At 57.3% G+C, this 57,671-nt stretch carries 49 protein-coding genes and 1 pseudogene (2 of these 50 running past the window's edge); 31 read left to right on the top strand and 19 right to left on the bottom strand.

Annotated features, from left to right (window positions below):
- The 4 genes from AUC60_RS05595 to AUC60_RS05580 form a co-directional block, all read left to right on the top strand.
- Nucleotides 1–173 carry the 3' portion of a DUF1653 domain-containing protein gene (locus tag AUC60_RS05595; protein ID WP_087265102.1) on the top strand. It extends 64 nt beyond the left edge of the window, so the window shows 173 of its 237 coding nt (coding positions 65–237); the start codon falls outside the window, past its left edge; it ends in the stop codon at nt 171–173.
- 114 nt (nt 174–287) lie between these two features.
- Entirely contained in the window at nt 288–2,897 is a 2,610-nt protein-coding gene (gene topA, locus AUC60_RS05590; protein WP_087265101.1) for a type I DNA topoisomerase, read from the top strand.
- 265 nt (nt 2,898–3,162) lie between these two features.
- The gene (locus tag AUC60_RS05585) at nt 3,163–3,684 is read left to right on the top strand and encodes a DUF6586 family protein (RefSeq protein ID WP_087265100.1); all 522 of its coding nucleotides are present in this window, start codon (nt 3,163–3,165) and stop codon (nt 3,682–3,684) included.
- Between the two features lie 149 nt (nt 3,685–3,833).
- The gene (locus AUC60_RS05580; RefSeq protein WP_027900631.1) at nt 3,834–4,067 is read left to right on the top strand and encodes a hypothetical protein; all 234 of its coding nucleotides are present in this window, start codon (nt 3,834–3,836) and stop codon (nt 4,065–4,067) included.
- Nucleotides 4,068–4,075: 8 nt separating this feature from the next.
- On the opposite strand, the gene sulA is transcribed toward AUC60_RS05580, so the two are convergent.
- The gene (gene sulA, locus AUC60_RS05575; protein ID WP_087265099.1) at nt 4,076–4,546 is read right to left on the bottom strand and encodes an SOS-induced cell division inhibitor SulA; all 471 of its coding nucleotides are present in this window, start codon (nt 4,544–4,546) and stop codon (nt 4,076–4,078) included.
- 9 nt (nt 4,547–4,555) lie between these two features.
- Nucleotides 4,556–5,164, bottom strand: a complete 609-nt coding sequence (gene lexA, locus AUC60_RS05570) for a transcriptional repressor LexA (RefSeq protein ID WP_087265098.1) — start codon at nt 5,162–5,164, stop codon at nt 4,556–4,558.
- 247 nt (nt 5,165–5,411) lie between these two features.
- Between lexA and AUC60_RS05565 the strand changes: the two genes are divergently transcribed.
- The 3 genes from AUC60_RS05565 (at nt 5,412) to AUC60_RS05555 (ending at nt 7,963) form a co-directional block, all read left to right on the top strand.
- Nucleotides 5,412–6,128 (top strand): TetR/AcrR family transcriptional regulator, encoded by a 717-nt coding sequence (locus tag AUC60_RS05565; protein WP_087265097.1) that lies wholly within the window; start codon nt 5,412–5,414, stop codon nt 6,126–6,128.
- An 86-nt stretch (nt 6,129–6,214) separates the two neighbouring features.
- Nucleotides 6,215–7,213, top strand: coding sequence for a beta-N-acetylhexosaminidase (gene nagZ / locus AUC60_RS05560; RefSeq protein WP_193441845.1), 999 nt, complete (start codon nt 6,215–6,217; stop codon nt 7,211–7,213).
- Between the two features lie 9 nt (nt 7,214–7,222).
- Nucleotides 7,223–7,963: an S-methyl-5'-thioinosine phosphorylase gene (locus AUC60_RS05555; protein WP_087265095.1), complete on the top strand. Its 741-nt coding sequence runs from the start codon at nt 7,223–7,225 to the stop codon at nt 7,961–7,963.
- Nucleotides 7,964–8,171: 208 nt separating this feature from the next.
- Here AUC60_RS05555 and AUC60_RS05550 read toward each other — a convergent pair whose 3' ends face one another.
- From AUC60_RS05550 to mfd, 3 genes are all read right to left on the bottom strand, one after another.
- Nucleotides 8,172–10,913, bottom strand: coding sequence for a DEAD/DEAH box helicase (locus tag AUC60_RS05550; protein WP_087265094.1), 2,742 nt, complete (start codon nt 10,911–10,913; stop codon nt 8,172–8,174).
- Between the two features lie 71 nt (nt 10,914–10,984).
- Nucleotides 10,985–11,509 (bottom strand): CsiV family protein, encoded by a 525-nt coding sequence (locus AUC60_RS05545; RefSeq protein WP_087265093.1) that lies wholly within the window; start codon nt 11,507–11,509, stop codon nt 10,985–10,987.
- An 11-nt stretch (nt 11,510–11,520) separates the two neighbouring features.
- Nucleotides 11,521–14,973 (bottom strand): transcription-repair coupling factor, encoded by a 3,453-nt coding sequence (mfd, locus tag AUC60_RS05540; RefSeq protein WP_087265092.1) that lies wholly within the window; start codon nt 14,971–14,973, stop codon nt 11,521–11,523.
- A 216-nt stretch (nt 14,974–15,189) separates the two neighbouring features.
- On the opposite strand from mfd, the gene AUC60_RS05535 reads away from it, so the two are divergent.
- The gene (locus tag AUC60_RS05535) at nt 15,190–16,653 is read left to right on the top strand and encodes a glyceraldehyde-3-phosphate dehydrogenase (protein ID WP_087265091.1); all 1,464 of its coding nucleotides are present in this window, start codon (nt 15,190–15,192) and stop codon (nt 16,651–16,653) included.
- 212 nt (nt 16,654–16,865) lie between these two features.
- On the opposite strand, the gene tcuC is transcribed toward AUC60_RS05535, so the two are convergent.
- On the bottom strand, nt 16,866–18,158 hold the full coding sequence (tcuC, locus tag AUC60_RS05530) for an MFS transporter (protein ID WP_087265090.1): 1,293 nt from the start codon (nt 18,156–18,158) through the stop codon (nt 16,866–16,868).
- A gap of 546 nt (nt 18,159–18,704) precedes the next feature.
- Between tcuC and sthA the strand changes: the two genes are divergently transcribed.
- Nucleotides 18,705–20,099, top strand: coding sequence for a Si-specific NAD(P)(+) transhydrogenase (gene sthA, locus AUC60_RS05525; RefSeq protein ID WP_087265089.1), 1,395 nt, complete (start codon nt 18,705–18,707; stop codon nt 20,097–20,099).
- A 42-nt stretch (nt 20,100–20,141) separates the two neighbouring features.
- On the opposite strand, the gene AUC60_RS05520 is transcribed toward sthA, so the two are convergent.
- The gene (locus AUC60_RS05520) at nt 20,142–20,864 is read right to left on the bottom strand and encodes a glycerophosphodiester phosphodiesterase (RefSeq protein ID WP_087265088.1); all 723 of its coding nucleotides are present in this window, start codon (nt 20,862–20,864) and stop codon (nt 20,142–20,144) included.
- Nucleotides 20,865–21,032: 168 nt separating this feature from the next.
- Entirely contained in the window at nt 21,033–21,614 is a 582-nt protein-coding gene (locus tag AUC60_RS05515; protein ID WP_087265087.1) for a PilZ domain-containing protein, read from the bottom strand.
- Nucleotides 21,615–21,739: 125 nt separating this feature from the next.
- Here AUC60_RS05515 and AUC60_RS05510 point away from each other — a divergent pair, with 125 nt between their 5' ends.
- The 5 genes from AUC60_RS05510 to queF all read left to right on the top strand — a co-directional run bounded on the left by AUC60_RS05510 (nt 21,740) and on the right by queF (nt 26,511).
- Nucleotides 21,740–22,990, top strand: coding sequence for a lipoprotein-releasing ABC transporter permease subunit (locus tag AUC60_RS05510; RefSeq protein ID WP_087265086.1), 1,251 nt, complete (start codon nt 21,740–21,742; stop codon nt 22,988–22,990).
- Between the two features lie 7 nt (nt 22,991–22,997).
- Nucleotides 22,998–23,681 (top strand): lipoprotein-releasing ABC transporter ATP-binding protein LolD, encoded by a 684-nt coding sequence (gene lolD, locus AUC60_RS05505; protein ID WP_176469878.1) that lies wholly within the window; start codon nt 22,998–23,000, stop codon nt 23,679–23,681.
- 73 nt (nt 23,682–23,754) lie between these two features.
- Nucleotides 23,755–24,999, top strand: coding sequence for a lipoprotein-releasing ABC transporter permease subunit (locus AUC60_RS05500; protein ID WP_087265085.1), 1,245 nt, complete (start codon nt 23,755–23,757; stop codon nt 24,997–24,999).
- 94 nt (nt 25,000–25,093) lie between these two features.
- On the top strand, nt 25,094–25,606 hold the full coding sequence (gene copI, locus AUC60_RS05495) for a copper-resistant cuproprotein CopI (protein ID WP_087265084.1): 513 nt from the start codon (nt 25,094–25,096) through the stop codon (nt 25,604–25,606).
- A 74-nt stretch (nt 25,607–25,680) separates the two neighbouring features.
- Nucleotides 25,681–26,511: an NADPH-dependent 7-cyano-7-deazaguanine reductase QueF gene (queF, locus tag AUC60_RS05490; protein ID WP_087265083.1), complete on the top strand. Its 831-nt coding sequence runs from the start codon at nt 25,681–25,683 to the stop codon at nt 26,509–26,511.
- A 114-nt stretch (nt 26,512–26,625) separates the two neighbouring features.
- Here queF and AUC60_RS05485 read toward each other — a convergent pair whose 3' ends face one another.
- The gene (locus tag AUC60_RS05485) at nt 26,626–26,877 is read right to left on the bottom strand and encodes an Lpp/OprI family alanine-zipper lipoprotein (RefSeq protein ID WP_027902232.1); all 252 of its coding nucleotides are present in this window, start codon (nt 26,875–26,877) and stop codon (nt 26,626–26,628) included.
- 604 nt (nt 26,878–27,481) lie between these two features.
- On the opposite strand from AUC60_RS05485, the gene AUC60_RS05480 reads away from it, so the two are divergent.
- A complete protein-coding gene (locus AUC60_RS05480) occupies nt 27,482–27,763 on the top strand; it encodes a GNAT family N-acetyltransferase (RefSeq protein WP_027902233.1) in 282 nt (93 codons plus the stop codon).
- A 66-nt stretch (nt 27,764–27,829) separates the two neighbouring features.
- Here the strand turns inward: AUC60_RS05480 and AUC60_RS05475 are convergent, their stop codons facing one another.
- Nucleotides 27,830–28,906 carry a 3-deoxy-7-phosphoheptulonate synthase gene (locus tag AUC60_RS05475; RefSeq protein WP_167384315.1) on the bottom strand — a complete coding sequence of 359 codons (1,077 nt, stop codon included), beginning with the start codon at nt 28,904–28,906 and terminating at the stop codon, nt 27,830–27,832.
- Nucleotides 28,907–29,123: 217 nt separating this feature from the next.
- Here AUC60_RS05475 and AUC60_RS05470 point away from each other — a divergent pair, with 217 nt between their 5' ends.
- From AUC60_RS05470 to cysB, 3 genes are all read left to right on the top strand, one after another.
- Entirely contained in the window at nt 29,124–29,459 is a 336-nt protein-coding gene (locus AUC60_RS05470) for a thioredoxin family protein (protein ID WP_087265082.1), read from the top strand.
- 141 nt (nt 29,460–29,600) lie between these two features.
- On the top strand, nt 29,601–30,113 hold the full coding sequence (locus AUC60_RS05465; RefSeq protein ID WP_087265081.1) for a universal stress protein: 513 nt from the start codon (nt 29,601–29,603) through the stop codon (nt 30,111–30,113).
- Between the two features lie 121 nt (nt 30,114–30,234).
- Entirely contained in the window at nt 30,235–31,209 is a 975-nt protein-coding gene (gene cysB, locus AUC60_RS05460; RefSeq protein WP_087265080.1) for an HTH-type transcriptional regulator CysB, read from the top strand.
- Nucleotides 31,210–31,361: 152 nt separating this feature from the next.
- On the opposite strand, the gene AUC60_RS05455 is transcribed toward cysB, so the two are convergent.
- The 5 genes from AUC60_RS05455 to rloA all read right to left on the bottom strand — a co-directional run bounded on the left by AUC60_RS05455 (nt 31,362) and on the right by rloA (nt 36,913).
- Nucleotides 31,362–32,096, bottom strand: a complete 735-nt coding sequence (locus AUC60_RS05455) for a phosphoadenylyl-sulfate reductase (protein ID WP_087265079.1) — start codon at nt 32,094–32,096, stop codon at nt 31,362–31,364.
- Nucleotides 32,097–32,381: 285 nt separating this feature from the next.
- On the bottom strand, nt 32,382–33,734 hold the full coding sequence (gene pabB / locus AUC60_RS05450) for an aminodeoxychorismate synthase component I (protein WP_087265078.1): 1,353 nt from the start codon (nt 33,732–33,734) through the stop codon (nt 32,382–32,384).
- A 107-nt stretch (nt 33,735–33,841) separates the two neighbouring features.
- Nucleotides 33,842–34,819, bottom strand: a complete 978-nt coding sequence (locus AUC60_RS05445; RefSeq protein WP_167384322.1) for an alpha-L-glutamate ligase-like protein — start codon at nt 34,817–34,819, stop codon at nt 33,842–33,844.
- Entirely contained in the window at nt 34,819–36,372 is a 1,554-nt protein-coding gene (rloB, locus tag AUC60_RS05440; RefSeq protein WP_087265076.1) for an osmotic stress tolerance membrane protein RloB, read from the bottom strand. Before rloB ends, AUC60_RS05445 begins: the two co-directional genes overlap by 1 nt.
- A 4-nt stretch (nt 36,373–36,376) precedes the next feature.
- A complete protein-coding gene (gene rloA / locus AUC60_RS05435) occupies nt 36,377–36,913 on the bottom strand; it encodes a retropepsin-like aspartic peptidase RloA (protein ID WP_087265075.1) in 537 nt (178 codons plus the stop codon).
- 321 nt (nt 36,914–37,234) lie between these two features.
- Between rloA and AUC60_RS05430 the strand changes: the two genes are divergently transcribed.
- The 5 genes from AUC60_RS05430 (at nt 37,235) to prpF (ending at nt 44,299) form a co-directional block, all read left to right on the top strand.
- Nucleotides 37,235–37,957 carry a GntR family transcriptional regulator gene (locus tag AUC60_RS05430; protein WP_087265074.1) on the top strand — a complete coding sequence of 241 codons (723 nt, stop codon included), beginning with the start codon at nt 37,235–37,237 and terminating at the stop codon, nt 37,955–37,957.
- A complete protein-coding gene (prpB, locus tag AUC60_RS05425; RefSeq protein ID WP_087265073.1) occupies nt 37,944–38,837 on the top strand; it encodes a methylisocitrate lyase in 894 nt (297 codons plus the stop codon). The genes AUC60_RS05430 and prpB overlap by 14 nt, the downstream gene beginning before the upstream one ends.
- Before the next feature lie 132 nt (nt 38,838–38,969).
- Nucleotides 38,970–40,097 (top strand): bifunctional 2-methylcitrate synthase/citrate synthase, encoded by a 1,128-nt coding sequence (gene prpC, locus AUC60_RS05420; protein WP_087265072.1) that lies wholly within the window; start codon nt 38,970–38,972, stop codon nt 40,095–40,097.
- Between the two features lie 250 nt (nt 40,098–40,347).
- The gene (acnD, locus tag AUC60_RS05415; protein ID WP_087265071.1) at nt 40,348–42,939 is read left to right on the top strand and encodes a Fe/S-dependent 2-methylisocitrate dehydratase AcnD; all 2,592 of its coding nucleotides are present in this window, start codon (nt 40,348–40,350) and stop codon (nt 42,937–42,939) included.
- Nucleotides 42,940–43,117: 178 nt separating this feature from the next.
- Nucleotides 43,118–44,299: a 2-methylaconitate cis-trans isomerase PrpF gene (prpF, locus tag AUC60_RS05410; protein ID WP_087265070.1), complete on the top strand. Its 1,182-nt coding sequence runs from the start codon at nt 43,118–43,120 to the stop codon at nt 44,297–44,299.
- A 142-nt stretch (nt 44,300–44,441) separates the two neighbouring features.
- Here prpF and ppsR read toward each other — a convergent pair whose 3' ends face one another.
- Nucleotides 44,442–45,260, bottom strand: coding sequence for a posphoenolpyruvate synthetase regulatory kinase/phosphorylase PpsR (ppsR, locus tag AUC60_RS05405; protein WP_087265069.1), 819 nt, complete (start codon nt 45,258–45,260; stop codon nt 44,442–44,444).
- Between the two features lie 194 nt (nt 45,261–45,454).
- Here ppsR and ppsA point away from each other — a divergent pair, with 194 nt between their 5' ends.
- The 8 genes from ppsA to AUC60_RS05365 all read left to right on the top strand — a co-directional run bounded on the left by ppsA (nt 45,455) and on the right by AUC60_RS05365 (nt 53,538).
- Nucleotides 45,455–47,830, top strand: a complete 2,376-nt coding sequence (gene ppsA, locus AUC60_RS05400) for a phosphoenolpyruvate synthase (RefSeq protein WP_087265068.1) — start codon at nt 45,455–45,457, stop codon at nt 47,828–47,830.
- A gap of 97 nt (nt 47,831–47,927) precedes the next feature.
- Nucleotides 47,928–48,920: an alpha/beta fold hydrolase gene (locus AUC60_RS05395; RefSeq protein WP_087265067.1), complete on the top strand. Its 993-nt coding sequence runs from the start codon at nt 47,928–47,930 to the stop codon at nt 48,918–48,920.
- 138 nt (nt 48,921–49,058) lie between these two features.
- Complete coding sequence (rraA, locus tag AUC60_RS05390) at nt 49,059–49,547, top strand: ribonuclease E activity regulator RraA (protein ID WP_087265066.1); 489 nt, start codon at nt 49,059–49,061, stop codon at nt 49,545–49,547.
- Between the two features lie 11 nt (nt 49,548–49,558).
- On the top strand, nt 49,559–50,554 hold the full coding sequence (locus AUC60_RS05385) for a zinc transporter ZntB (protein WP_087265065.1): 996 nt from the start codon (nt 49,559–49,561) through the stop codon (nt 50,552–50,554).
- An 89-nt stretch (nt 50,555–50,643) separates the two neighbouring features.
- Nucleotides 50,644–50,892 (top strand): CrfX protein, encoded by a 249-nt coding sequence (locus AUC60_RS05380; RefSeq protein WP_087265064.1) that lies wholly within the window; start codon nt 50,644–50,646, stop codon nt 50,890–50,892.
- Nucleotides 50,893–50,894: 2 nt separating this feature from the next.
- Nucleotides 50,895–51,719: a mechanosensitive ion channel family protein gene (locus tag AUC60_RS05375; protein ID WP_087265063.1), complete on the top strand. Its 825-nt coding sequence runs from the start codon at nt 50,895–50,897 to the stop codon at nt 51,717–51,719.
- A gap of 86 nt (nt 51,720–51,805) precedes the next feature.
- Nucleotides 51,806–52,396, top strand: coding sequence for an RNA polymerase sigma factor SigX (gene sigX, locus AUC60_RS05370; RefSeq protein ID WP_087265062.1), 591 nt, complete (start codon nt 51,806–51,808; stop codon nt 52,394–52,396).
- Nucleotides 52,397–52,503: 107 nt separating this feature from the next.
- Entirely contained in the window at nt 52,504–53,538 is a 1,035-nt protein-coding gene (locus AUC60_RS05365) for an OmpA family protein (RefSeq protein WP_087265061.1), read from the top strand.
- Between the two features lie 77 nt (nt 53,539–53,615).
- Here AUC60_RS05365 and cobA read toward each other — a convergent pair whose 3' ends face one another.
- The 3 genes and pseudogenes from cobA to AUC60_RS05350 form a co-directional block, all read right to left on the bottom strand.
- Nucleotides 53,616–54,365, bottom strand: a complete 750-nt coding sequence (gene cobA, locus AUC60_RS05360; RefSeq protein WP_087265060.1) for a uroporphyrinogen-III C-methyltransferase — start codon at nt 54,363–54,365, stop codon at nt 53,616–53,618.
- 13 nt (nt 54,366–54,378) lie between these two features.
- Nucleotides 54,379–57,108, bottom strand: a complete 2,730-nt coding sequence (locus AUC60_RS05355; protein WP_087265059.1) for a nitrate reductase — start codon at nt 57,106–57,108, stop codon at nt 54,379–54,381.
- A 29-nt stretch (nt 57,109–57,137) separates the two neighbouring features.
- Nucleotides 57,138–57,671, bottom strand: a pseudogene (locus AUC60_RS05350) (NAD(P)/FAD-dependent oxidoreductase) (its annotated part continues 666 nt past the right edge of the window); the annotation flags it as partial.

Raw genomic sequence — 57,671 nt, 5'->3', positions numbered from 1 at the left:
CTAGGCATTCCGAAACCGAAGAAGAAGTGGTGTTTTACCAAGCGCTGTACGGCGATTTCGGGATGTGGGTGCGGCCCTTGAGCATGTTCCAGGAGTCCGTCGAGGTTGACGGCGAGCAGGTCCCGCGCTTTGCTTTGGTTCAAGCCGAACCGAGCCTCTTTTCCAGGCCGTGAGGCGAGTTCGATCACTATCCCGTGCTTGACCTCATCTTGTAGCCACTATATATAGCGGGGCCTTGACAGGTTCCAACCGTCTTTCATTTTCAGTATTCAGGAATTTTCTGATCCATGGGCAAATCGCTGGTCATCGTGGAATCCCCGGCTAAGGCCAAGACCATCAACAAGTATTTGGGCAACCAGTACGTGGTGAAGTCGAGTATCGGCCATATCCGAGACCTGCCCACCAGCGGTTCGGCTAGCGCCAGTAAAGAACCCGTCAAACGTGGCAAGGCCGCGGCTGGCGAAGGCCCGGTGCTCACGCCTAAAGAGAAGGCGAAGAAGCAACTGGTAGCCCGTATGGGCGTCGATCCGGATCATGGCTGGAAGGCAAAATACGAAATCCTTCCCGGCAAAGAGAAGGTGATTGAAGAGCTGCGTCGGCTCGCCAAAGATGCTGACACCATCTATCTCGCAACGGACTTGGACCGCGAGGGGGAAGCCATTGCCTGGCACCTGCGCGAAGCCATTGGTGGGGATGACAGCCGCTACAAGCGCGTGGTGTTCAACGAAATCACCAAGAAAGCCATTCAGGAAGCCTTCTCCAAACCGGGCGAGCTGGACATCGACCGCGTCAACGCTCAACAGGCGCGTCGTTTCCTCGACCGGGTTGTGGGTTATATGGTTTCGCCACTGCTGTGGCAGAAGATCGCTCGTGGCTTGTCCGCCGGGCGCGTGCAGTCGGTTGCTGTGAAGCTGGTGGTGGAGCGTGAGCGGGAAATCCGTGCGTTCAACCCTGAAGAGTACTGGGAAGTACACGCTGACCTGGGCACCGCCAAGGGCGCCAATGTGCGCTTCGAAGTTGCTCGGGAAAACGGTGAGGCGTTCAAGCCGCTGAACGAAGCTCAGGCCATGGCGGCGCTGGAGAAGCTCAAGGCTTCCAGCTACAGCATCGCCAAGCGTGAAGACAAGCCGACCAGCAGCAAGCCTTCGGCACCTTTCATCACCTCGACCCTGCAGCAGGCTGCGAGTAACCGCCTGGGCTTCGGCGTGAAGAAAACCATGATGATGGCCCAGCGTCTGTACGAAGCGGGTTACATCACTTACATGCGTACTGACTCGACCAACTTGTCCGCTGATGCGGTGAGCATGGCGCGCGCTTACATCGAAGCCGAGTTCGGCAAGAAATACCTGCCGGAATCCCCAAACGTATACAGCAGCAAGGAAGGCGCACAGGAGGCTCACGAAGCGATTCGTCCTTCCGACGTCAACACGCATCCGAGCAAGCTGAGCGGCATGGAGCGCGATGCCGAGCGCCTGTACGAGCTGATCTGGCGTCAATTCGTGGCGTGCCAGATGCCTCCGGCGCAATACCTGTCGACCACCGTCAGTGTGGCGGCCGGCACCTTCGAGCTGCGCGCCAAGGGCCGTATCCTGAAGTTTGACGGTTACACCCGCGCCTTGCCGCAGATGACCAAGCCGGGCGATGACGACGTATTGCCGGACATGGCCCAGGGCGAAACCCTGAAGCTGGTCAAGCTTGACCCGAGCCAGCACTTCACCAAGCCGCCTGCGCGTTATTCGGAAGCGAGCCTGGTAAAAGAGATGGAAAAACGTGGCATTGGTCGTCCTTCGACCTACGCGGCGATCATCTCGACCATTCAGGACCGTGGCTACGTTGCATTGCACAATCGCCGTTTCTATTCCGAGAAAATGGGCGACATCGTGACCGAGCGTCTGTCCGAAAGCTTTTCCAATCTGATGGACTACGGCTTCACAGCCGGCATGGAAGAGAATCTCGATGACGTAGCCCAGGGCGAGCGTGACTGGAAAAACGTTCTTGATGAGTTCTACGGTGACTTCCGCAAAAAGCTGGAAGTGGCGGAAGCGCCTGACAGCGGTATGCGTGCTAACGAGCCGGTGATGACCGACATCCCGTGCAAGGTGTGTGGTCGACCGATGCAGATCCGTACGGCTTCGACTGGTGTATTCCTCGGCTGCTCAGGTTACAGCCTGCCGCCGAAAGAGCGTTGCAAGGCCACCGTCAACCTGACTCCGGGCGATGAAATCGCCGAAGACGATGAAGGTGAATCCGAATCCCGGGTACTGCTCGGCAAACACCGTTGCCACATTTGCAGCACGGCAATGGACGCTTATCTGCTGGATGAGAAGCACAAGTTGCACATCTGCGGTAACAACCCGGATTGCGTCGGTTTTGAAGTCGAAGAGGGCAATTACCGGATCAAGGGTTACGAAGGTCCGAGCCTGGAGTGCGACAAGTGCGGCAGCGAGATGCAGCTCAAGACCGGTCGCTTTGGCAAGTTCTTTGGCTGCACCAATCCTGATTGCAAGAACACCCGCAAGTTGCTCAAGAGTGGTGATGCAGCTCCGCCGAAGATGGATCCGGTGAAGATGCCAGAACTCAAGTGTGACAAGGTCGACGACACGTACATTCTGCGTGACGGCGCATCCGGGTTGTTCCTGGCGGCCAGTCAGTTCCCGAAAAACCGTGAAACTCGCGCACCGCTGGTTCTGGAAATTGCACCGCACAGGGACGAGATCGATCCGAAGTACCACTTCCTGTGCGAAGCGCCGAAGAAGGATCCGGATGGTCGTCCTGCTGTGATCCGTTACAGCCGCAAGACCAAAGAGCAGTACGTTCAGACTGAAGTTGAAGGCAAGCCTACTGGCTGGAAAGCTTTCTACGACGGCAAGGCCTGGAAGGTCGAAGACAAGCGTTGATTCTGTCTGAACGGACCTGATGCGTGAATGCTAAGCCCTCGGTATGCTGGTCGTGCCGAGGGCTTTGTTTTTGTTGGGATGCAGCAAACATTGGACCTGTAGGAGCTCACCGAGGTTACGAGGCCAGCGATTACGGTTTGTCTGACACACCGCCATCGCTGACCTCGTAACCTCGTGAGCCCCTAAAGGATTGGGGTTAATTCGGAAGGTTGCACCGCACTCATGTTGGTGCAGGCTTTATTTCATCGCTACGGAGGTTGCCGCCATGGCCCATGAACTCTACACCCGTACCAATCAAAAGATTTACTTCGCCGGGCTCGCCCTGGAGTCCATGGGCAAGGCGCAGGAAGGCCGTGCAATGAACGCGCAGGCGCTGTTGCAGGCGGAGCGTGAGTCCGCGTTGTTCCATTTGTATGGTGCTTTGCTGGGGTTGTGTCATGAGATCGCCGGTTACTACCGCTTGCCGGAGGCCAATGCGCCGCGCGCAGAACTGCTCCTGAATCAGAAGGTGCTGGATGCACTGGCGATCCCGGAAATGGCTGAGCTGGTCGAGTTGGCTCAAAACAGGGAAACCTGGCTGGCTCAGCTGATTGCGGCTTATAACGCCTTGTTTGAACCGCCGCGTGCGCCCAAAAAAGTAAAAGGCGATGTGACGCAGCCACTGATCGTGGCGGTGAATCTTGATGAAGAGCCCGAGCCTGAATTGACCCGCGAGGAGCTTGAAAGCTGGCGTCAGCAGCTCAAAGGGCTGGCGATTCGCTTCCGTGAAGGCCTGAGCGAGTGCTGAAATGCACTGAATCACGGACCAGACCCTTCTGGTTATGATTACTGCGACAAAAAGGCCCGGCAACGCGGCTCGTCATAAAACGGGAACAGGCCCTAGGGACTGAGTCGACAGGCTGCTACAATGTCGGCCTTTCGTGGAGTACTGCCCTGATGCCAACATCGTTTCTTGAAATTGTGGAACTACCTGACGGTCGGATCGAGCTGCGTCGTGCCGATGACGAAGGGTCGTTGGTGACGCTGGATTTCTCGGCTGACGCCAAAGAGTTTCTGCAAGGGCAACACGTAGAAATCGCCAAGGCAATGCTGAGCGTAGGTGTACAGATGGCGGGTCGTCTGGCTGAAGGCGAGCTGGAAAAAGATACCGGCCCGCGAGTTCTTCACTAAAGCTTGTTTCAGCCCAGACGAATGTTCAGGCTCTGCGCGTCACCCATCTTTGCCGCGCTGATCAGTTGTTGACGCAATCCTGTACTGATCGGATTGATCCAGCTGACAACCGTGTGGCTGCGCCCAAGGCGAAGCGCCTCACGGGTCAGTTCAAATGCGCTCTGAGTTCCGCGTGGTTGCAGCAACAGAATCCGTTCGCGATTCAGCCCGGCGTCACGCAGCCAGCGTTGTGTAAGGCTGGATGGTGGTGCGATCAGGGTCAGCCAGCGAGCGTCAGATTCTTCGCTCAGTTCACGCAGGATTGGCGCCAGCAGGCTCAAGCAGTTCCCGGCCGCACCACGCAATGACAGCTCACTGAACACCTCAGGTTCGTTGTTCCATGACGTTGCCGCTGCCTCTTTGAGCATGGGCGCAATAGGTTGCGCGAGAAATGCTTCAAACAGCGGAAGTTGTGATTGCGGGGCCTGGACGAACTGCATGATGTCTCCTTAGCGACGGATAACGCCGACGCTCAAACCTTCGATAACCAGTTCCTGATCCTTGAGATTCACTTCGATGGGCGCGAAGTCCGGGTTTTCTGCAATCAGCCAGACTTTGCTGCCTTCACGTTTGAATCGCTTGACCGTCACTTCATCGCCAATGCGTGCTACCACGATCTGGCCATTGCGGGCCTCACGGGTGGTGTGCACAGCGAGTAGATCGCCATCAAAAATGCCGACATCTTTCATACTCATGCCTTGCACCCTTAGCAGGTAATCGGCACTTGGATGAAAAAACGCAGGGTTGATGTTGCAAGATTCTTCGATATGTTGCTGAGCCAGAATCGGTGCACCTGCCGCAACCCGGCCGATGATCGGCAAGCCGCTTTCTTCGGTCTTGGCTTCAAAGCCTGGAATGCGGATGCCCCGGGAAGCACCTGGAGTCATTTCGATCGCGCCTTTACGGGCGAGGGCTTTAAGGTGCTCTTCTGCTGCATTGGGCGATTTGAAGCCCAGCTCCTGAGCGATTTCCGCACGGGTAGGCGGGTAGCCGTTGTCTTCAAGGCAGCGCTTGATGAATTCCAGAATTTCAGCTTGGCGTGGCGTCAGTTTAATCATGTTGATCGCTCTGTCTTTTTATACAGTGACTGGGATTATATACAGTGCGAGCGAGTTGGCAATCGTCCTTTTCTCTCACTTATTTCCGAGGTCATCGGGCAGAAGGGCAGGGAAGGCCATGTGGATGGCTACAGCCCACGGTTTATATGGTTAAATACGCCCCTGTCGGGCTATGGTGAATCACGGGCTTGACAGGTACATAGTCTGAAACGTATGTTTCAAACAAGTGTTTGTCAGGCAGAGAACCATGGCCCAGTCGGAAACAGTTGAACGCATTCTTGATGCTGCCGAGCAGTTGTTCGCGGAAAAAGGCTTCGCGGAGACCTCGCTACGGCTGATTACCAGCAAGGCGTCGGTCAATCTGGCGGCGGTCAATTACCACTTCGGTTCCAAGAAGGCGCTGATCCAGGCTGTTTTCTCACGCTTCCTCGGGCCTTTCTGTATCAGCCTTGATCGTGAGCTGGAGCGTCGTCAGGCCAAGCCTGATCAAAAACCTACGCTGGAAGAGCTGCTGGAGATGCTTGTCGAGCAAGCACTCGTGGTCCAGCCGCGCAGCAATAACGATCTGTCGATTTTCATGCGTCTGCTCGGTCTGGCGTTCAGCCAGAGCCAGGGCCATTTGCGTCGCTATCTCGAAGACATGTACGGCAAGGTGTTCCGCCGTTATATGGTGCTGGTCAATGAGGCGGCACCGCGCATTCCTCCCATCGAACTGTTCTGGCGTGTGCACTTCATGCTCGGTGCTGCAGCGTTCAGCATGTCCGGCATCAAGGCATTGCGAGCGATCGCTGAAACCGATTTTGGCGTTAACACCTCCATCGAGCAGGTCATGCGCCTGATGGTGCCGTTTCTGGCCGCTGGCATGCGGGCCGAAACCGGTGTCACCGACACTGCAATGATTGCTGCGCAGCTCAAGCCGCGCACCAAAAGCACCTCAAGTATCCCCGGCACTGCCAAGGCCTGACTGTTCGCGCATTGCGCCAGACTCGATGATCAAGCACCATTGCCCGGATTGGATATCGGCAATGGTGTTTTTTTATGAGTTCTGGCCTGCAAGGCTCTTTGATGGTGGATGTCGCGGGCACCTGGTTGACCGCCGAGGATCGCCAGTTTCTGCGTCAGCCCGAAGTGGGCGGCCTGATCATTTTTGCCCGCAATATTGAACATCCCCGACAGGTACGTGAGTTAAGCGCGGCGATTCGTGCGGTACGGCCTGATTTGCTGTTGGCAGTGGACCAGGAGGGCGGTCGCGTCCAGCGCTTGCGCCAAGGGTTTGTGCGATTGCCTGCCATGCGTTCTATTGCCCATCAGCCAAATGCCGAGGTGCTGGCCGAGCATTGCGGCTGGCTGATGGCGACTGAAGTGCTGGCGGTGGGCCTGGACCTGAGTTTTGCGCCCGTGCTTGATCTCGACTATCAGCGCAGCGCTGTTGTCGGTACGCGCTCTTTTGAGGGTGATCCCGAGCGTGCGGCGTTGCTGGCGGGTGCATTTATTCGTGGCATGAACGCCGCTGGCATGGCCGCGACCGGTAAGCATTTTCCCGGGCACGGCTGGGCAGAGGCTGACTCCCATGTGGCGATACCCAATGACGAACGCAGCCTGGAGCAGATCCGCGCCAACGACCTGGTCCCGTTTGCCCGGCTGAGCCAGCAACTGGCGGCGGTGATGCCCGCGCATGTCATTTATCCGCAGGTCGATCCTCAGCCCGCCGGTTTCTCCCGGCGCTGGTTGCAGGATATTTTGCGCGGCGAGCTGAAGTTCGACGGCGTGATTTTCAGTGATGACCTGTCCATGGCCGGCGCCCATGTGGTCGGTGATGCTGCCAGTCGTATCGAGGCGGCCTTGACCGCCGGCTGTGACATGGGGCTGGTTTGCAACGATCGGGCGGCTGCGGAGCTGGCACTGAGTGCAGCGCAACGGCTCAAGGTCAAGCCTTCGGCACGTATTGCCAAAATGCGCGGTCAGGCTTTTGCCAGCACCGAGTATCGTCAACATCCGCGCTGGCTTGCCGCGCTTGAAGCGTTGCGCGCTGCGCAATTGATCGACTAAGGATTTTTCATGACTGTTTACGCAATTATCGGTGGCACGGGGCTGACTCAGCTTGAAGGCTTGAACATTCGTCAGTCTTTGCCGGTGAGTACGCCTTACGGTGCGCCTTCGGGTGAGATTCAGATCGGTGACTACGCCGGTCGCGAAGTAATGTTTCTGGCCCGTCACGGTCATCCGCATCGCTTTCCGCCACATCAGGTTAATTATCGGGCCAACATCTGGGCGCTCAAGCAGGCTGGCGCTGAGGCCATTCTGGCGGTCAACGCAGTGGGTGGGATTCATCCGGCCATGGGCACTGGACATTTTTGTGTGCCCCACGACCTGATCGATTACACCAGCGGCCGTCAGCACACGTTCTTCGCCGATGACCTGGAGCAAGTAACCCATATCGACTTCAGCTATCCCTACAGCGAAGCGCTGCGCGGGCGTCTGGTTGCGGCGTTGGCGGCAGAGGGTTGTGAGTTCAGCGAGCGCGGCGTTTATGCCTGCACTCAAGGGCCGCGTCTTGAGACTGTGGCCGAGATCAGTCGCCTTGAGCGTGACGGCTGCGACATTGTGGGCATGACCGGTATGCCGGAAGCTGCTCTTGCTCGCGAGCTGGAACTGGAATATGCCTGTCTGGCGCTAGTGGTCAACCCGGCAGCAGGCAAATCGTCAGCGGTTATTACCATGGCCGAAATTGAACAGGCTTTGCATGACGGGATGGGTAAAGTGAAGGCGACGCTGGCGCGGGTGCTGGGCGCGGTTTGACAATGTTTACTGTGTAGGAGCCGAGCTAGCTAGCGATGAACGATGACTCTATATTCACGATAAACCGCAGTGTCTGAATCGCGGGCGAGCCCGGCTCCCACAGATCGGTGATCCCTGTAGGAGCTGCCGAAGGCTGCGAAGGCGGTGTGACAGACAAGACCTTCTTCGCAGCTTTCGGCAATTCTTACAGGGGCGTGATGTGATGTCCTTACTTCTTGCCCTTCTTGGTCTGCGCCGGCAACGGCGCAAACAGTGCGGCGATGTCTTCGCTCTGCAGTTTCCAGTCACCCGTTACCCGGCCATCAAGCACTCCGGCCGCCAATGCTGACTTCTCTTGCTGCAAGCGCTGGATCTTCTCCTCCACGGTGCCTCGGGCAATCATCTTGTAGACGAATACCGGTTTGTCCTGACCGATGCGATAAGCGCGGTCGGTGGCCTGGTTTTCGGCTGCCGGGTTCCACCACGGGTCGTAATGGATCACGGTGTCGGCAGCGGTCAGGTTCAGACCGGTGCCACCCGCTTTCAGGCTGATCAGGAAGATTGGTAGCTTGCCCGCCTGGAATGCCTGCACCGGCGTGCGCCGGTCTCTGGTCGAGCCGGTCAGCAGGGCGTATTCGATACCGCGTTGTTTCAGTTCGGCTTCGATCAGGGTCAGCATCGAGGTGAACTGCGAGAACAGCAGAATCTTCCTGCCCTCGGCCAGCAGCTCTTCGAACATCTCCATCAGGCTTTGTAACTTGGCGGAGTGACCCTGGCGAGGGTTGGCCGGAGCGCTGTTGACCAGACGCAAGTCGCAGCAGACCTGACGCAGCTTGAGCAGCGCTTCAAGGATGATGATCTGGCTGCGCGCCACGCCTTTGCGAGTGATCTCGTCGCGGACTTTCTTGTCCATGGCCAAGCGCACAGTTTCGTACACATCCCGCTGGGCTTCGTTAAGTTCGACCCAGTGAATGATTTCAGTCTTGGGTGGCAGCTCGGTGGCGACCTGTTCCTTGGTGCGACGCAGCAGGAACGGTTTGATCCGCGCGTTCAGATGCTGCAGGCGCTCCATGTTGCCGTGCTTCTCAATGGGGTTACGGTAGTTGCTGTTGAATTCCTTGCTGCTGCCTAGCCAGCCCGGCATCAGGAAGTGAAACAGTGACCATAACTCGCCCAGATGGTTTTCCAGCGGCGTACCACTCAGGCACAGGCGCTGGCGGGCATTGAGGCTGCGCGCGGCCTGAGCGGCCTTGCTGTTGGGGTTCTTGATGTACTGCGCTTCATCGAGGATCAGGGTGTGAAACGACAGCTTGGCCAGTACTTCCTCGTCCCGCGGCAGCAGGGCATAGGTGGTAAGGATCAGGTCGTACTGACTCAGGTTGTCGAAATCAGCGTGGCGATTGGCGCCATACAAAGCGAGCACCCGTAGTTGCGGGGTGAAGTTTTCGGCTTCGTCCAGCCAGTTGGGGATCAAACTGGTGGGCATCACGGCCAGCGCCGGGCGATCCAGACGTCCGGCCTGTTTCTCCATGAGCAGGTGGGCCAGGGTCTGCAGGGTTTTACCCAGACCCATGTCATCGGCCAGCACGCCACCGACTTCCAGTTCGCGCAGCGACTGCATCCAGCTCAGGCCTTCGTGCTGGTAGGGCCGCAACGTGGCGTTGAGCCCCTCTGGCACCGCCACCGGCGCGTCCTTGATATTGGCCAGCCGGTCCGCGAATTGGCGCAGACGGTCGCCGCCTTGCCAGCTCAGGGGTAAATCATCGAGCTGGCCCAGGCGTGTGGCGTCGGCGGTGTTCAGGCGCAGTGAGTTACTGCCTTCTTCGCGCCAATAGAAATCGCCAAGGGTGGCCAATACCGGTTTCAGGCGCCCATAGGGCAGGGCGATCTGCACCGGCCCGCCGCCATTTTGCGTGAAGTGATTGAGTTGCACGAGCAGTTGCTCGTCATCGCCACGCTTGGCAATCCCGGCAGCGCTCATCAATTCCGGGTGACTGCGCAGCAGGTTGATCAGGATTGGCAGCAAGCTCAGGCGTTCGCCATTGACGATGATGCCCAGCTCCAGATCGAACCAGTCGCGTTCCGCCTCTTCGTCGATAACTGCATACCAGTCGTCCACGGGCGTCACGTCGAAAGCGAAATCCTCGGTGATGACGATTTCCCAGCCTTGTTCTTCAAGGCGCGGCAAGTCGTTGAGGACGAAGTGCAGCCAGGCCTTGTCGTTGGGCAGGTCAAACATGTCACCGGCGGTGTCTGGCAGTGCTTTGCTTTGCCGGGTTGCGACTCTGAAACCCATGTCCTGCAGCACCTGACGTTGCTGGCGCTCCAGCTCGCCCTGGCGGCGAATACGCAGGGTTTCGGTTTCCCGGTGTTCGATGATGTCGCTTTTCTGGTTAACCAGATCGCTGCCGAGCGAGCTGACCAGGATGCTCACATTGGCCGTGCCGATTGCGTAGTGCTTGTCGTAGCCAAAAGCAAGGGCTGCGCGATGCTGGATGTGGCGCTGCATGCGCCCGTTGCGTGGCTCGTAAGCACTGAACTCGACACTGGCCAGCATCAGGCGTGGCTGTGGCTTGATGTCGTCGACCAGTCGCTCCGGCAGGGCGGGCGCTTTCTCGATGCGCGGCGGCTGCACAGAGGGTGTCGTATCCAGCGCAGCCTGCAAGGCGTTGCGGTTCTGTGGCGCCTGCAGATAGAACAGCGCGGCTGCACAGTGCTTGCAGTTCTCTCTTACCGGGCACGTGCATTTACAAACCAGAGCATTTTTGAATCGCTCGGGATCTCTGAATTTCAGCGTCTGGGTATAGACCTCAGAACCTGAACCTCTGCACAGCGTGCGAGCCGAGTCAGGGTTGAGTTCTTCAAGCTGGATGCGGTCTTCGTGGGCGTAGTCAAACCCCCGCTCAACGGTTTTGCTGGTAAATGCATGTGTCCAGGACGAAGCGAGGACTTTTTCGAGAATGGACGACACAGTTCAGGACAGCCCTACGCCGTAGCGATGCTCAAATGGGAAAAGAAGCACGTGTTGCGCTACTTGAATGGTTACAGGGGCGATACTTTCACCAGCATGGCCAGACTTCCGTGGTCCATGTAAATCAGCTCGCCGTTCTTGACCCGGGTGGTCTGTTTCAGGCGCTCACTGCTGGTCAGCACACCGTGGACATCAAGCTGGTTGACCCAGAAGTCTGCCGCGATATCGGTAAAGCGTGCAATGCCTATGCTCAAGGTGCCTTCAATAGGGAAGTGCGCCCACTGTTCTTCGCCGCTGGTGACGGCAACTTTGCTTGGCTCTGCGCTCAGATTCTGTTGCCAGGCACGGTGCAGCAACACCTGGTAAGTGCCGCTGGCGTTCAGCTTGTCGGCCAGATCCTTCAACGCAATCCCACGCTCACTCTGCGCGTCAATCTTCTGGGCGTTGGCCGCCCAGTGCTCAGGCGCGATCTGGCGCGTTGCAGCAGGTTCGCCTTGCTGGCGGAACAGGATCATTTCGACCTGAAAATTGCCATCGGCAAATGCTGCTGGCGCGATCAGCGTCAGCAGCAGGATGAGTGAATGGAGCGCACGCATGAATGAATCCTTCAAGCAGTTTTCGGGGTCAGGCGCTCAAAGAGCGCCTCGATGGTGTTGAAGCGCTCTTCCGGTCGCTCCATGGGCACCATGAATTTGAACAGCGTGGCACCTTCGAATTTATAGCGGTTGGGCTGGCCCTGAATCAACTTGATCAGGGTCAGCGGATCAACGGGGGTTTCAGCAGCAAATTCAATGCGGCCGCCTTGCGGTCCTGCATCGACCTTCTTGATGCCCAGTTGCTCCGCCTGCAGTTTGAGCAGGGTGATGCGCACCAGATTCTTGGTTGGCTCAGGCAGCAGGCCGAAGCGATCGATCATCTCGACTTGCAAATCCTTGAGGCTGTCTTCGTCTGTGGCATTGGCGATGCGCTTGTAGAGAATCAGGCGCGTATGCACATCGGGCAAATAGGCTTCCGGAATCAGGGCCGGTACGCGCAGGTTGATTTCCGGCCCGCCGCCCAGAGGCTGGTCGAGGTTCGGTTGTTCACCCTTGCGGATCGATTTCACTGCGCGTTCGAGCATTTCCATGTACAGCGTGAAGCCCACGGCCTGAATCTGTCCGCTTTGACCGTCGCCCAGCAATTCGCCTGCGCCACGGATTTCCAGGTCGTTGGTGGCCAGCACAAAGCCGGCCCCCAGGTCCTGAGTATTGGCGATGGCCTCCAGACGCTTTTCTGCATCTGGAGTGATCTGCTTGCGTGGCGGTGTCAGCAGGTAAGCATAGGCCTGGTGGTGACTGCGGCCGACCCGGCCGCGCAACTGGTGCAATTGCGCCAGACCGAATTTGTCGGCGCGCTCGATGATGATGGTGTTGGCACTCGGTACGTCGATACCGGTCTCGATAATGGTCGAGGCGATCAGCACGTTGAAGCGCTTGTGATAGAAGTCGCTCATCACCTGTTCGAGTTCGCGTTCACGCATCTGCCCATGACCGATGCCGATCCGCGCTTCCGGCACGAGTTCGGCCAGATCCGCGGCACATTTTTCAATGGTTTTTACGTCGTTGTGCAGGTAGTACACCTGACCACCGCGCAACAGCTCACGCAGCAGCGCCTCTTTGACCGTCGGCTTGTTCTGCTCCATGACGAAGGTCCGTACGGACAGACGTCGAGCGGGCGGCGTGGCGATGATCGACAGATCGCGCATGCCAGATACGGCCATGTTCAGCGTGCGCGGGATCGGCGTTGCGGTGAGGGTCAGAATGTCGACTTCGCTGCGCAGCGCTTTTAGCTGTTCTTTCTGGCGCACACCGAAGCGGTGTTCTTCGTCGATGATGACAAGGCCCAGATTCTTGATCTTCACGTCGTCCTGCAGCAGCTTGTGCGTGCCGATGACGATATCGATCTTGCCCTCGGCCAGATCAGCGACGGCGGCGTTGACTTCTTTAGCCGATTTGAAGCGGCTCATGACTTCAACACTCACCGGCCAGTCAGCAAAGCGGTCACGGAAACTGTTGTAGTGCTGCTGGGCGAGCAGGGTGGTCGGCACCAGAATTGCCACCTGGCGGCCGCCATGTACGGCGATGAACGCTGCGCGCATGGCCACTTCGGTCTTGCCGAAGCCCACGTCGCCGCAGACCAGCCGGTCCATGGGTTTTGGTGCGAGCATATCGGCGCGTACGGCATCGATAGTGGTCTGCTGGTCAGGCGTTTCTTCGAACGGGAAGCCCGCGCTGAACGTAGCGTAGTCGGCTTTCGGGTCGGCAAACGCGTAGCCTTCGCGCGCGGCACGGCGAGCATAAATGTCCAATAGCTCGGCGGCGACGTCGCGTACTTGTTCCGCGGCCTTGCGCTTGGCTTTCTGCCAGGTTTCCGAACCCAGTCTATGCAGCGGGGCCAGAGCGTCATCGCTGCCGGTGTAACGGGCGATGAGATGCAGGTTGGCCACCGGAACATACAGCTTGGCGTCTTCGGCGTAAGCCAGCATCAGGAATTCGGCGACCTGATTTTCAACTTCCAGTGTCGCCAGTCCCAGGTAGCGACCGACACCGTGGTCGATGTGCACCACCGGCGCGCCTTCACGCAACTCGGTCAGGTTTTTGATGACGGCATCGTTATTGCCGCCGTCGGTGCGTTTCTCGCGACGCCGACGCTGCATCACGCGCTGCCCGAACAGCGGGCTTTCAGCGATCAGGGCGATGGCAGGTTTTTCAAGAAGCAAGCCGTCGTCCAGCGGAGCGATGGTGATCGACAGCCGATCTTTACCCTCGACGAAGTCATTCCAGCCGTCGACCGTTTTCGGTCGCAGCTTCAGACGTTCGAGCAGCTCCAGCAGCACCTCGCGGCGACCCGCTGATTCCGCGGTAAACAGAATGCGGCCATCGAATTCTTCAATGAACTTTGACAAGGCTGCCAACGGCTGATTGGCCTTGGCTTCGATGGCCAGATCCGGCAGTAACTGCGCCGGGAAGCGCTCGCGGCCAACGCCTGTTTCGACGTCCTGCTGGCTCGCGACAACCCTTGGCCAGCTTTTCAGGCGAGCGAAGCAGTCCTCTACCGGCAAGAACAATTCAGCGGGAGGCAGCAGAGGTCGCTCGGGGTCTACGCGACGCTCCTCATAACGGTTGCGAACGTCATTCCAGAAGTTTTCTGCGGCCTGTTCAATGCCCGGCAGGGAAAACACCTGAGTGTCCTGAGGCAGGTAGTCGAACAGGGTCGAAGTTTCTTCAAAGAACAACGGCAGGTAATACTCGATACCGGCCGGTGTGATGCCGCTGCTCAGGTCTTGAAAGATCGGGCTGCGGCGGAAATCCACATCAAAGCGTTCGCGAAAACGTGCCTTGAAGCGTGTGACTTCTTCCTTTTGCAGAGGGAATTCACGTGCAGGCAACAGGCGCACCGAGTCGACTTTATCGATGGAACGCTGATTCTCTGGATCAAAGGTGCGCAGTGTTTCGATTTCGTCATCGAACAGGTCGATCCGGTACGGCAGTTTGCTGCCCATCGGAAACAGATCGACCAGGTTGCCGCGTACCGTGAACTCGCCGTGCTCATAAACCGTGTCGACGTAGCGATACCCGCTCGCCTCCAGCCGCGTGCGCATGGCCTCGATGTCGAGTTTCTGACCTATATCCAGTACCAGACTGCTGCCCAGCAGGAATTTGGTCGGCGCCAATCGGTGTAGGGCAGTAGTGATAGGCACTACCAGAACACCATGAACCAGCTCTGGGAGGCGATAGAGGCTCGCAATCCGCTGGGAAATGATGTCCTGGTGCGGTGAGAACAAATCGTAGGGCAGGGTTTCCCAGTCCGGGAAATGCAACACCGGCAAGGTGGGTGCAAAGAACTTCAGCTCTTGCTCAAGCCGCTCGGCACTCTGGCTGTCGGCGGTCAAAAGCAGGGTGAAGCGCTTGGCGGCACTGGCCGCTTCGGCAATCGCCAGGCTCAGCGCGGCACCGGGAAGGTTGCCCCAGTGTTGTTTGCCTGCAGCGGCAGGGAGTAGCGGTAGACGCAGAACAGGCACGGAAGATTGAGCTCCAAGCGTTGCGACGAGGGCCGCGATTGTACCGGGGGAAGGGTGCAAATGTCAGGTGTAAGACTACGCTGTGATTCAGAAGTGCACGCCCGGGCATTTTCTGAAGTGCAGCGGAACAAAATGTAGTGCTCGCTGATCTGACTACCGCGCATTGCCCTTAAACAAAGGCGGCGGCATAATGTAGCCCCTTTTTTCAGCCCCTACATGTGGAAGGTTCCCGTGACTCAGAAGCCCGACCAGTGTCTTGGTGAATGGATTGATCGTGAAGCTCTCGCCGAGACGATGATCCCGCTTATCGGTCAGCTCTACCGCAATAATAATGTGGTGAGTTCGATCTATGGCCGCAGCCTGATCAACCGATCGGTTATCGCGATTCTCAAAGCCCACCGCTTTGCGCGTCACCGCCAGTCCGATGCAAGCGAGTTGTCCGTACACGAGACTTTCCCGCTCGTTAAGGCCATGAGCGAGCTCAAACTGGGCTCAGCCTCGGTGGACCTCGGCAAACTGGCCGTCAAGTTCAAGACTGAAGGCAACGGCCGCACCGCCGAGCAGTTCGTTCGTGAAGAACTGGCCGAGCTGGTAGGTCAGCAGAATGCTTCTCCACGTAAGGGCACTGATGTTGTGCTGTACGGTTTCGGCCGGATTGGTCGCCTGCTGGCGCGCATCCTGATCGAAAAAACCGGCGGCGGTGATGGCCTGCGCCTGCGTGCAATCGTCGTCCGCAAAGGCGCCGAAAACGATCTGGTCAAGCGCGCCAGCCTGCTGCGTCGAGACTCGGTGCATGGTTCTTTCGATGGCACCATCACTATTGATGAGGCCAACAGCACCATCACTGCTAACGGCAACCTGATTCAGGTGATCTACGCCAAGAACCCTACCGAGGTGGATTACACCCAGTACGGTATCAAGGACGCACTGCTGGTAGATAACACGGGCGTATGGCGTGATGCCGACGGTCTGGGTCAGCACCTTGCGTGCCCGGGCATCGACCGCGTAGTGCTGACTGCTCCAGGCAAAGGCAAGCTGAAAAACATCGTGCACGGCATCAACCACGGTGAAATCACTGCTGACGACAAGATCGTTTCGGCAGCTTCCTGCACCACCAACGCCATCGTGCCGGTGCTCAAGGCAGTCAACGACAAGTTCGGTATCGTCAACGGTCACGTTGAAACGGTTCACTCGTACACCAACGACCAGAACCTGATCGACAACTTCCACAAGGGCGATCGCCGTGGCCGTAGCGCCGCGCTGAACATGGTTATCACCGAAACCGGTGCTGCCACCGCGGCTGCCAAAGCGCTGCCTGAACTGGCTGGCAAGCTGACCGGCAACGCGATCCGCGTACCCACGCCGAACGTGTCGATGGCGATTCTCAACCTGAACCTTGAGAAGGCGACTACTCGCGAAGAAATGAACGAGTACCTGCGCTACATGGCGCTGCACTCGGACCTGCACAAGCAGATCGACTTCGTAAACTCGCAGGAAGTGGTTTCCACTGACTTCGTAGGTTCGCGTCATGCTGGTGTAGTCGACGCTGAAGCGACCATTGCCAACGATAACCGCGTTGTTCTGTACGTCTGGTACGACAACGAGTTCGGTTACAGCCACCAGGTGGTTCGCGTGATGGAAGACATGGCGGGCGTTAACCCTCCAGCGTTCCCACGCTAAGCTGCGAATAGCAGAATGAAAAACGCCCCGACCGGGTAACTGGTCGGGGCGTTTTTTTGTTGTGCAGGCCAATCCATTCATGTTTTGGATAGCCGCGATCTGATGTGGGAGCTGAGCTTGCTCGCGATAAGGGCAGCGCGACGTGTCTTTTGTCCCGCGTATGCCTTATCGCGAGCAAGCTCGGCTCCCACATGGATATCATCTGCCTCGCATTACCCAGCCGTGACTGCCTCGGGCGCTTGCAGTTTTTGCCCGCCCTTACGGAACAGAACCAACGTGGCCACCAGACCCAATACTGCTGCACCCGTGAGCCAGATGCCCGGCGCTGCTTTGTTGTCCAGCGCGTGAATCAGGTAGGTGCACGCTGCCGGGGTAAAGCCGCCAAAGGTTGCAGTTGCCAGGCTGTAGGCCAGGGAGAAGCCGGTCGTGCGCACTTCCACCGGCATGATCTCGGTCAGGGCAACCACCATCGCACCGTTGTACGACCCGTAGAGGAACGACAGCCAAAGCTCGACCATCAACAAGTTGCCGAAACTCGGATTGGCCACCAGCCAAGAGAGAGCAGGGTAGGCCGTCGCAATGGCCAGAACGGTTGCAGCAACGAGCAAAGGCTTGCGGCCAATGCGGTCAGACAGCGCGCCCATCACCGGCAGCCAGATGAAGTTCGAGATCCCGACGAAAACCGTGACGATCAAGCTGTCGAGGTCGGACAGGTGCAGCTCGTTTTTACCGAACGTCGGCGTGTAGGCGGTAATCAGGTAGAACGACACGGTGGTCATGATCACCAACGCCATGCCGCCAATCACCAGGCCGAAGTTTTGGCTAATCGAGCGCACGACTTCTTTAAGCGTCGGGCGATGAGTGCGAGCTTCGAATTCCGGGGTTTCTTCCATCGAGCGACGAATCACGAAAATCACCGGTACGATCAGGCAGCCGATCAGGAACGGCACGCGCCAGCCCCATTCACCCATTTCTTCCGGGCTCAGCCAGTGATTCAGCGCAACACCCAGCAAACCTGCGAAGACCACGGCGGCTTGTTGACTGGCGGACTGCCAACTGACGAAGAAACCTTTACGGCCGGGAGTAGAGATTTCTGCCAGATAAACCGAGACACCGCCCAGTTCCACGCCTGCAGAAAAGCCTTGCAACAAGCGTCCCAGCAAAACCAGCAGCGGAGCGGCGACGCCAAGTGTTGCATAGCCGGGTACGCAGGCAATCAGCACTGTGCCCATGGCCATCATCGCCAGAGTCACTACCAGACCTTTTTTGCGACCGTGACGGTCGATATAAGCGCCGAGGAAGATCGCGCCTAGAGGTCGCATCAGAAATCCTGCGCCGAACGTTGCCAGGGAAAGCATCAGTGAGGCGAATGCGCTGTCGGCAGGGAAGAAGGTTTTGGCGATGGCAGTGGCGTAGAAGCCGTAGACCATGAAGTCAAACATTTCAAGGAAGTTGCCGCTGACAACGCGAAATATCGCCTTGCCTTTGCCGGTGTTCGAGGTCATTGAAAATTACTCGCTTGGGCTATCTGGTCAGAGGCTTGTGCAGCTTCAATTACCGTCAGATGGCTCTGGCTCAGGCGTATTGAAGGTGACAGGGGCCTCAAAGGATCCGTTGTATTTTTATGTCCTGCTGCATCGGTCAAGGCTCCTGCCTGCACGCGACGCACAATTGTAACCATATGTGTAAAAGGTCCTAAAGACAACTCTGGATACTTAACGCGAGGGCATGCCGGGCTCGAATTGGCTTGTACACGCAGAGATCAGCTACTTGCGAGCGATACGTAAAACGAGGGATGACGAAGATTGGATCAATCTTTTGTTTTTGAGGTGAATCGTCACGCCAAGGGCTTTATCATGCGCAGCCGTGGGCGGTGGACGCGTCATTCGGTCGCAGACAAAAGTGGCCTATGGCGCTACCAACGGTTAATGTTCCACGCTTCGGTGGCGGTTTAAACTGCGCGCCAGGTTCTGATCCTTCATGTCGCCGGCCGCGATGTGATTTAGCCAGAGATGCCAGAGTGGCACCTCGGCCTGTTCTAAGGAGTACGCATGGCTGTCTACAACTACGACGTAGTAGTACTGGGTTCCGGCCCTGCCGGAGAAGGCGCGGCAATGAACGCCGCCAAGGCAGGGCGTAAAGTAGCGATGGTCGACAGCCGTCGGCAGGTCGGCGGCAACTGCACACACTTGGGCACTATCCCGTCCAAGGCATTGCGTCACTCGGTCAAGCAAATCATCCACTTCAACACCAACCCTATGTTCCGGGCCATTGGCGAGCCACGCTGGTTTTCGTTCCCGGACGTGTTGAAGAACGCTGAAATCGTTATTTCGAAACAGGTGTCCTCACGTACCGGCTATTACGCCCGCAACCGCGTTGATGTGTTTTTCGGCACCGGCAGCTTTGCTGACGAGCGCAGCATTGATGTGGTGTGTGGCAATGGTGTCGTGGAAAAGCTGGTCGCCAACCAGATCATTATTGCGACCGGGTCGCGTCCTTACCGTCCTGCGGATATCGATTTCTCCCACAAGCGCATCTACGACAGCGACACGATCCTCAGCCTCGGCCACACGCCGCGCAAACTGATCATTTATGGCGCTGGCGTGATCGGCTGTGAATACGCTTCGATCTTCAGTGGTCTGGGGGTCATGGTCGAACTGGTGGATAACCGCGATCAGTTGCTGAGCTTCCTGGATTCGGAAATCTCTCAGGCGCTGAGTTATCACTTCAGTAACAACAACGTGATGGTTCGCCATAACGAAGAGTACGAAAAGGTTGAAGGGCTGGATAACGGAGTGATCCTGCACCTCAAGTCCGGCAAGAAGATTAAGGCAGATGCCTTGCTCTGGTGTAACGGCCGTACCGGCAACACCGACAAGCTGGGTCTGGAAAACGTCGGTATCAAGGCTAACGGCCGCGGCCAGATTGAAGTCGACGAAAGCTATCGCACCAACGTGCCGAATATTTACGGCGCGGGTGATGTGATCGGCTGGCCGAGTCTGGCCAGTGCTGCTTACGATCAGGGCCGTTCAGCAGCGGGTGTAGTGGTCGACAACGGCAGCTGGCGTTACGTCAACGACGTGCCGACCGGTATCTATACGATTCCGGAAATCAGCTCGATCGGCAAAAACGAACATGAACTGACCCAGGCGAAAGTGCCTTACGAAGTGGGCAAGGCGTTCTTCAAAGGCATGGCGCGGGCGCAGATTTCCGGGGAACGCGTGGGCATGCTGAAGATCCTCTTCCATCGTGAAACGCTGGAAGTGCTGGGCGTGCATTGCTTCGGCGACCAGGCGTCAGAGATTGTGCACATCGGGCAGGCGATCATGAATCAGCCGGGTGAAGCCAATACCCTGAAGTATTTCGTCAACACTACGTTCAACTACCCGACCATGGCCGAAGCCTATCGGGTAGCTGCTTACGATGGCCTGAACCGGCTTTTTTAAGCGACTCCGGCCGGTGGCCTGAGCCGGCCGGGGAGACCGATTTCAGCGATTCTCGAGGGTGGCGCTGGCCAAACCGGGAAAGTCTGTAATCAGGCTGTCCACGCCGAAGTCGGCGAGCCTGCGCATCAGTGCGGGTTCGTTGACCGTCCACACTGACACATGCAAACCCTGACGCTGAGCTTTTTGCTGGCGCTCAGGGGTGCAGAGTGTCCAGTTCAATGCCAGGTACTCACAGCCGTAGCTTTGCGCGACCTTCAGCGGGTCGAGCCATGCGTATTCGGCCACCAGACCGCGTGAAATGTCCGGCGTCAGTTCCAGTGCCGCTTTGAGCACTTCCCGAGAGCTTGAAGTGATGGTGATCTTGTCCAGCAAGCCGTGGCGCTGAGCCATTTCACGAATGGCCAGTACGGTCGACGCGGCTCGGGTGCGCGAAGCGCTTTTGACTTCCAGCTGCCAGTGCTCGAAGTCGCACTTTTCGAACAGTTCTTCCAGGCGGGGAATCGGGCAGGGGTTAATCCAGCCCGGGCCGCCCTTACGTGCATCGTAGGTCACCAGATCGTCGGCGCTGTGCTCGATCACTTTGCCTCGTCGGTCGGTGGTGCGTTTCAGAGTCGGGTCGTGAATCACCATCAGTTCCCCATCACGGGATAAATGCAGATCCAGCTCGCAGCGACGTACGCCGTGTTTCAGGCATTCCTGAAAACTGGTCAGGGTGTTTTCCGGTGCTTCGCCTTTGGCGCCGCGATGGCCATAAATAAGGGTCACGTTTACTCCTGGTGGCCTTCAAGGCGTCGGTCTTGGGGTAGTTGCATGATGCTGAGTCCGGAGAGTCTTGTCGCGCAGCGAGCTCTGCCCGGTAGGAGCCAACTTGTTGGCGAGACGTTTCGCCTGACACATCGCCTCGCGAACAGGTTCGCTCCTGCCGAAGACAAGTTATTGCGCCTCTTTCGACTCAAGCGCCTGGCGCCTTAGCGCAGCTTGTCGTTGCAAAATGTATCGGGCTAGCAGTTGGCGTTGGGAGTCCGGCAGGTCGATGAACTCGGTGCCGATCTCGAATTGGCCATCCAGCAGAATGTCGCAATGCGTCACTTTGGCGTGCAGCATCAACGCCGAAGCCTGTGGCATCAGGACCATTTTGATCGAAAGTTGGGCGTCTACCGCATAGCTGGTATCGCTGTGAAACTGCACGCCACCTTCGGAAATAGTCACGGGCTGCGGGGCGCCCAGCTTGCCCAGCGTGGTTTGTGCTACCACGCGGCCAAGCAGTTCGATGCGTTTTCCGAACGATTGCAGCAGGCTGCTCACTACCCGGTCACGCTCGTCGAGTTGGCGCAAAAGGTGCTGGGATTCGAACTCGTTGATGTGCAATTCGCTGAGCAGTTCAAAGAGAGCCGAGGTCTCGCGCATGGCCTGATGCCCGCTCTGGTCGGTACTGGAAAGCAGGTTAATTTCCAGTGCGACACTGTCCTCGATACGGTAGTATTCGCGGCGTTCTTCTTCATCTAATGTCGACATGGCGAACCCATGGTAGCGGCGATGGTCATAGTGGTTGCTCGCAGTGCTTAGAATGTTTTCGAGTGTAAAGCTGCATGCTTAGGCCCGCCACAAGGACGTTCCCATTCCTCCGAACAAGTCCCTAAATGTTCAGACCTCTTTTTGTATTCATAGGCACGCGTTATACCCGTGCCAAACGCCGCAATCATTTTGTCTCCTTCATTTCCCTGACTTCCATGATCGGTCTCGCCCTGGGCGTAGTGGTGATGATAGTCGTGTTATCGGTCATGAATGGTTTCGATCATGAAATGCGTACTCGCGTACTCGGCATGGTTCCTCACGCCACCATTGAAGCCGGTGAGCCGATTGGCAACTGGCAGTCCCTGGCTGACAAAGTCAGGCAGAACCCGCAGGTGCTGGCCGTCGCGCCATTCACTCAGATGCAGGGGCTGTTGACCAACAATGGCAACGTGCAGAAAGTCCTGCTTAATGGCATCGACCCGGCGCAAGAGCGCAAAGTTTCGATCATCGACAATTTCATGAAGCAGGGGAAGCTGGATGATCTGGCTGCCGGTGACTTCGGCATCGTGATCGGCGACAAGGCTGCTACCAAACTCGGTGTCGGCATCGGCGACAAGGTGACTTTCGTCGCGCCTGAAGTCACGGTCACACCTGCCGGGATGTTCCCGCGCATGAAGCGCTTTACCGTGACGGGTATTTTCCATGTGGGCGCTGGTGAACTGGACGGCTACCTTGGGCTGACCAATATCGACGATCTGGGTCGCCTGCATCGCTGGAAAGCCAATGACGTGCAGGGGTTGCGCCTGAAGTTCGAAGACCTGTTCGAGGCGCCTCGTACTTCCTATCAAATCGCCCAGACCCTGGGCGAGCACAATTATTACTCCCGTGACTGGACCCGCACCCACGGCAACCTGTATCAGGCGATCCGTATGGAAAAAGCCATGATCGGGCTGCTGCTGTTGCTGATTGTGGCTGTTGCGGCGTTCAACATCATTTCCACGCTGGTGATGGTGGTCAACGACAAGAAGGGCGACATCGCGATCCTGCGCACGCTGGGCTCGACGCCCGGGCAGATCATGGCGATTTTCATGGTGCAGGGCACAGTGATCGGGGTCGTCGGCACTTTCATCGGTGCTGTGGTGGGTATCATCGCCGCGCTTAACGTCAGCGCTGCGATCTCCCTGCTGGAAGGCCTTATCGGCCACAAGTTTCTCAATGCCGATGTGTATTTCATCGACTACTTGCCGTCGCAACTGATGGCCGAAGACGTGTTGATGGTCTGCGGCGCGGCATTGATCCTGAGTTTCCTCGCCACCTTGTATCCGGCCTGGCGCGCAGCGCGCACCCAACCGGCGGAGGCGTTACGTTATGAGTGAGTCGGGCATGAGTGATAAAGCAGTATTGAGTTGCCGCAACCTGGGCAAATCCTACGAGGAAGGTCCTGAGTCGGTAGTAGTTCTGTCCGGACTGCAACTGGAGTTGTTCCCAGGCGAGCGCGTGGCGATTGTCGGCAGTTCGGGTTCTGGTAAAAGTACCTTGCTCAACCTCTTGGGCGGTCTGGACACACCTTCGGAGGGCAGTGTCTGGCTGGCTGGCGAAGAGCTCTCCGCGTTAGGTGAAAAAGCCCGCGGTCTGCTGCGCAACCGGGCCTTGGGCTTCGTATACCAGTTTCACCATTTGTTGCCGGAGTTCACTGCGCTGGAAAACGTCTGCATGCCGCTGTTGATCGGCAAGACGGCGATTCCGGAGGCTCGTCAGCGTGCCACCGCGTTGCTCGAGCGGGTAGGGCTGGGGCATCGTCTGGCGCACAAACCTTCCGAGTTGTCCGGTGGTGAACGTCAGCGCGTGGCGATCGCAAGGGCCCTGGTCAATCAGCCGGGACTGGTGATGCTCGACGAGCCGACGGGTAACCTCGATCACCATACTGCGCAAGGTATTCAGGACTTGATGCTGGAACTGAGCACTTCGTCGCGTACGGCGTTCCTTGTGGTGACCCACGACATGAACCTTGCCAGACAAATGGATCGTGTGTGGCGCCTGGAAGGCGGTCGTCTGGTAGAAGCCTGACCTCTCCAGCCCGGCGCAATTGATCGCGTCGGGGTTTCATTTTTGCGGCAATTCTTTCCACGGTGCTATGCGAATGTTCCGACCGTTATCAATATTTATTGGCGCGCGCTATACCCGCGCCAAGCGCCGCAACCATTTCATCTCGTTCATTTCCATGACCTCGATGATTGGTCTGGCGCTGGGCGTGCTGGCGATGATCGTGGTGCTGTCCGTGATGAATGGTTTTCAGCGGGAAATGAGTTCACGCATTCTCGGCATGGTGCCCCATGCGGTGATCGCGGGCGTCAAGCCGCTGGATAACTGGAAGCCGGTGGCCGACGCTTCGCTGAAAAATCCGCAAGTCACGGCCGCTGTGCCGTTCACCGAGATGGACGGCATGCTCTCTTACAAGGGCGCGATGCAACCGATTCAAATCAGTGGCGTGGATCCAGCGCTTGAGCACGAGGTGTCTATCGTCACCAGACACATCGTGCAGGGCAAACTTGAAGACCTCAAAGCGGGCGAGTTTGGTGTTGTTCTGGGCGAGTTGAGCGCCCGTCGTTTCCGTCTGAATGTCGGCGACAAACTGACATTGATCGTGCCGGAAGTCAGCAGTGCGCCAGGCGGCATCACGCCGCGTCTGCAACGTCTGACGGTGGTCGGTATCTTTAAGGTCGGCGCTGAACTGGATGGCTCCATGGCGTTGATCAACGTCGCCGATGCTGCGCAGATACAGCGTTGGCAGCCCGATCAGGTACAGGGCGTGCGTCTGGCCCTCAAGGATCTGTACAAAGCGCCTGAAGTGTCGAAAGCAATTGCCGCAGGTCTGGGCGCAGATTATCGCGCCGATGACTGGACCCATACTCAGGGCAGCCTGTTCAGCGCCATGAAAATGGAAAAGACCATGATCGGCCTGTTGTTGCTGATGATCGTCGCCGTTGCTGCGTTCAACATCATTGCTACGCTGATCATGGTGGTCAACGACAAGGGCGCCGACATTGCGATCCTGCGTACCATCGGCGCGACTCCGAGACAGATCATGACGATCTTCATGGTGCAGGGCACGGTCATCGGTATCGTCGGTACCATCATCGGTGGCGTACTGGGGATCATTGCTGCGATCAACGTCAGCAGTCTTGTGGGCTGGGTGGAGCGGGTCAGTGGCCAGCATATCTTCAGCTCCGACGTGTACTTCATCAGCAATCTGCCCTCCGAGCTGCAAGCGGGCGATGTGGTGCTGATCTGTAGCGCCGGCTTTATCCTCAGCTTCCTGGCCACGCTTTACCCGGCGTGGCGCGCAGCGCAGATTCAGCCCGCGCATGCATTGCGGTATGAGTGATTGATGGTCCGGGCCTGACTTGATTCCAGTCGTCAGGCCCGGTCACTCACTTGATTAACTTCAGCCTTTGTTCGTCGCCACCCTGGAGAACACCATGCCCTCTATTGCCCGCTTCACATTGGTTGCCGCGCTAATGACACTCAGCCAGCCGTTGTTGGCATCGCCAGCTCCCGCGCTTGTCTTCGGGCATGCTGCGCCAGCCGCTCAGGCTTCGCGTACTGTCGAGCTGGTATTGGGGGATATGTATTTCGACCCTAAAGCAGTGGAGGTCAAGGCAGGTGAGACGGTGCGCTTCGTGCTGATCAACAAGGGCCAGTTGCTGCATGAGTTCAACCTGGGTGATGCGGCGATGCACGCCAGCCATCAACAGGAAATGATCAAGATGCAGCAAAGCGGCATGCTGACGCCGACCGGCATGGTGCATCACGACATGGGCCATGGCTCCATGGAAATGAAGCACGATGATCCAAACAGTGTGCTGGTTGAGCCGGGCAAAACCACCGAACTGACGTGGACCTTTGCCAAGGCCAGCAATCTGGAATTCGCCTGCAACCTGCCAGGGCATTATCAGGCCGGTATGGTCGGCAAACTGACAATTACCGACTAGTCGCTGAAAGGGCGACGTAAACCCTATAAACTTGCCGCTTAATTCGTCAGTTATATGTGACTCAGGTACTTTTCATGCACCCCGCAGCCGAACACTCGCCGCTAGGCAAGTCCAGTGAATACATCGCTACTTACACGCCGTCCCTGCTGTTCCCGATCCCGCGTGCCGCCAAATGGGCCGAGCTGGGTCTGACCGCCGAGACGTTACCGTATCAGGGCGTCGACTTCTGGAATTGCTACGAGCTGTCCTGGCTGCTGCCTTCCGGCAAGCCGGTGGTGGCCATTGCTGAATTCAGCGTTGCGGCTGACTCGCCGAATATCATCGAATCCAAGTCGTTCAAGTTGTACCTCAACTCGCTCAATCAGACGGTATTTGCTGATCGGGCCGAGCTGACCGCGACGTTGGTCAAAGACCTGTCGGCGGCGGCGGGTAAGCCAGTAGGTGTGCGTATCCGCACTCTGGCGGACATCGAAGGCGAAGGCGTGGCGAGCATGCCGGGCCTGTGCATTGATGATCTGGATGTGAGCATCGATAGCTATGACCGACCGCAGCCGGAGCTGCTACGTTGCGACGACTCCCGGATTGTCGAGCAAAGCCTGCACAGCCACTTGCTCAAGTCCAATTGCCCGGTGACCAGTCAGCCGGATTGGGGCAGTGTTGCGGTCGAGTACCGCGGTGCTGAGCTGGACGCTGCCAGCTTGTTGGCTTACATCGTCAGCTTCCGTCAGCATTCGGATTTCCATGAGCAATGTGTCGAGCGTATTTTTCTCGACCTGCAGCGTCTGCTCAAGCCTGAGAAGCTGACTGTCTATGCGCGCTATGTACGACGCGGCGGGCTGGATATCAACCCTTATCGCAGCACTGAATCGCTCAGCCCTGACAATCGTCGACTGGCTCGTCAGTAAGCATAAAAAACCCGCCGTTGACGGGTTTTTTATGTGTCATGCCAAAGCGCGGGCAATAAAAAAGCCGATCCGGGTAACCGGATCGGCTTCGCAACAATAATCCCGAGGGGATTATTACTTGCGGCTAGCCTTGTCCAACATACGCAGAGCGCGCTCGTTGGCTTCGTCAGCAGTTTGCTGAGCTTTTTGAGCAGCAGCCAGAGCTTCGTCAGCTTTGCGGTACGCTTCATCAGCACGAGCTTGCGAACGAGCAGCTGCGTCTTCAGTAGCTGTCAGGCGAGCTTCGGTTTCTTTGGATACGCTGCTGCAACCGGTAGCCAGAACTGCTGCCAGAGCCAGAGCAGAGAATTTCAGAGCGTTGTTCATTGTGTTCCCCTTCAAGGACTTTTTTCAAATTAGTCATCTCTCGAAAATGAGAAAATGACCGGCGTACATAGTACCCACTGTTTGTAGTAAGTAAACTGACGAAGCGCAAGAAGCCGCACATTTTCTGCGCTTTGAAAGTGTTCCGCTTTACTGTTCATGTGTTTTGTATGAAAAGTATCCAGCCGCCGCAGTATCTGCCTGCGCAGCCCATGTAGCAGAGGCTGGCCGGCAGTAGTCGGAGAGTTGCAACGAGAGGATTATCCACCTCCTCAGCCGAAGTCCATTGGCTGCTGGTATATGCCGAACATACTCATGTTTAGCTCACGTCGAGGTGACTTTCAATTTGCCTCGGCGTCTCAATCGACAAGCTCCGGCGATGTTCAGTTCAACCATCCGATCAATAAGATGTCCGGTCGCGGCTTTTTGCGGTCGATACGCTTGAGCATATTCCCAAATGACGCCTACTATTTGCAGGTGCTCTTTTGTTGGGATCAGCAAAGCTCTTCTCGGTGTCCAAAACAGGCACAGGGTGGCGTAGATGTTCCTTCGCCGGAAAAACATCGGTAAGGTAGGGGTCAAATTCCAAGACCCGCGAGGAGTAGTGATGAGCGAGGCGCTGTCCATCCACCATGATGAGACCGGTCACCAGTTTGAAATCAACATTGACGGTCACCGTGCCTACCTGACCTATATGGACCTGGGTAAGCAGACTCTGGATATTTACCGGACTTTTGTCCCCAATGCGCTGCGCGGCAGGGGCATTGCTGCCGCATTGACCGAGCAGGCGCTCGATTACGCCGACAGCATCGGGTACACGGTCATTCCGTCGTGCTCCTATGTGGAGCGGTACATGGAGCGGAACCAGCGTCAGGCCGCCAAGATCTGAATCTGGTTTCAGTGAGCACCATGAAAACGCCGAGCATATGCTCGGCGTTTTCGTGAGTGCTGCTGATCAGCCGCGTTGGCGTTTCGGCAGTACGTCCTTGAGCTTGGCGTGCATGCTGCGCAAGGTTTTTTCGGTGCTTTCCCAATCGATGCAGGCATCAGTCACGGACACGCCGTACTGTAGCTCGGCCAAATCCTTTGGAATGGCCTGGCAACCCCAGTTCAGATGGCTTTCGACCATCAGGCCGATAATCGACTGGTTGCCTTCCAGAATCTGGTTAGCGACGTTTTCCATGACCAGCGGCTGCAGGGCAGGGTCCTTGTTGGAGTTGGCGTGGCTGCAATCAACCATGATGTTCGGTTTGATCTTCGCCTTGTTCAGCGCCTGTTCGCATAGCGCGACGCTGACCGAATCATAGTTGGGCTTGCCGTTGCCGCCGCGCAATACCACGTGGCCATAGGCGTTGCCTTTGGTGGTCACGATGGACACGCCACCTTCCTGGTTGATACCCAGGAAACGGTGCGGGCTGGAGACCGATTGCAGGGCGTTGATAGCGACTGTCAGGCCGCCATCGGTGCCATTCTTGAAGCCCACGGCCGAGGACAGGCCTGAGGCCATTTCCCGGTGGGTCTGGGATTCGGTGGTCCGCGCGCCGATAGCCGACCAACTGATCAGGTCCTGCAGATACTGCGGGGAGATCGGGTCGAGCGCTTCAGTGGCTGTCGGCAGGCCCATTTCAGCCAGGTCCAGCAGCAATTGGCGGCCGATATGCAAGCCATCCTGAATCTTGAATGAGTCGTCCAGATACGGATCGTTGATCAGACCTTTCCAGCCCACGGTGGTACGCGGCTTCTCGAAGTAGACGCGCATCACCAGATACAGCGTGTCGGAAACCTCGGCGGCCAGCGCCTTGAGGCGTTCGGCGTATTCGTGTGCGGCCTTGATGTCATGGATCGAGCACGGCCCGATCACGATGAACAGGCGGTGATCCTTGCCATCGAGAATATCGCGGACTACTTCACGGCCCTTGCTCACTGTTTTCAGTGCGGCGGCGGTGAGCGGGATTTCGCGCTTGAGCTGATCGGGTGTGATCAGTGTCTCGTTGGAGGAAACGTTGAGGTCGTCAATCGGTAAATCAGCCATCGTGCTACTCATCAGGTCGCGTATGCCGGCCGCCAACGAACCCCGTGGGGCGAAGCCAGGCATGATTGAGCGAAACGGGGGACCGAACCTTAGCGCGTTAGGCCGTGCCGATACAATGGGCAAACGCCGCTTTATCGAGCGTTATGCGCGTGGCAGGCTGATTTGCAAGCACCTGCAGGGGCAGGGATAGTGAGTGACAGATTGTGGGAGGCAGTAATTGAACCAGCTTGAATTGACCGACTTTGATATTGATCATCAGTTATTGGCACTTCCCGGCATTTCGCTTTTGATATTCACCAGCGTCGGCTGCAGCAGTTGTCGATATGCCCGAGAACTGCTTCCGACACTTGATCTGGGGCTGGACCGTATCTGCTGGATCGATGCCGAGGAAAACGGCGGGGCGGTTGCGCGGTATGAGGTATTTCATCTTCCGGCATTGTTTGTGGTTCAGGATGGGCTGTTTTATGGCGGGCTGCGTTCGCCCTTGACCCTGACCGGGATTCGGCAGTCTCTGGCGCAGGCTTTGAGTGCGCAGTCAGATGAATTACCTTGAGTGTTCATCTGCGCTTCACTTGTATCAGCAACGAGTAGAAAGCTGCCACCTCAAGGGCTCGCAGGTAATTGCCGTCACACTCCTGAGGGCGCTGCTAAGCTGATTCCATCTCCGCCATTCTGGCTGTCCGGGAGGTCGTACATGATTCGCTCGATGCTCTATGCCACAGACCTCGGTCTGTACGCGCCCTATGTTATGCAGCACGCGCTGGCACTGGCTCGAACATTCAATGCCGAGCTCTACGTGGTGCATGTGGTGGAGCCTATCGGGTCGTTTGCCGAATCGGTACTGCAGAGTTATCTGGATGAGGACGCGTTGAAGGATCTGCGCAGTCAGGGGTTGAGTTCAGTCATGGAGGGTATCGAGCAGAGAGTGCTGGATGGGTTTCGTGAAGAGTTGGGCGAGGATCATCAGGATCTGGCGCTGATCAGCACCGTGCGGGTGGTTCAGGGCGATCCGTGCGATGTGATTCTGGGGCAGGCTGACGAGCTCAAGGTCGATCTGGTTATTGTCGGCAGTCATAGCCGTAACGCGGAAACCACCACGCCTATAGGTCGAACCGCCGCGCGGGTTCTGCAGCTTTCGCAGGTGCCGGTGTACATGGTGCCGGGGTATGCCAAAAGCGTGAGCCGGTCCAGCGGACCAATCGATTGAAATCGAGCGTGCCTTTATCGCTTAAAGATGATAAAAAGTTCTAGCTTTGTCGCTCTTACCATTAATCCAGTTATATACCGTCGCTGATGCCCTTGGCGTCTTCCTGCTTTGAGGGATTCATATGAAGCTTCAACAACTGCGCTACATCTGGGAAGTGGCGCACCACGACCTCAACGTTTCCGCGACGGCTCAGAGCCTTTACACCTCTCAGCCAGGCATCAGCAAGCAGATCCGTTTGCTCGAAGATGAGTTGGGAGTGGAAGTATTCGCGCGCAGTGGCAAGCACCTTACCCGTGTTACCCCGGCAGGCGAGCGCATCATTACTACCGCAGGCGAAATCCTGCGCAAGGTCGAAAGCATCAAGCAGATTGCTCAGGAATTCTCCAATGAGAAGAAAGGCACGCTGTCTATTGCAACGACTCACACCCAGGCGCGTTACGCGCTGCCGCCAGTGATCAGCAACTTCATCAAACAATACCCGGACGTGTCGTTGCACATGCACCAGGGCTCGCCGATGCAAATCGCGGAAATGGCCGCTGACGGCACGGTAGATTTCGCCATCGCTACTGAAGCACTGGAGTTGTTCGGTGATCTGGTGATGATGCCGTGCTACCGCTGGAACCGTTGCGTTGTGGTGCCTCATGGTCACCCGCTGACCAAGGTGCCAAAGTTGACTCTGGAAGTGCTGGCTGAATACCCGATCGTGACTTACGTGTTCGGCTTCACCGGTCGCTCCAAGCTGGATGAAGCGTTCAGTCATCGCGGCCTGACGCCAAAAGTCGTGTTCACTGCCGCCGACGCCGACGTCATCAAGACTTACGTGCGTCTGGGTCTGGGTGTTGGCATCGTTGCGAAAATGGCGGTCGACACCAAGCTGGACAGCGATCTGGTCATGCTTGATGCCAGCGATCTTTTCGAATCAAGCGTGACCAAGATCGGCTTCCGTCGTGGGACTTTCCTGCGCGGTTTCATGTGCGACTTCATCGAGAAGTTCGCACCGCACCTGACCCGCGAAGTCATGGCAAAGGCGATCCAGTGCCATAACAAGCAGGAGCTGGAAGAGCTGTTTGACGGGGTTGAACTGCCGGTGCATTGATCGGCGTTTGGGCACATTTATCTGTAGGAGCTCATGAGCACAGCGAGGCAGTGAAGGCGTCCTGTCTGACACACCGCTCTCGCAGCCTCGCGTTGCTCGTGCGCTCCTACAGATCTATGTTCATTGGTGACAGCGCGCGTAACAGGTTGGCATTACACCTTCGCGATCAGATTTCCGGAATGCAGTCCGCACTCCTTCTGCGTAGCTTCTTCCCACCACCAGCGGCCTTCGCGTTCATGCTGGTTCGGCAATACCGGACGCGTGCAGGGCTCGCAGCCAATACTGATGAACCCGCGCTCGTGCAGGCTGTTGTATGGCAGCTCCAGCATGCGGATGTAACCCCAGATTTCCTCGCTGCTCATCTGCGCCAACGGGTTGAACTTGTACAGGGTGCGCTCCGGAGTGGAGAACGCGCTGTCAATTTCCAGGGCTGCAACCTGGCTGCGAGTGCCGGGGCTCTGGTCGCGACGCTGGCCGGTGGCCCAGGCTTTCACACCCGACAGCTTGCGGCGCAGCGGTTCGATTTTGCGCACGCCACAGCATTCGCCGTGACCGTCCCGATAAAAGCTGAACAAACCCTTCTCTTTGACGAAAGGTTCGAGCTTTTGCTGATCCGGGGTCATGATTTCGATATCGATCTTGTAGTGCTCACGCACCTGTTCGATAAAACGATAGGTTTCCGGATGCAGGCGACCTGTATCCAGACTGAAGACTTTGACGTTCTTGTTCAGTTTCCAGGCCATGTCCACCAGCACCACGTCTTCGGCGCCGCTGAATGAAATCCACAGTTCGTCACCGAAATGCTGGAAGGCCAGTTTGAGAATGTCTTGTGCCGACTTGTTGGCGTAAGTCGCGGCAAGCTCGGCGACATCGAAGGGTATGCTCATCAGGCGGTTTCCTAAATATGGCGCTTAGGCGCTCGTAATGAGGCGAATGTTAACAAAATCTTTCGACGGATTGGCCGGATTACCGCGCCGGAGCAAGTGTGCGGCTTTTTGAGGGGAGGCGAGGGGAGCATGCGATGGAAATAGACTGTCTCGACCGTGAAGAATTTATCTCTGACGTCAAATCGCGATTGGCGCGTCTAGATGCATTTTTGTAGGAGCTGCCGAAGGCTGCGAAGCATTCATCCTGACGTATTGCCATCGCAGCCTTCGGCAGATCCTGGAGGATCAGCGAGGCATCATTTTTTCCAGCGTATCCAGCAAAACCCGCACTTTGGTAAACGACTCCTGATACTCGGCTTCACAGTCGGAGTCCGCGACGATCCCGCCGCCTGCCCAACAGGAGATCTTGCCGTCTTTGGCGAGCAAGCTGCGGATCGCGATGGAGCTGTCCATCTCGCCGCGCACATCGAGGTATAGCAGCGAGCCGCAGTACAGGCCGCGGCGGCTCGGTTCCAGTTCGTCGATAATTTGCATGGCGCGGATTTTGGGGGCACCGGTAATGGAGCCGCCCGGAAAACTGCCCGCGATTAAATCCAGAGGGTCGTGATCATCCGCCAGCTCACCCACCACGCTACTGACCAGATGGTGCACGTTTGGATAGCTTTCCAGGCTGAACAGCTCTGGCACTTTCACTGAGCCAATCCGGCAGCTACGGCCCAGATCGTTGCGCAACAGATCGACAATCATCAGGTTTTCCGCGCGGTCCTTGGTGCTGGACAGCAGTTCCTGCGCGTAGGACTGGTCTTCGGCGGCGTGTTTGCCTCGCGGCCGGGTACCTTTGATGGGCCGGGTTTCGACGTGGCCCTGGCTGACTTTGACGAAGCGTTCTGGCGACAGGCTCAGTATCGCATCGCCATCCGGCAAGGCTTGATAACCGGAAAACGGGGTAGGGCAGGCTTTGCGCAACGCACAATAAGCCGCCCATGGGTCGCCTTCGTAACGGGTCTGGAAGCGCTGAGTCAGATTGACCTGATAGCAGTCACCCGCATGGATATAGGCCTGGATGCGGTCAAAGGCCTCCCGGTAAGCGGCGGCATTGATCGACGGCGCAAACTGGCCGTCGAGGGCGAAAACGCACGGCTCAGGTATTTGCCTATTGCTGAACAGCTCAATCAGCCGCTGGCGTTCGGTTTCGGCCAGCGAGGGGTGAAACACGAGTTGGCTGGTTTGCTGCTGATGATCGCTGATCAGTGCCCAGGCGTAGAGTCCCAAGCGCGCATCGGGAAGCTGCAAGTCGTCTAGCGCAGCGCAGGATTGTGTTTCGAGGCGGCGGCCGAAGTCGTAACTGAGGTAGCCGATCAGGCCGCCTGCAAAGGGCAGCTCGCAGCCTGCTGGCAATTGCGCGTGGCCGAGGGTGTTCAAGCCATCGCGCAGACGCTGGAAAAATCCGCTGCCGGTTTCTGCGCTGTCGGGCAGAAATGTTTGCACGGGCCAGGCGCTGAGCAGGTCGTAGCGGCCGCGCTCGGCAGTCGGTCGGCCGCTGTCCAGCAGAATGGCCTGCGGAGCGTGGCGAATACATTGGAAATAATCCGCTGGATCGGTGCGATAAGGCAGCGAATAAAGAAAACAGTCAGGCATTCGAGGGTGTCAGTTCGGAGCGCGGGACGGGGATTGTAGTCCTCCGTCGGGATCGCTCCTAGTAGCGTGTCGGAATTGGATGGTTATCCGGCGCAGTGGTCGTGTACTCAGGAGGTCTGGACGTGACCGAAAAGCTCCTGAACAAACTGCAGTCGTTGCTCAGGTGTTTCCTGCTCGCCATTGAGCGCCAATTGCTCAAGTCGCGCTTCAACCGCCTGGGTCCGGTGAGTCAGGCCGCAGTCGTTGGCGATCTGGATGTTCAGGCCGGGGCGGGCATTGAGTTCAAGAATCAGCGGCCCTTGTTCCTGGTCGAGCACCATGTCGACGCCGATGTAACCCAGGCCACACAGCTCATAGCACTCGGCGGCAAGTTTCATGAAACCGTCCCAATTGGGCAGTTGAACGCCGTCCACCGCGTTGGTGGTATCCGGGTGTTTGGTGATGATGTTGTTCAGCCAGGTTCCGCGCAAGGTAATGCCGGTGGCCAGATCGACACCGACGCCAATCGCGCCCTGGTGCAGGTTGGCCTTGCCGCCGGATTGGCGGGTGGGCAGGCGCAGCATCGCCATCACCGGATAGCCCATCAGAACGATGATGCGAATGTCCGGCACGCCCTCGTAGCTGATGCTTTTGAAAATCTGATCCGGGGTCACCCGGTATTCGATCAGCGCTCGATCCCGGTGGCCGCCCAGCGAATAAAGCCCGGTGAGGATGCTCGAGACCTGATGCTCAATCTCGGAGTGGCTGACGATGCGCCCGGAAACGGTCCGGTAGCGACCCTCGAAACGGTCCGCGATCACCAGGATGCCGTCACCGCCTGCGCCCTGAGCGGGCTTGATCACGAAATCGCTGCGGCCGCCAATGATCTCGTCCAGCTTTTCGATTTCCTTCTCGGTGGAAATTACGCCGTACATCTCTGGCACATTGATGCCAGCTGCGATGGCCCGTTCCTTGGTGATAATCTTGTCATCGACAATCGGATACAGGCTGCGCTTGTTGTACTTGAGCACGTAATCCGCATTACGCCGGTTGATGCCCATGATGCCGCGGGCTTCCAGCGCCTTCCAGGTCTTCCACCAACCGATCATTTGGCTTCTTCTTGCTTGGATTCTTCCTTGAGGAAGGCCTTGAAACGGACCAGTTCAGTCAGGCGATAACCGCGATAGCGACCCATGGCCAACATGAAGCCCACCAGAATCAGCAAGACTGCCGGGAAGGTGAAAACGAAGTAGATCAGCGCTGGCACGCTCATGATGATGTGCGCCAGGGAGGCCGCGAACAAGGTGCCAATGGCCACTTTCATGGCATGACCGCCGCCGCGCTCTTCCCAGGTGATGGAGAGGCGTTCGATGGTCATGGTCAGGATCACCATCGGGAACAGCGCTACCGACAGGCCGCGCTCCAGACCCAGTTTGTGGCTGAGCACGCTGATGGCTGCGATCAGCACCACCACGAATGTCAGGACCACTGAAAGGCGCGGCAGCATTTGCAGCTTCAGGTGTTCCAGATAAGAGCGCAACGACAGGCCGAGCGCGGTAATCACCGTGAACAGGATGATGCCGAAGCCAAGCTGGGTTTCCCTGAATGCCAGAGCGATCAGTACCGGGGTGAACGTACCGAGGGTCTGCAGGCCAATCAGGTTGCGCAAGACCAGAATGACCAGTACGCCAATCGGGATCATCACCATGATCATGAAGGTCTGCTGGGTTTCCAGCGGCAGGCCGTACAGCGAATATTCGAGGAAGTCCGCGTCAGTGCTTGCATCGGTCAACTGTGCCAGACGAATTGCATTCATCTCGCTGTTGTTAAGGCTGAAGGTGACCAGGGCTTTTTTGCCGCCTTCGACGGTGATCAGGTTCTCGTCGCCTGTCCACCACAGCAGACGGTCATCAGGCAGGCCCTTTTCGCCGGTATCCGGATTGAAATACAGCCAGTCCTTGCCATTGAAGCTGCGTAGCCAGAGCTCCGGGCTTTGTGGCTGGTCTGCGACGAGGCGAATCGTGTGGACCTTTTCCATCGGTACGTGGGCAATGGACAGCAGCAGCTCGGTAATGCGTGCCTTGTTGGAACTGGATGCATCACCCGCCAGCAGCAGCTTTACATTGTCATCCTTGAGGTTGTTGACCCGCTTGATGGCTTCCGTAATGAAAGTCTCAACGTCCGCCGAGTGTTGGCGGATGGGCGCGAGCAGCGCTTCGGCGGCAACTTTCTCTGGGCCCTCGACAGCAATACTGTCGCGGAAGATCGGGCCTTTGGTTTTTAACCTTTCGCCGCTGTAACGCTTGGTCAGCACCAAACGGTAATAGAGGGTCTGATTGCCGGTAGCGCGGCGTGCCGACCAGGTCACTTTGCGATTGCCGTCGACCCGATTGACGCTGACGCCGTAGTTATTGGAAATGAAGCTTTCATTGAGGCTGATGAAATCCCGCGCCAGTGGTGGCACGAACATCTGGACCTTCACCGAATCCTTATTGTTGTTGGCAACAAACTCGACCTTGGCGTCGATATTCCAGAGGTCGTCGGTTTCATCCTCGGTCACCGGGATGCCGAGCGCCAGTATCTGATAGGCCGTGATCGCGATTCCCAGGGTCACCAGGACGCCAATCAGGATTTTCAGATGCAGAGTCAGAGAGCGCATTGGTTTACTCGGTGGTTTGAGCAGTAATTTCACAGCCAGGCTTGCCCGCTGCGTACTTAAGACTTGGATCGACCAGCGCATCAAAGCGTTTTAGCGCCTCGGAGCCGATCAAAAGCGGGTATTGGAAAGCACTTCGGTCCGTCAAGTTCACTTCAATGGTGCGTAAAGTTGCACCCATGCAGACATCAAGGCTGATAACCGGGCGCGCGGTGTACTTTTTTTCGTCATCGGCGTCGTAATCATCGGCCCGCCGTTTGATTTTGCTGACCCTCGCCAGCGGGCGCTCGATGGGGTGCGCATGTGCGTCATCGATCGCCAGATAAAAGCGTACCCACGTCTCGCCATTGCGTTTGAAATGTTTGATGTCCCGAGCGCTCAGTGAAGCAGTCTTGGCACCGGTGTCGAGTTTGGCGGCCACTTGCAGGTCGATATCGTTGAGCTGGGCGTATTCGTTCAGACCATAGACGGTCTTGTCGGCTGCCATGCCGTTGAGTGATAGCAGAAGAAGGCAGAGCAGGGCGGGAAGGGCTTTTAGTGTCATAAATCCTGGCACGTTGAGGGCGGTCATCCGGACATCGCCCTTAAGTCATATAGTGGCTGGCGCAGTGCTATTACTGACGTTCAGCTGGGGCGGCATTCTAGCATGAAGGTTTTTTGGGATATGCATGTACCTGTGGGAGCCGAGCTGGCTCGCGATAAAGCCAGATGCGATTTACGTAGATAGCGTCCAGTCTTATCGCGAGCAAGCTCAGCTCCCACATAAGATCGTAAATCGGGCTATTGTCGACAGTCCCGATTAATTCTTTGACTAAAATGTATTTGAAAGCTAGTTTTAGCCAAAATAACCCTAATGGTGTCGACAATGTTGGATTCCGTCGAAAGCGCTGCTCCAGTGGCAGACGATTCGGAAACCCTATCCGAAAACGTCTTTCGTCGTATTCAGTCCGCCATCATCAAAGGCGAGATCGCCCCCGGCAGCAAGATTTCCGAGCCTGAGCTGGCGCGCACTTACGGCATCAGTCGCGGCCCGTTGCGTGAGGCGATCCACCGTCTTGAAGGGCAGCGTTTGCTGGTTCGTGTGCCACATGTAGGCGCCCGTGTCGTTTCCCTCAGCCATGCCGAATTGATCGAACTCTACGAGATTCGCGAATCCCTAGAAGGCATGGCCTGCCGTCTCGCTGCCGAGCGCATGACCACTGAGGAGATCGAAGAACTGCGCCGCGTGCTTGAAACCCACGAGCGTGATGCCGCGTTTCAGGCCGGAGTCGGTTATTACCAGCAGGAAGGGGATTTCGATTTCCACTATCGGATCATTCAGGGCAGCGGCAATAAAACCCTGACGCAAATGCTTTGCGGCGATCTGTATCAACTGGTCCGTATGTACCGCATCCAGTTCTCCGCGACACCCAACCGTCCCCGTCAGGCATTTGCCGAACACCATCGCATTCTCGACGCCATCGCCGACCGTGACGGTGAACTGGCCGAACTGTTGATGCGTCGCCACATCGGCGCCTCCAAACGCAATATCGAGCGGCATTATCTAGAGCAGCTCGCCCAACCCGAGGTGAATAATGAATTCCAATAAAACCACTCCAGGCCAACGTTTTCGTGATGCCGTTGCCAGCGAGCATCCGCTGCAAGTGGTCGGCGCGATCAATGCCAATCATGCGTTGCTTGCAAAGCGCGCCGGGTTCAAGGCGATCTACCTGTCGGGTGGCGGAGTGGCGGCGGGTTCACTGGGCATTCCTGATCTGGGCATTACCGGCCTGGATGACGTACTGACCGACGTACGCCGCATCACCGATGTCTGCGATCTACCGCTGTTGGTTGATGTCGATACGGGTTTTGGTTCTTCGGCCTTCAACGTGGCGCGTACTGTGCGCTCGATGATCAAGTTCGGCGCGGCGGCGATCCACATCGAAGATCAGGTGGGTGCCAAGCGCTGCGGTCATCGTCCTAATAAAGAGATAGTTACTCAGCAGGAAATGGTCGACCGTATCAAAGCGGCGGTGGATGCCCGCACCGATGACAGCTTCGTGATCATGGCACGCACTGACGCGCTGGCAGTGGAAGGCCTGGAGTCGGCCCTGGAGCGTGCGGCTGCGTGCATCGAAGCCGGCGCCGACATGGTCTTCCCTGAAGCCATCACCGAGCTGGACATGTACAAGCTGTTTGCCTCGCGGGTCAAAGCGCCGATTCTGGCCAACATCACCGAGTTTGGCGCCACGCCGCTGTTCACCGTGGACGAGCTGCGCAGCGCTGATGTTTCCCTGGTGCTCTATCCTTTATCGGCATTCCGCGCCATGAACAAAGCGGCGGAAAACGTCTACGGCGCGATTCGTCGTGATGGCAGCCAGAAGAATGTGGTCGATACCATGCAGACCCGCATGGAGTTGTACGACGCGATTGATTACCACACCTTTGAGCAGAAGCTGGATGCGCTGTTTGCGCAGAAGAAGGTTTAGTTTTCTGTAGGAGCTGCCGAAGGCTGCGATGGCGGTGCGCCAGAAAAAAGCTTCGCAGCCTGCGGCAGATCCTACGGGCCGATGATGATCTGAATTGCCAAATCCCTAAAAAATCCAAAATTGGAGAGAGCAATGGCTGAAGCAAAAGTATTAAGCGGCGCAGGCCTGCGTGGTCAGGTGGCCGGGCAGACGGCCTTGTCTACCGTGGGTCAGACCGGTGCTGGCCTGACCTACCGTGGCTATGACGTGAAAGAATTGGCCGCTGAGGCGCGTTTCGAAGAAGTCGCCTATCTGCTGCTTTATGGCGAGCTGCCAACCCAGGCGCAACTGGACGGCTATCTCGCGAAACTGAAAAAGCTTCGCGACCTGCCGCAAGCCTTGAAAGAAGTTCTCGAACGGATCCCGGCTGACACCCACCCGATGGACGTGATGCGTACCGGTGCGTCGATGCTCGGCACGCTGGAGCCTGAAACCAGCTTCGAGCAGCAGCGCGACTCCACCGACCGCTTGCTCGCGGCCTTCCCGGCGATCATGTGTTACTGGTATCGCTTCAGTCATGACGGCAAGCGCATTGACTGTGTGACTGACGAAGACTCCATCGGCGCGCATTTCCTGCATCTGCTGCTGGACAAGAAACCCAGCGAGCTGCACCGCAAGGTCATGGACGTTTCGCTGATCCTCTACGCAGAACACGAATTCAATGCGTCGACCTTTACCGCTCGGGTCTGTGCATCGACCCTGTCCGATCTGTTCTCGTGCATCACGGCAGCAATTGGCACCTTGCGCGGTCCGCTGCACGGCGGCGCCAATGAAGCGGCCATGGAAATGATTCAGCGTTTTGATTCTGCCGAAGACGCCATCAAAGGCACCCTGGGCATGCTGGAGCGCAAAGACAAGATCATGGGCTTTGGCCACGCGATCTATAAAGAGTCGGACCCGCGCAACGAAGTCATCAAGGGCTGGGCGAAAAAGCTCGCCGATGAAGCGGGCGATACCGTGTTGTACCCGGTGTCCGAAGCCATCGACAAAACCATGTGGGAGCAGAAAAAGCTGTTCCCCAACGCCGACTTTTACCATGCCTCGGCGTATCACTTTATGGGCATCCCGACCAAGCTGTTCACACCGATCTTTGTGTGCTCTCGCCTGACAGGCTGGGCTGCGCATGTGTTCGAACAACGTGCCAACAACCGCATCATCCGACCCAGCGCCGAGTATGTCGGTGTTGAGCAGCGCAGTTTTATGAGCATTGAAAAGCGCTGATGACAACCCTTTGTTAACGACACAACATCGACCCTGTAGGAGTGAGCTTGCTCGCGATTCGGTTTCTTAGTCGACGAATTTTTCGCCTGATCTGACGCTATCGCGAGCAAGCTCACTCCTACAGTAAAAAAGCGTTCCAAGTCAGGTCGTATTAGTTTGATAAAGGCTCTTACAGAGCGGGATGTATTTGCTGCCACTTACAAAGCTACCCGCCATTTTCCTGAATTTTCCGTGATTGAGGCCCCGTGCCATGAACTCAGAACACCGCAAACCCTTGCCCGGTACTTCACTGGACTATTTCGATGCCCGTGAGGCGGTCGATGCCATCAAGCCCGGCGCTTACGACGGCCTGCCTTATACCTCCCGAGTACTGGCGGAAAATCTGGTGCGGCGTTGTGATCCGGCAACCCTGAACGCCTCTCTGGCGCAGTTGATCGAGCGCAAGCGCGACCTGGACTTCCCATGGTTTCCGGCGCGGGTGGTGTGTCACGATATCCTTGGCCAGACTGCACTGGTTGACCTGGCTGGCCTGCGTGACGCGATTGCTTTGCAAGGGGGCGACCCTGCGTTGGTGAATCCTGTGGTGCCGACCCAGTTGATCGTCGATCATTCTCTGGCCGTCGAGCATAGCGGTTTCGAGCCTGACGCATTCGAGCGCAACCGGGCCATTGAAGATCGCCGCAACGAAGACCGCTTTCACTTCATCAACTGGACCAAGAAAGCCTTCAAGAATGTCGACGTGATCCCGCCGGGGAACGGCATCATGCACCAGATCAATCTGGAGCGAATGTCGCCAGTGGTGCATGCGCTGGAAGGCGTGGCATTCCCTGACACACTGGTCGGCACCGACAGCCACACGCCGCACGTGGATGCACTGGGGGTGATCGCCATTGGCGTTGGCGGGCTGGAAGCCGAGAGCGTGATGCTCGGCCGGGCGTCGTGGATGCGCCTGCCGGACATCATCGGCGTAGAACTGGTGGGCAAACGTCAGCCGGGCATCACCGCAACTGACATCGTGCTGGCTGTTACCGAGTTTCTGCGCGCCGAGAAAGTCGTGTCGTCGTATCTGGAGTTTTTCGGCGAGGGCGCTAATGCGCTGACCTTGGGCGACCGCGCGACCATCTCCAACATGACGCCTGAGTTCGGCGCAACGGCGGCGATGTTCTACATCGACCAACAGACGCTGGATTACCTGACCCTGACCGGGCGCGATCCCGAGCAAGTAAGGCTGGTTGAAACCTACGCCAGGCAGACGGGCCTGTGGGCCGACAGCCTGAAAACCGCCGAGTACGAGAGGGTGCTGAAATTCGATCTGTCCAGCGTGGTCCGCAACATCGCGGGTCCATCCAACCCGCATCGCCGGGTAGCAACTTCTGACCTGGCTACGCTGGGGATTTCCGGCGTCGTGGAAAACGAACCGGGTCTGATGCCCGATGGTGCGGTGATCATTGCGGCAATCACCAGCTGTACCAATACCAGCAACCCGCGCAATGTTATTGCTGCGGGTTTGTTGGCGCGTAATGCCAACGCTGCTGGCCTGACCCGCAAACCCTGGGTCAAATCATCGTTGGCGCCTGGCTCCAAGGCGGTGCAGCTGTATCTGGAAGAAGCCAACCTGCTGCCGGAACTGGAGGCTTTGGGCTTCGGCATCGTCGGCTTTGCCTGCACCACCTGCAACGGCATGAGCGGTGCGCTGGATCCGGTCATTCAGCAGGAAGTTATTGATCGCGATCTGTATGCCACGGCTGTGCTGTCCGGCAATCGCAATTTCGATGGGCGCATTCATCCTTACGCCAAGCAGGCCTTCCTGGCGTCGCCGCCTTTGGTAGTGGCCTATGCGATTGCGGGCACCATCCGTTTCGATATCGAGAAGGACGTCCTGGGTATCGACAAAGCGGGCAATCCGGTCACGCTGAAAGACATCTGGCCGAGCGACGAGGAAATCGACGCGGTGGTGAAAGCCAGCGTCAAGCCAGATCAGTTTCGTCAGGTTTACATCCCGATGTTCGAGATCAAGGCGGACGACGGTGAACGGGTCAAACCGCTTTATGACTGGCGCGGGTTGAGCACTTACATTCGACGTCCGCCATACTGGGAGGGCGCGCTGGCGGGGGCTCGGCCCTTGAAAGGCATGCGGCCGCTGGCCGTGCTGGGCGACAACATCACCACTGATCACCTGTCACCCTCAAACGCCATCATGCTCGACAGCGCGGCCGGGGAGTATCTGGCGAAAATGGGCCTGCCGGAAGAAGACTTCAATTCTTACGCGACTCACAGGGGCGACCATCTGACGGCCCAGCGCGCGACTTTTGCTAACCCCAAACTGATCAACGAAATGGTGCGCATTGACGGCAAGGTCAAGCAGGGCTCGCTGGCGCGTATTGAGCCGGAAGGTCAGGTCACGCGCATGTGGGAGGCGATTGAAACCTACATGGAGCGCAAGCAGCCTCTGATCATTATTGCGGGTGCGGACTACGGCCAGGGTTCATCACGCGACTGGGCGGCCAAAGGTGTACGTCTGGCGGGTGTCGAGGCCATCGCTGCCGAAGGTTTCGAGCGAATTCACCGGACCAATCTGGTCGGCATGGGCGTATTGCCGCTTGAGTTCAAGTCGGGTGTTGATCGTCATACCTTGGGTATTGATGGCAGTGAAACCTTCGACGTGGTCGGCGAACGTATTCCCCGCAGCACCCTGACATTGGTTATCCATCGCAAGAATGGTGAGCGGGTTGAAGTGCCAGTGACCTGTCGCCTTGATACGGCTGAAGAGGTTTCGATCTACGAGGCGGGTGGGGTTTTGCAGCGCTTTGCGCAAGATTTTCTAGAGGCGGCAACAGCCTGAAGATCGCACATATTTTGATCTGGAATCAGATCAATTGTGGGAGCTGAGCTTGGTCTGGGCGGCATTCCGATGATCCGGCTGGACGCGATTCACTTCAGACCGCATATACCTTGTCGCGGGCAAGCCTCGCTCCCACAGGTTGGGTGCTCGCCTCGCGATAGCATGGAGACAAATTTTTATGGCAAGCGCACCACAAATAAAAATCCCCGCCACCTACATGCGTGGCGGTACCAGTAAAGGCGTTTTTTTCAATCTCATTGACCTGCCCGAAGCAGCACAGGTGCCGGGTGAGGCTCGGGATGCTTTGCTGCTGCGGGTTATCGGCAGCCCGGACCCGTACGAAAAGCAGATCGACGGCATGGGCGGGGCGACCTCCAGTACCAGCAAGACGGTGATTGTGTCGCGCAGCAGTCGGGCGGATCACGACGTGGATTACCTGTTCGGGCAGGTTTCCATCGACAAGCCGTTTGTGGACTGGAGTGGTAACTGCGGGAATCTCTCGGCAGCCGTCGGTCCATTCGCAATCAGCAGCGGCTTGCTTGACACCTCACGCGTTCCTCAAAACGGCGTTGCTGTGGTGCGGATCTGGCAGGCGAATATCGGCAAGACGATTATTGCCCATGTGCCCATTACTGAAGGAGCAGTGCAGGAAACCGGCGATTTCGAGCTGGATGGCGTGACGTTTCCGGCAGCCGAGGTGCAACTGGAATTTCTCGACCCAGCGGCTGAGGAGGAGGGCGCAGGCGGTTCGATGTTCCCTACCGGCAATCTGGTGGATGAGCTGGAGGTGCCCGGAGTTGGCACGTTCAAGGCCACGCTGATCAATGCCGGTATCCCGACCATTTTTGTTAACGCCCGAGACATTGGCTACAGCGGCCTGGAATTGCAGGGCGATATCAATGGCGACCCCAAAGCGCTGGCGATGTTTGAAGCGATCCGCGCCCACGGCGCGCTGCGCATGGGCCTGATCAAGCATCTGGAAGAAGCTGCTACCCGCCAGCACACGCCGAAAGTAGCGTTCGTGACAGAACCTGCCGACTACATCGCGTCCAGCGGCAAGCCGGTAGCTGCCAGCCATATCGATCTGCTGGTACGCGCCATGTCCATGGGCAAGTTGCATCACGCGATGATGGGTACCGCGGCGGTAGCCATCGGCACAGCGGCCGCGATTCCCGGTACGTTGGTCAATCTGGCAGCGGGCGGCATCGAGCGCGAAGCCGTGCGCTTCGGGCATCCTTCCGGCACTTTGCGGGTCGGCGCACAGGCGCTGCAGAGCAATGGCGAATGGAAGGTCACCAAGGCGATCATGAGTCGTAGCGCGAGAGTGTTGATGGAGGGCTGGGTGCGGGTTCCGAGTTGATCTGATCAGAAGACTTGAAATGCTTTTTTATGTGGGAGCGGTGCTTGCCCGAGAAAAACGATAACGCAGTATGTCTTCAAGCTGCGTCTCATGCATCGCGGGCAAGCACCGCTCCCACAAAAAGCAAACCGGATTCCAAGTATCACTTAAACCGTCGCTCAACCCCTTTCTCAACCAGCACTTTGGCGGAGATTTCTTCGACCGAGAAATGGGTGGAGTTGATGTTCGGAATGTTTTCCCTGCGGAACAGGCTTTCCACTTCACGAACCTCAAATTCGCACTGGGCATAGCTGGAATAGCGGCTATTGGGCTTGCGCTCGTGGCGAATCGCGGTGAGGCGATCTGGATCAATGGTCAGGCCGAATAATTTGCTACGGTGCTCCTTCAGCGCATTTGGCAGCTGCAGGCGCTCCATATCGTCTTCCGTGAGCGGGTAATTGGCGGCACGGATGCCGAATTGCATGGCCATGTACAGGCAAGTCGGGGTTTTACCGCACCTGGAAACCCCCACAAGAATGATGTCTGCCTTGTCGTAATAGTGCGTGCGTGCACCGTCGTCGTTGTCCAGCGCGAAGTTCACCGCCTCGATCCGCTCCATGTAATTGGAGTTGTGCCCGATGGAGTGCGATTTGCCCACCGAGTAGGACGAGTGTGAACTAAGCTCTTGCTCCAGCGGTGCCAGGAAGGTCGAAAAAATGTCGATCATGAAGCCGTTGGATGTCGCCAGGATCTCGCGAATATCCTGATTGACGATGGTGTCGAAGATGATCGGCCGGACATCGTCCTTATCGGCGGCATTGTTGATTTGTTGTACCATCGCCCGCGCTTTTTCGACGCTGTCGATGTAGGGCCTCGTGAACTTGTTGAACGTAATATTCTCAAATTGCGCTAACAGGCTTTGGCCAAGGGTTTCAGCGGTAATCCCGGTGCCGTCGGAGATAAAAAAAGCAGATCGTTTCATTTGCGCCTTTGGCCTTAAGCTGGTGACGATTGTTGGATATCATAGGCGCGCTTGCGGGCCTGGGTGGCTGGCATTAGCAACTTTTTTCAAGGTTCGGCTTGAAGTCAGGCCAAACAAACGTTCGGATTCGTGCCTGGCGCGACCGGGCGACTGAGCTTTTCCCAACAACAAACACAGTTAGTGGAGAGATCACCTTGGTAGAGTACGTAGTTTCCCTCGATAAGCTCGGCGTCCATGATGTGGAGCATGTGGGAGGCAAGAACGCATCCCTCGGCGAAATGATCAGCAACCTTGCCGGTGCTGGCGTTTCGGTACCTGGTGGTTTCGCCACCACGGCCCAGGCCTACCGTGATTTCCTTGAGCTGAGCGGTCTGAACGATCAGATCCACGCAGCTCTGGACGCTCTGGATGTCGACGATGTCAACGCGCTGGCCAAAACCGGCGCGCAGATTCGTCAGTGGATCATGGAAGCCGAGTTCCCCGAGAAGCTCAACGCCGAGATTCGCACCGCCTTTGCCGAACTGTCGGCAGGTAATCCGAATCTTGCCGTCGCCGTGCGTTCTTCCGCCACAGCAGAAGACCTTCCTGACGCCTCTTTTGCCGGTCAGCAGGAGACCTTCCTCAATATCCGCGGTGTCGAAAACGTCATCCGTGCGGCCAAGGAAGTGTTTGCCTCGCTGTTCAACGACCGTGCCATTTCCTACCGTGTTCACCAAGGCTTCGATCACAAGCTGGTGGCATTGTCTGCCGGTGTGCAGCGCATGGTGCGCTCCGAAACCGGTACGGCAGGTGTGATGTTTACCCTGGATACTGAATCCGGCTTCCGCGACGTGGTATTCATCACCGGCGCTTATGGCCTGGGTGAAACGGTAGTGCAGGGCGCGGTCAACCCTGACGAGTTCTATGTACACAAGGGCACCCTCGCAGCAGGTCGCCCGGCCATTCTGCGCCGCAATCTGGGTAGCAAGGCCATCAAGATGATCTACGGCGAAGAAGCCAAGGCTGGTCGTTCGGTGAAAACCGTGGACGTCGAGCCTGCTGATCGCGCGCGTTTCTGCCTGACTGACGAGGAAGTCGCAGAGCTGGCCAAGCAGGCAATGATCATCGAGAAACACTACAAGGCGCCGATGGATATCGAATGGGCCAAAGACGGTGATGACGGCAAGCTGTACATCGTCCAGGCGCGTCCGGAAACCGTGAAAAGTCGCGCCCAGGCCAACGTCATGGAGCGTTATCTGCTCAAGGAAACCGGCAATGTGCTGGTTGAAGGTCGTGCCATTGGTCAGCGCATCGGCGCAGGCAAGGTGCGAATCATCAGAGACGTTTCCGAAATGGACAAGGTCCAGCCCGGCGACGTGCTGGTTTCCGACATGACCGACCCGGACTGGGAACCGGTCATGAAGCGCGCCAGCGCCATCGTCACCAACCGGGGCGGCCGTACCTGTCACGCGGCGATCATTGCCCGTGAGTTGGGCATTCCGGCGGTTGTGGGCTGCGGTAACGCAACCCAGTTACTGCAGGACGGTCAGGGCGTGACGGTTTCCTGCGCAGAGGGCGATACCGGTTACATCTTCGAAGGCGAGTTGGGCTTCGACATCAAGACCAACTCGGTCGATGCCATGCCTGAGCTACCGTTCAAAATCATGATGAACGTCGGCAACCCGGATCGAGCATTCGACTTTGCCCAACTGCCCAACGCGGGTGTGGGTCTGGCGCGTCTTGAGTTCATCATCAACCGCATGATCGGCGTGCACCCCAAGGCGCTGCTCAACTACGACAGTCTGCCTCAAGACATTAAAGACAGTGTCGACAAGCGCATTGCCGGCTACGACGATCCCGTGGGCTTTTATGTCGAGAAACTGGTCGAAGGGATCAGCACTCTGGCCGCTGCATTCACCCCGAAAAAGGTCATCGTGCGTCTCTCGGACTTCAAGTCCAATGAGTACGCCAACCTGATCGGCGGCAAGATGTACGAGCCGGAAGAAGAAAACCCGATGCTGGGCTTCCGTGGTGCTTCTCGCTACATCAGCGAAAATTTCCGCGACTGTTTCGAGTTGGAATGCCGTGCCCTCAAGCGTGTGCGTGAGGAAATGGGCCTGACTAACGTCGAAATCATGGTGCCGTTCGTGCGCACGCTGGGTGAGGCCAGTCAGGTGATTGACCTGTTGGCGGAGAACGGTCTGAAGCGCGGCGAAAATGGCCTGCGTGTGATCATGATGTGCGAGCTGCCTTCCAACGCGATTCTGGCCGAGGAGTTCCTCGAGTACTTCGACGGCTTCTCTATCGGGTCCAACGATTTGACCCAGCTGACTTTGGGTCTGGACCGTGACTCCGGCGTCATCGCTCATCTGTTTGACGAGCGGAACCCGGCTGTGAAGAAGCTGCTGTCCAACGCCATTCAAGCCTGTAACAAGGCTGGCAAGTACATCGGCATCTGCGGTCAGGGTCCATCGGACCACCCGGACCTTGCACGCTGGTTGATGGATCAGGGCATTGAAAGCGTTTCGTTGAACCCGGATTCCGTGCTGGAAACCTGGTTCTTCCTGGCTGAGGCTCAGGCCCCGGTCTGATGTGATTGAGTGAAGCCCCGGTTCATCTCTGTGAGCCGGGGCTTTTTTACGTTTACCATGGACGGTTTCCACGCCGACCTTTGATTGTTTGAGCAATATGCAAAGCAGCAGCACTCTCTTTCCTGTGGCTTTGATCAGCGCCGAGCGTTGTGGTGATCTGATCGAAGACGTTTACCGCCTCAAGCCTGCCAATAGTCCTGATTACAGTGTCGAAATTGCTGTAACCCGACTGGGTCTGGTGTCGCAGCCTGACGTGCGCGGCGTGCCGGTCATCCTGCTGCATGGCAGTTTTTCCAACCGACGTTTCTGGTATTCCCCCAAAGGGGTCGGTTTGGGCGCGTACCTCGCGCGAGCCGGGTTTGACGTGTGGATCCCGGAAATGCGCGGGCACGGGCTATCGGCTCGCAACGAAGCCTACCGTTACAACCGGGTGGCCGATTATGCGCGTTACGACGTGCCAGCCATTGCGGCATTCGTTCGTGAGCAGAGTGGGCAGGTTCCGCACTGGATCGGCCATTCGCTAGGCGGCACGACTCTGGCAGCCGCGCTGGGCGGGCAGTATCTGGGTTCTCCCGGTGCAGCCTCAGTCGCTTTATTTGGCAGCCAGGTCAGTCGTGATTACTGGCCGCTGAAGATTCCTCCGGTCCAGTGGGCAGGGCGCCTGTTGCTGAAACCGTTCGATCACATTTCCGGCCCGCGTTTCAAGCGTGGCCCGGAGGATGAACCGATCGGGCTGGTACTGGAAAGTATGCGCTGGCATGGTCTGTTTGGTCGTTTCGGTGATCGCGAGACCGACTGGTGGGCTGGCCTTTCGGGAGTCGACGTCCCTGTGCTGGCTGTGGCAGCAATGGGGGATTATCAGGACCCGGTCTGGGCCTGTCGCAAGCTCTTTGATCAGATGGGTTCGCCACAGCGCAAATTCCTCTGTCTGGGGCGTGAACAGGGTTTCTCGGAGAATTTTGATCACGTAAAGATGCTGGTCAGCAAAAGCGCCCAGCGAGAAGTGTGGCCGCTGGTTACGCAGTGGTTGAACGAAGGCTGCGTGCCTGTACAGGAGCTGTCGCAAATGCCGATGGCCGTCGGCGACTGACTTCAAGGTATTACACTGGCCGCAGCTTGCGATTAAGCTGCGACAAGAAATGTTAGGGTCATGAATCTGGTTGGGTTTCGATCTTATGAGCTACGGTTCATAAGCAGAGACAGACCTTTCACTGACAGGAGTACCACCATGCATTACCTCACTCCCGACCTGTGCGACGCTTACCCGGATCTGGTTCAGGTTCTTGAGCCGATGTTCAGCAATTTCGGCGGCCGTGATTCATTCGGCGGTGAAATCGTGACCGTCAAATGCTTTGAGGACAACTCGCTGGTCAAAGAGCAGGCCGAGCTGGACGGGAAGGGCAAGGTGCTGGTGGTCGATGGCGGCGGATCGCTGCGTTGCGCGTTACTGGGTGACATGATTGCCGAGAAAGCCGCACGCAATGGTTGGCAAGGCATGGTGATCTACGGCTGTATTCGTGATGTGGATGTGTTGGCGCAGACGGATCTGGGTGTCCAGGCGCTGGCCAGCCATCCGCTGAAGACCAATAAGCGTGGTATTGGTGACTTGAACGTGGTGGTGACCTTTGCCGGTGTTACCTTCCGCCCGGGTGAATACGTGTATGCCGATAACAACGGCGTGATCGTTTCACCCTCGGCTCTTACGATGCCCGAATAAGCGAAGTATTAATGTTCGACGAGACAAACGCGCAGTGGGGGCTGGTTCATGCCCTCGTTTTGGACGGTAAAGGCGGGGCACGCTTCATCGCTCGAACCGAACTGGATTGCCTTCAGCTGCAGCCGCACGAGAGTGTCTGGCTGCATTGGGATCGCGGTCATCCGCAGACTCAGACGTGGTTGCGCACAGCCAGCGGCTTGAGTGAATTCGCCTGTGACCTGCTGCTGGAGGAAAACACCCGACCGCGTCTGTTGCCACTGCCTGATGAAAAACTGCTGCTGTTTTTGCGCGGCGTCAATCTCAATCCTGGGGCCGAGCCGGAGGATATGGTCTCGGTGCGAATCTTCGCCGCAGCCCAGCAGGTCATATCCTTGCGCTTGCGTCCGCTGCGAGCCACGGATGAGTTGATTGAGCAACTGAACGAGGGTAATGGACCCAAAACCGCGTCCGAACTGATCCTCTATCTCGCCCAGTACCTGACTGACAAGGTCCAGGCGCTGGTGGGTGACCTCACCGAATCGGTCGATGAAGAGGAAGAAAAGATAGATGCCGATGAACGGTACACGCCTGAGCACGGCGACATGCTTCATATTCGACGCCGCGCCGCAGGGCTCAGACGTTTTCTCTCGCCGCAGCGGGAAATTTACGGGCAGCTCAGTCGCAGCAAGCTACCGTGGTTCGTCGACGATGATGCTGACTACTGGAACGAGCTGAATAACAGCCTTACGCGATACCTTGAAGAACTGGAGTTGACCCGCGAGCGAGTGGGGTTGGTGCTTGAGTCCGAAGACAGGCGACTGCGCGAGCGCATGAACCACACCATGTACCGCTTTGGCATAATCACCGGAATCTTTCTGCCCATGAGCTTTCTGACCGGCTTGTTGGGGATAAACGTCGGGGGTATCCCCGGCTCCGATAGCCCTTATGGCTTCCTGGTGGCTTGCGCGCTGATTGTCGCGCTGGCGTTAGGGCAGTGGTGGTTGTTCAGGCGCTTGCGTTGGGTCTGACTGTTACACTTTTTAACGTTCGTTCGAGGGGGCATTTGTGACTCACCCGGATTGGTTCGCGTCTCCACAGGACGTTACGAGAGGTGCCTATGCACGATCCGTTTGAAGAATCATTGCGCGACATGCTCAAGTCGTCCTCCTCCAGCCGGGATGACGATGCATGCCTTGGTCGCGTATTGAAGACCGCCAATCGCCAGGTCGGCGCGGGCGTGTTATTCAGTCTGCTAGGCCGCTGGTCCGAAGCGATGATGATCGCCTTGAACAATGGCTCGGCCCACGTTGCACCGGTTTCACGTAAGAAGAATTCTACCGCTCGTCCTGTCGATAAGGCTGATTGAACATGGAATTGGATCTCTGGACTCAGAGTCTGGTTGCCGCAATGACTGCATTGTGGACCAAAGTTGCAAATTTCATCCCGAATCTGTTCGGTGCTCTGGTGGTTGTGCTGCTGGGCTTTGTGGTCGCCAAACTACTCGACACCCTGCTGTCGAAGCTGCTTGCCAAGCTCGGTCTGGATCGTTTGATGGCGGGCACCGGCCTGACCAAGCTGATCAGTCGGGCGGGTGTTCAGGTTCCGATCTCGACCCTCATCGGCAAGATTGTTTACTGGTTCGTGCTGCTGATCTTCCTGGTATCTGCTGCCGAGTCGCTGGGTCTGGAGCGGGTTTCAGCTACGCTGGACATGCTGGCGCTGTATTTACCCAAAGTCTTTGGTGCTGCGCTGGTGCTGCTGGTCGGCGTGCTGCTGGCGCAACTGGTCAACGGGCTGGTTCGCGGTGCGGCTGAGGGTGTCGGGCTGGATTACTCGGCAGGCCTGGGGCGAATTGCTCAGGGGCTGGTCATTATTATCAGTATTTCGGTGGCGATCAGTCAGTTGGAGGTCAAAACTGACCTGCTTAACCACGTGATTGTGATCGGTTTGATTACCGTTGGTCTGGCAATTGCCTTGGCCATGGGGCTGGGAAGTCGTGAACTTGCTGGCCAAATACTGGCAGGAATTTATGTGCGGGAGTTGTATCAGGTAGGGCAAGAGGTGCGTGTTGGCGATGTCGAAGGGCAGATCGAAGAGATTGGTACGGTGAAAACCACACTGCTGACTGATGACGGGGAGTTGGTTTCATTGTCCAACCGCGTCCTTCTGGAACAGCGAGTGAGCAGCCGTTAAGCGGCTAACCTGCTACTCTATGCCGCCACAAATTGCCGTTTCAAGGGCAGTGGCGGCCATTGACCTGACTGTCGGCACGATTTGTTTTGAATAACACTCAACCGCTATCGATGCGTTACGACCCACGAGAGCTCTCTGACGAGGAGCTGGTTGCGCGCGCCCACGTCGAACTTTTCCATGTGACGCGGGCGTATGAAGAATTGATGCGTCGCTATCAACGTACACTTTTTAACGTCTGTGCACGTTATTTAGGGAACGATCGCGATGCTGATGATGTCTGTCAGGAAGTGATGCTTAAGGTGTTGTATGGCTTGAAGAATTTTGAGGGTAAATCGAAATTCAAAACATGGCTGTACAGCATCACTTACAACGAATGCATCACTCAGTACAGGAAGGAACGGCGTAAGCGTCGCTTGATGGACGCTTTGAGTCTGGATCCACTTGAGGAAGCGTCGGAAGAAAAGGCGCCTAAACCTGAAGAACGGGGCGGACTTGATCGCTGGCTTGTGTATGTGAACCCGATCGATCGGGAGATTCTGGTGCTGCGTTTTGTCGCAGAACTTGAATTCCAGGAGATTGCAGACATTATGCACATGGGCTTGAGCGCAACGAAAATGCGCTACAAGCGGGCTTTAGATAAATTACGTGAGAAATTTGCAGGCATTACCGAAACTTAAGTCGGTGCAAATATCTCTAACGAGCAGGCAAGTTCTGATAGACTTGCCGATGAGTTGTCCCCAGCGATGTGGGACTGCTTTACAATCACCAGATGGGGATTTAACGGATGAAACTGAAAAACACCTTGGGCTTGGCCATTGGTACTATTGTTGCCGCGGCATCTTTCGGCGCTCTGGCACAAGGCCAAGGCGCAGTCGAAATCGAAGGCTTCGCCAAGAAAGAGTACTACGACAGCGCCCGTAACTTTAAAAACGACGGCAACCTGTTCGGCGGCTCGATTGGTTATTTCCTGACCGACGACGTAGAAGTACGTCTGGGTTACGACGAAGTTCACAACGTTCGCAGCGACAGCGGCAAGAACATCAAAGGCTCCAACACTGCCCTTGACGCTCTGTACCACTTCAACAATCCAGGCGACATGCTGCGTCCTTACGTTTCGGCTGGTTTCTCTGATCAAAGCATCGGTCAAGACGCTCGTGGCGGCCGTAACGGCTCCACTTTCGCCAACATCGGTGGCGGTGCCAAGCTTTACTTCACTGACAACTTCTATGCCCGCGCAGGCGTTGAAGCTCAGTACAACATCGACCAAGGCGACACCGAGTGGGCTCCTAGCGTCGGTATCGGCGTAAACTTCGGTGGCGGCTCCAAGAAAGTTGAAGCAGCACCAGCTCCAGTAGCTGAAGTGTGCTCCGACAGCGACAACGACGGCGTGTGCGACAACGTCGACAAGTGCCCGGACACCCCAGCCAACGTTACCGTTGACGCTGATGGCTGCCCAGCAGTTGCCGAAGTGGTTCGTGTTGAGCTGGACGTGAAGTTCGATTTCGACAAATCCGTAGTCAAGCCTAACAGCTACGGCGACATCAAGAACCTCGCTGACTTCATGCAACAGTACCCACAAACCACCACCACTGTTGAAGGTCACACTGACTCCGTCGGTCCTGACGCTTACAACCAAAAACTGTCCGAGCGTCGTGCAAACGCCGTTAAACAGGTTCTGGTTAACCAGTACGGTGTTGGCGCTAACCGCGTAAACTCGGTTGGTTATGGCGAATCCCGTCCAGTTGCTGATAACGCAACTGACGCTGGCCGCGCTGTTAACCGTCGCGTAGAAGCTGAAGTTGAAGCACAAGCTAAGTAATTAGCCTGCTTTACTCGCTTCAATAGAAAAGCCCGGCCTAGGCCGGGCTTTTCTTTGCCTGCGATTTGAGGGAAAACTCAGGCCGTTTTGCTTTCTGCCAGTTGCAGCAAATCTATCTCTGTGACTGCTGCCACTTCGCCAATCACCAGGATGGCCGGACTCTTCAGTTCGAACAGTGCTGCATCCCGTTGCATGTCGGCGAGTGAGCTACGGCATTCGCGTTGCTGAGGCAGCGAAGCGTTCTCGATCATTGCCACTGGCATAGTCAGCGCCATGCCGCCGCTGATCAGGCTGTCACGTATTTCCGCCAGTTTTGCGACACCCATGTAAACCACCAACGTTGTTCCTCCTTGCGCCAACGCTTGCCAGTTCAACGTGCTGTCGTCCTGTGTGTGAGCGGTTACCAATGTCACGCCGCGACTAACGCCGCGCAATGTGAGCGATATACCGCACTGCGTCGCGCCAGCCAGGCCGGCGGTGATGCCGTTGACCAGTTCCACATCAACCCCATGAACTCGCAGCCAATCGGCTTCTTCGCCGCCGCGGCCAAATATGCATGGGTCTCCACCCTTGAGGCGAACTACGCATTTGCCCTGGCGCACGTAGCGCAGCATCAGGCGATGGATGAAAGCTTGCGGTGTCGAGCGGCAGCCACCCCGTTTGCCTACTGGAATGACGCGAGCGGTCGGGCAATGCTCCAGCACGGCGCTGTTGACCAGATCATCGATCAGGACCACGTCTGCTTCGCGCAGGGCACGCACGGCTTTGAGGGTCAGTAGCTCGGGATCTCCGGGACCTGCGCCGACCAGCCAGACTTTTGCACTCATGCTGTACACCTCATTAGTTGATCGCGACGGCCGTCAGCAGTCGTTTGATTTCCGGCACGCACGAGCCGCACATAGTGCCGCAGCCCAGTTGTGCCTTCAGTTGACCCAGGTCGAGTCCTTTGGCGATGGCGTCGCATACAGCGTTTTCACTGACGTTCATGCAATTGCATAACGTTTTGCTGCGAGTTGATTTATTTGTGCCCGAACCGGGAGCGCTGCTGAGCGGAGCAAGTAACCACCGGCGTAGCTCGTCATCGATCTCCTGGCCATCCAGCCACAGCCCTTGCAACCAGTCCCTGGCGAGAGTTTCCCCGCCCAGGCGGATAGCAGTGATCCGACCTTGTTCCAGACGAATGCGTTTGCTGATGCCCCTTCGAGGATCGTCATAAGCCAGCACCGGGCCGTGATCCAGTTCCAGCAACTGATCAATCCGATCAAGCAGTTCTTGAGCGGGCGCTTCGCTGCTGGCTGCTCGCAAAGTCAGGGCAGGGCGCTCGCGTCCGGCAAGACTCAAGCTGGTGTAGGGGAATTCATCGCACAGTGAGCGCAAGGCATCCAGTCGGCGTTGCACGTCACCTTCTATCAACACAAATAGCCGCCATGGCAGGTCGACCTTGTCGACGCGCACGCCAGAGTGCTTCAGCTCGGGTTGCCTGGAGATCGGGTCGAACGCTGGCTGTGTAAGGATATTCACGCCGCCTTTGAGAAAACGATCACCCCAGTGCATCGGCATGAACCCGTGGCCAGCCCGCAAGCCGTCATCGCTGTCTACCGGCACGATCACGCTGCCGCGTCGGCTTTTCAGGGTGACCAGATCACCCGATTGCAGTCGATAGCGATGCAAATCTTCCGGGTGCAGGCTCAACACCGCTTCACTGACATGACCGAACAGGCGCGCAGCGGTGCCGGTGCGGCTCATACCATGCCATTGATCACGCAGGCGGCCGGTGTTCAGGGTGAGCGGGAAGCGACTGTCGCGCAGCTCTTTGGCAGCGCTGTACGGCTCGCTGATGAATCTGGCCTTGCCTGATGGCGTTGGAAAGTGGCCATCCAGATACAGGCGTGCCGTGCCGCCTGTAGCGCCTGCGGGGAATGGCCATTGTTGCGGGCCGTACTGGTCGATGATGCCGTAGCTGATACCAGACAAGTCCAGATCGCGGCCTTGAGTCAGAAGCTTGTACTCATCAAACAGCGCCTGAGGCGTCTGGAAATCAAAAAGCGCCTTTGCTTCAGGCTTTAGCCGGGCCTGGAGGCGTTGAGCGAAATCAACCGTAATTGCCCAGTCCGGGCGCGCGTCTCCGGGAGCGGCAATCGCTTTGCGCACATGGGATATACGTCTTTCGGAGTTGGTGACCGAACCTTCTTTTTCTCCCCAACTGGCGGCGGGCAGCAGCAGGTCGGCAAAGCGTGCGGTTTCGGTGGTGCGAAAGGCTTCCTGCAGAACCACGAACGGGCAGGTGTTCAGGGCTTCGCGAACCCGGGTCTGATCAGGCAGTGATTGAGCCGGGTTGGTGCAGGCGATCCACACAGCTTTGATTTTGCCGCTCTGCATCTGCTCGAACAATTCGATGGCGGATAAGCCTGGCGCTTCCGGTAGCTTGTCGATCCCCCAGTACTGCGCCACTTCATCGCGATGGTCGGGATTGCCTGCTTCACGGTGGCCGGGGAGCAGATTGGACAGGCTGCCGGTTTCGCGGCCGCCCATGGCATTGGGCTGGCCGGTCAGGGAGAAAGGTCCCGCGCCAGGGCGGCCGATTTGTCCGGTGGCCAGATGAAGGTTGATCAACGCACTGTTTTTGGCGCTCCCCGCGGTGGACTGATTCAAGCCCATGCACCACAGCGATAGAAAGCTCGGTGCCTGACCGACCCACTGGGCGCATTCGTGCAGTTGCTGAAGCGAGATGCCGCAGGTCTGCGCGACCATTTGCGGCGTGTAGTGATGCACCAGGCTTTTCAGTTCGGCATAGCCTTCGGTGTGCTGGTCGATGAAATCCTGATCGACCATGCCTTCCCAGAGCAGCAGGTGCAGAATGCCGTGGAACAGCGCCACGTCAGTGCCGGGGTTGATCGCCAGATGCATGTCCGCCAGATCGCACGTATCGGTACGGCGTGGATCAATGACGATGACTTTCATGTCCGGGCGTTGGCTTTTTGCTTCTTCCAGGCGACGAAACAGAATCGGATGAGCGTAAGCCATGTTGCTGCCCACGATCATCACGCAATCACTGAGCTCGATGTCTTCATAGCTGCAGGGCGGAGCATCTGCACCCAGGCTGCGCTTGTAGCCAACTACCGCAGAAGACATGCACAGGCGAGAGTTGCTGTCGATATTGTTGGTGCCGACCAGCGCCCGGGCTAGCTTGTTGAATGCGTAGTAATCCTCGGTCAGCAGTTGCCCCGAGATATAGAACGCCACGCTGTCAGGCCCATGTTCGCGAATGGTCTGGGCGAACACATTAGCGGCATGATCCAGTGCGGTTTTCCAGTCCGTGACGCCTCGTGCCAGGCCTTTGCCCAAGCGTAGTTCCGGATACAGCGCCCGTGCGCTGATGTCGCCCGTCAGGTGCAGGGTCGATCCTTTGCTGCAGAGCTTGCCGAAGTTGGCCGGGTGCGCGGGATCACCACTGACCCCGATGATGTTGCGCCCGTCATGTTCGATGAGTACGCCGCACCCGACCCCGCAATAGCAGCAAGTGGATGCGATGGTTTGCGTCGCAGGCACCGCAATGCTGGTCAGGCGCATAGCGGAATGTCCGTTTGAGGTGTGGTGGTTTCTCCGAACATCAGTTGGTCACGCAGAGTACTGATCGATTGCCCGCTGCGGATCAGGCGCATGTACCAGCCGCCGTCAGAGGTGTCGCCGTACAGGCAAGCGCCCACCAGCACGTCGTTTTTAATCACCAGTTTTTTATAACGCCCGCTGATGGGGTCCTGCAGCGTAATGGTTTCAGTGCCTTCGCCACCCATGAAGTCTCCGGCAGAAAACAGGTCGATGCCGGTCACTTTCAATTTTGTCGAGATGACAGAACCTTTGTAGCGGGCGAAGCCCAATTGTGCGAGATGGTTGGCGCAGACTTTGGCTTGCTCGAACAGCGGTGCTACCAGACCGTAGGCTGTACCGCGGTGGCTGGCGCATTCGCCGATGGCATAAATGCGCGGGTCGTAGGTTTGCAGGGTGTCGTTGACCAGAATCCCGCGATTGCACGGCAGGCCGGCCAGTTCTGCCAATTCGGTCGCCGGGCGAATGCCCGCTGCCATGACCACAAGATCGGCAGGGATCACGTCACCGTTTTTGAATTGCACGGC

This window comes from Pseudomonas caspiana (genome assembly GCF_002158995.1).
Lineage (GTDB): Bacteria > Pseudomonadota > Gammaproteobacteria > Pseudomonadales > Pseudomonadaceae > Aquipseudomonas > Aquipseudomonas caspiana.
Note: the sequence above shows the minus strand (reverse complement) of the source record. Positions and strands in the feature narration are given on the sequence as shown.

Coding starts and splice junctions, on each gene's coding strand:
- AUC60_RS05565 (WP_087265097.1), top strand. CDS start 5,412: ATGGCCCAGTCGGAAACAGTTGAACGCATTCTTGATGCTGCCGAGCAG.
- AUC60_RS05480 (WP_027902233.1), top strand. CDS start 27,482: ATGAGCGAGGCGCTGTCCATCCACCATGATGAGACCGGTCACCAGTTT.
- rloB (WP_087265076.1), bottom strand. CDS start 36,372: ATGCGCTCTCTGACTCTGCATCTGAAAATCCTGATTGGCGTCCTGGTG.
- AUC60_RS05365 (WP_087265061.1), top strand. CDS start 52,504: ATGAAACTGAAAAACACCTTGGGCTTGGCCATTGGTACTATTGTTGCC.
- topA (WP_087265101.1), top strand. CDS start 288: ATGGGCAAATCGCTGGTCATCGTGGAATCCCCGGCTAAGGCCAAGACC.
- sulA (WP_087265099.1), bottom strand. CDS start 4,546: ATGCAGTTCGTCCAGGCCCCGCAATCACAACTTCCGCTGTTTGAAGCA.
- AUC60_RS05475 (WP_167384315.1), bottom strand. CDS start 28,906: ATGGCTGATTTACCGATTGACGACCTCAACGTTTCCTCCAACGAGACA.
- AUC60_RS05380 (WP_087265064.1), top strand. CDS start 50,644: ATGCACGATCCGTTTGAAGAATCATTGCGCGACATGCTCAAGTCGTCC.
- AUC60_RS05545 (WP_087265093.1), bottom strand. CDS start 11,509: ATGCGTGCGCTCCATTCACTCATCCTGCTGCTGACGCTGATCGCGCCA.
- acnD (WP_087265071.1), top strand. CDS start 40,348: ATGAACTCAGAACACCGCAAACCCTTGCCCGGTACTTCACTGGACTAT.
- rraA (WP_087265066.1), top strand. CDS start 49,059: ATGCATTACCTCACTCCCGACCTGTGCGACGCTTACCCGGATCTGGTT.
- lexA (WP_087265098.1), bottom strand. CDS start 5,164: ATGATTAAACTGACGCCACGCCAAGCTGAAATTCTGGAATTCATCAAG.
- AUC60_RS05430 (WP_087265074.1), top strand. CDS start 37,235: ATGTTGGATTCCGTCGAAAGCGCTGCTCCAGTGGCAGACGATTCGGAA.
- cobA (WP_087265060.1), bottom strand. CDS start 54,365: ATGAGTGCAAAAGTCTGGCTGGTCGGCGCAGGTCCCGGAGATCCCGAG.
- AUC60_RS05510 (WP_087265086.1), top strand. CDS start 21,740: ATGTTCAGACCTCTTTTTGTATTCATAGGCACGCGTTATACCCGTGCC.
- pabB (WP_087265078.1), bottom strand. CDS start 33,734: ATGCCTGACTGTTTTCTTTATTCGCTGCCTTATCGCACCGATCCAGCG.
- AUC60_RS05500 (WP_087265085.1), top strand. CDS start 23,755: ATGTTCCGACCGTTATCAATATTTATTGGCGCGCGCTATACCCGCGCC.
- prpC (WP_087265072.1), top strand. CDS start 38,970: ATGGCTGAAGCAAAAGTATTAAGCGGCGCAGGCCTGCGTGGTCAGGTG.
- AUC60_RS05385 (WP_087265065.1), top strand. CDS start 49,559: ATGTTCGACGAGACAAACGCGCAGTGGGGGCTGGTTCATGCCCTCGTT.
- ppsR (WP_087265069.1), bottom strand. CDS start 45,260: ATGAAACGATCTGCTTTTTTTATCTCCGACGGCACCGGGATTACCGCT.
- prpB (WP_087265073.1), top strand. CDS start 37,944: ATGAATTCCAATAAAACCACTCCAGGCCAACGTTTTCGTGATGCCGTT.
- AUC60_RS05375 (WP_087265063.1), top strand. CDS start 50,895: ATGGAATTGGATCTCTGGACTCAGAGTCTGGTTGCCGCAATGACTGCA.
- cysB (WP_087265080.1), top strand. CDS start 30,235: ATGAAGCTTCAACAACTGCGCTACATCTGGGAAGTGGCGCACCACGAC.
- AUC60_RS05585 (WP_087265100.1), top strand. CDS start 3,163: ATGGCCCATGAACTCTACACCCGTACCAATCAAAAGATTTACTTCGCC.
- AUC60_RS05485 (WP_027902232.1), bottom strand. CDS start 26,877: ATGAACAACGCTCTGAAATTCTCTGCTCTGGCTCTGGCAGCAGTTCTG.
- AUC60_RS05465 (WP_087265081.1), top strand. CDS start 29,601: ATGATTCGCTCGATGCTCTATGCCACAGACCTCGGTCTGTACGCGCCC.
- AUC60_RS05355 (WP_087265059.1), bottom strand. CDS start 57,108: ATGCGCCTGACCAGCATTGCGGTGCCTGCGACGCAAACCATCGCATCC.
- AUC60_RS05515 (WP_087265087.1), bottom strand. CDS start 21,614: ATGTCGACATTAGATGAAGAAGAACGCCGCGAATACTACCGTATCGAG.
- copI (WP_087265084.1), top strand. CDS start 25,094: ATGCCCTCTATTGCCCGCTTCACATTGGTTGCCGCGCTAATGACACTC.
- sthA (WP_087265089.1), top strand. CDS start 18,705: ATGGCTGTCTACAACTACGACGTAGTAGTACTGGGTTCCGGCCCTGCC.
- prpF (WP_087265070.1), top strand. CDS start 43,118: ATGGCAAGCGCACCACAAATAAAAATCCCCGCCACCTACATGCGTGGC.
- AUC60_RS05555 (WP_087265095.1), top strand. CDS start 7,223: ATGACTGTTTACGCAATTATCGGTGGCACGGGGCTGACTCAGCTTGAA.
- AUC60_RS05580 (WP_027900631.1), top strand. CDS start 3,834: ATGCCAACATCGTTTCTTGAAATTGTGGAACTACCTGACGGTCGGATC.
- lolD (WP_176469878.1), top strand. CDS start 22,998: ATGAGTGATAAAGCAGTATTGAGTTGCCGCAACCTGGGCAAATCCTAC.
- AUC60_RS05535 (WP_087265091.1), top strand. CDS start 15,190: ATGTGGAAGGTTCCCGTGACTCAGAAGCCCGACCAGTGTCTTGGTGAA.
- queF (WP_087265083.1), top strand. CDS start 25,681: ATGCACCCCGCAGCCGAACACTCGCCGCTAGGCAAGTCCAGTGAATAC.
- AUC60_RS05395 (WP_087265067.1), top strand. CDS start 47,928: ATGCAAAGCAGCAGCACTCTCTTTCCTGTGGCTTTGATCAGCGCCGAG.
- AUC60_RS05455 (WP_087265079.1), bottom strand. CDS start 32,096: ATGAGCATACCCTTCGATGTCGCCGAGCTTGCCGCGACTTACGCCAAC.
- tcuC (WP_087265090.1), bottom strand. CDS start 18,158: ATGACCTCGAACACCGGCAAAGGCAAGGCGATATTTCGCGTTGTCAGC.
- rloA (WP_087265075.1), bottom strand. CDS start 36,913: ATGACACTAAAAGCCCTTCCCGCCCTGCTCTGCCTTCTTCTGCTATCA.